This is a genomic window from Marinobacter iranensis, assembly GCF_029207565.1.
GTDB classification, from domain to species: domain Bacteria; phylum Pseudomonadota; class Gammaproteobacteria; order Pseudomonadales; family Oleiphilaceae; genus Marinobacter; species Marinobacter iranensis.
In genome coordinates this window covers 56,770-100,561 of record NZ_JANCMW010000013.1, presented here as the reverse complement: position 1 = coordinate 100,561, position 43,792 = coordinate 56,770, and the positions used below count along the sequence as shown (strand labels likewise).

Sequence of the window (43,792 nt, the reverse complement as noted above, 5' to 3'; positions counted from 1 at the left end):
ATTGGTGGGTCGTGAAGGATTCGAACCTTCGACCAATTGGTTAAAAGCCAACTGCTCTACCAACTGAGCTAACGACCCATAACTGTCGGTTCGCATTCGAACCGGGAACAAAACGATGACTCAGCCCACCGGTTCGCTCGTAATTTGGTGGGTCGTGAAGGATTCGAACCTTCGACCAATTGGTTAAAAGCCAACTGCTCTACCAACTGAGCTAACGACCCAAACGAGGCGCATATAGTAATGATTTTTCAGCGCCGATCAACCCCTAATTCCCAGGTTTCTCAACATTCCTCGCGCCGGCATGATCAGCCGTTATTGGATTCGAGATACTTTTTCGCCAACTCGGCTGCGCTGGTGTTTGGATAATCACGAACCACGGTTTCCATACGCGCTCGGGCCTGGTCCTTATTGCCCTGGCGGTCCAGGGTGACACCAAGCTTGTACACGGCATCCGATGCCTTGCGGTGATCGCCATAGCGGGTGGCAACAATGGTAAATGCCTGCCGGGCCTGCTCAAGCTGGTTCTCGACCAGATACACCTCACCCAGCCAGTAATAAGCGTTTACCGTCAGGTCGCCCTCTTCGTACTTATCAATAAAGTCGTACAACCCATTGATCGCCTGGTCGTAGTTCTTTTCCTGATGAATCAGGGACTGAATTTTCTGGTAGGCGCTTCTCTCTTCCTCGGAGGGTTGGCGGTAGATTTTGGTCTTCACGCCCGATTCACCCGCTTGCCCGGAAGGATCGCCGGTCCCGGCGCCGGCGGCAGGGGCTTCCGCCACCTTTTCCGACAGCTTCAGGATTCGCTGGTCGAGATCAATATAACGGTCACGCGACTGTTTGGTGAGTCGGTCGATAAGATTGCGCTGCTCTTCAACCCTGCCCTGCAACCGGCGAATTTCGCCCTGCAGCTGTTGGATCATATAGAACAGTTCGGCATTGGCCTGACTGTTACCAGCCTTTCGTTCGGCCTCGGACGCATTGTCCTGGAAAACCGGAGAAACGGATTGCGCCAGGGCGCTGCCCGCCTGCCCAAAGGCAAGCGGGAGCAACACTGTCGCCATGAGCAGATGTCTCATGGAGTTCGCCTGTTACTGGAAAACGAGTTCAACGCGACGGTTCTGAGCCCATGCACTCTCGCTGGACCCCATAACCGCCGGCTTCTCTTCACCGTAGCTGATGGTTTCCGTCTGGGCACGGGAAGCACCGTTCACAATGAGGAAACGCTCAATGGCATTGGCACGACGCTCGCCAAGGGCCAGGTTGTATTCCTTGGTTCCGCGCTCATCGGCATGGCCTTCAATGCGAACATTCTGACCAGGGTTGGCTTGCAGGTACCGGGCGTGTGCAACAAGCACTTCGCGGGCTTCGGGCTTGATTTCAGCGGTATCGAAATCAAAGTAGAAAGTGGTGATATCACGCATGGCTTCCTGCTCGGCGCGCTCCGCGCGTTCCTCGGCCTCACGGCGCGCCTCCTCAGTCATCTCGGATGAAGACACTCCGCCGTCGTCGTCACCGCCATAAACGGTGCTGCCACCTTCCTGATCCACCGCAGACACGTCAGAGCCATACGCACCATCTTCAGTGGTTTCGCCGGTGCTGCTGCAACCAGCAATCAGGCCAAGGGACAGAACCATGGCAAACAATTTGTGGTGAGCTGTTACTTTCATAATCACTTCCTTCCTTATTGATAGTTTGTTGTACCTGAATACAAACGAACCTGTTCGGTTCGGAGTTCCGGTTTACCGAACGATCGGTGACCACGCCGGTTCGCGTACGTCACCCTCCGAAGCCGGCAAACTATAGGCTGCACCGCCGTCCACGGCAATTACAGTTAGTACACTGTTGCCATCCTGCTTCGTTGCATAAATCAGCATCCGGCCATTTGGCGAGACACTGGGCGACTCATCGGACTCGGTCCGGGTAAGGATAGTCTCCTCCTCTGTCTGCAGATTGGTCCGGGCTATATGAAACGCCTTATCCCTCTGGTGCACATAATAGACGTACTTGCCGTCATTGTCCGGGCGTGGCCGGGCGTTGTAACGGCTACCAAAGGTAATCCTGCGGGGCTCCGCCTCCTCACTGGATTTGTGATAGATCTGGGGTCCGCCGGAACGATCAGACGTGAAGAAGAACCCTTCACCGGTATGATCCCAGGCCGGTTCGGTATCAATTGACCAGTGGTTGGTCAACCTCTTGAGTGAACGGCTCTGGATATCCATTTTGTAGATTTCAGCGTTGCCATCCTTCGACAGTGTCAACAGCAGTGAGCGGCCGTCCGGAGAAAAGGCTGGCGCAGAGTTCAAGCCAGGAAAGTCAGCAACACGGGTGCGGTTGCCCGATGAAAGCTCATGGATGTAAATAGCCGGCTTCCCGGTTTCAAACGACACATAGGCGAGTTTCTCGCCATCCGGTGACCAGGCCGGAGAAAGGATGGGCTCATCACTTTCAAGGCGCACCCGCGCCCGCTTCCCATCCACATCACTGACCTGGAGCCGATACATGGATTCACCACCGGAACGCTGGAGGGTCACGTAGGCCAGCTTGGTGGAGAACGCACCGGGGACGCCGGTGATCGCTTCGTAGACCTTGTCGCTGATGTGGTGGGCAAGGCTCCGTGTGTTATTGACGGAGGAAGAAGCCGTCGCGCCAAGCAGTCGCTCCTCACGGTTCACATCGAACAGTTCGTAACGAGCCTCGATCTTGTCGCCCATGCGGGTCAGTTGCCCCACCAGAACATAGCGCTGGCCCAGCAGCCGCCAGTCGCGGAAATAAACTTCTTCGCCTTTCGAGGGCAGGCTGAGCATTTTCTCCGGGGCCAGCGGCCTGAACTCACCACTCATGGTCAGATCATCCCGAACGATACTGCTGATCTGGTCGCCGGCCGGCATCTCACCCGTTTCGGCAAATGGAACTACCGCCACCGGGATGGCGGAATCAGCGCCCTCTGTGATGCGTATCAGCAGCTCCGCGCTGGCTGTGCTGCTGCCAATCATCACTGCCAGCATCAGCAACCATATCGTCACCTTGCCTGGGCGCGTTGTACCTGTTCTTCTCCGGTTCGTCATCTGATTTCCCATTGTCCTTATCTCAACCGCCGGGGATTGAACTCAATCGTGAACTGGCGAAAGTACCTCTCAAAGGTATCCCGATCGTCGGGTATCGGGTAACGGTTCAGCGACTTCACCGCACCCAGTGCCGAATTATCAAACGCCGTGTTGCCACTGGTGGAGACAAGCTTTACGGAGGCAAGTTCACCCGTGGGCAGCAGCGTAATCTGTAGTCTTGCCGTCATTTCTTCTGTTGCCGAAGACGGCGGATACCAGGCTTGACTCAGGCGTTCACGAATCAGCGCCTGATACTTCTGGCTCTCTGACAGCATTTGCGCCTCTCGCGCCTTAGCTGCCGCTGCTTCGCGACGCCGCCTTTCTTCGGCCTCCCGCTCCTGCTGCGCCTCTTGAGCCAGGGCTTCCAGTTGCTGCTCTTTCAGCCGGCGCTCACGCTCCTCGCGCTTGCGTTCGGCTTCCAGCCGCTCCTGTTCTTCCCGGGCCTTGCGTTCAGCCTCTTCTTTCCTGCGCTGCTCCTCGGCGCGTCGCTTTTCCTCGGCCGCCTTCTTTGCGGCTTCTTCCTGTCGGCGCTTTGCTTCCTCTGCTTTCTGCCGCTCACGCTCCTTGGCTTCAGCCTCTGCCTTCTGGCGAGCAGCCTCCTCGGCTTTACGCTGCTGTTCCCGTTCCCGCTGTGCTGCTTCTTCCTGGCGCTTGCGTTCCTTTTCCTGCTCTATGCGGCGAGCCTCTTCGCGGGCACGCTGTTCTTCGGCTTCACGGCGTTCGGCCTCTTCCTGCCGTTGTCTTTCTTCTTCCTGTTGGCGCACTTCATCGCGGTCCGGCTGGTCCACCGGTTCCGTAATCGGGCTGGGTTCCGGCTCATTCTGCGTGATCAGGCGTGCCGAAATGCTCGGGGGCTGAGGGTCCTCCGATGGATCCGTCCAGGTCCAGCCAGCCAGCGCGACACCCAGAATCAGTCCATGCAGCAGGACCGACAGCGCAACGGGCGATTTCCATGGCGGCTGGCCCGTGCTGGTTACATCACGCTCATGACCTCTCACAAAAACCTGCCTGCTCTGCTGTACTTACTCATCAATGGTTGGCGCTTCGGTTATCAATCCGACATTCGACGCCCCGGCTGCCTGTAACTGGGCCATCAGACGAACAACAGTACCGTACTCCACGTGCTCATCACCCCGGACCAGTACTTCGCGGTCTGTACGCTGGGACAGGATTTTGGAGATCCGTTCACGAACGTCCGCCAGTGACATCGGGTCACTGCTTTCATCACCAATGTCCATGAAGTACGCGCCATTGCTGTCCACGGACACCACAATGGATTCCACGTTCTTGTCGGACTGGATCGGCTCGGAAGTGGTTTCCGGCAAGTCTACCTTTACGCCCTGGGTCAGCATTGGCGCTGTCACCATGAAAATAATCAACAGCACCAGCATGACGTCAATGTAGGGTACAACGTTGATTTCCGACATCGGTTTGCGGCGATGCGCCGGCATCATTCCCATGCCTTTCATGTTCCTGCCCTCCCGAGTCGCTGTCTGTTACTGGTGGTTTGCATCATGCCGATGATTGCTCGCTGCTGTGCACCCGGCGATGGAGAATGCTGGAAAACTCGTCAGCGAACGTTTCGTAGTTCTTCAGCAATGCGTCCGAGATGGAAGAAAAGCGGTTATAGGCAATAACAGCGGGAATCGCTGCAAACAGGCCCATGGCGGTGGCAATCAATGCTTCGGAAATACCCGGCGCCACCGTGGCCAGGGTCGCCTGCTGAACCTGCGCGAGCCCACGGAATGAATTCATGATGCCCCAGACGGTACCAAACAGGCCCACATAGGGACTGGTGGAGCCGACCGTGGCCAGAAAAGGCAGGTGCATCTCCAGCCGCTCCTGTTCCCGTGAGAAGGCCACACGCATGGCGCGTTGCGTGCCCTCCATGACGGCATCGGCATCACGGCTTTGCTGGCGCAGGCGGGAAAATTCCTTGAACCCGGCACGGAATAACGCCTCCATACCAGAGAAAGGCGTCGGGTTGCTGTTCACTTCCCGGTACAGTTGCCCAAGGTCCATTCCGGACCAGAACCGTTCCTCGAAGGCAAACTGGGCCTGCCGGGCCTGGCGGAAAACCTTCAGGCGCTGAAATATAAGCGCCCAGGAGACAATGGACGCCAGGGCCAGCAACAGCATAACCAGCTGAACCAGTACCCCGGCGTTGGCGATGAGATACCAAACAGAAACTTCTGACTCCACCTTTTACTCCTGGATTATTCCACTTGTGAATTGGTTTTCCGGTAGCTTTCCAGCACTTCCAGCATGTTTTCGGGAAGGCGCCGGGGGCGACCCGAGTTCAGCGACACGCAAGCCACACGCACGTCAGCCGATGCCAGTACCGTTTGGTCTGACTTGCGCATCACCTGCTGGCGAAAGTCCATCCATACGCGGCCAAACGCTATTGGCTCCGCGGTTACCCGCAACTCGTCGTCCAGTTTCGCCGGGGAACCGTAGTGGATCGACAGGCGCTGGACCACATAACTGATGTTGTCTGCCAGGCCCGCCCGCAGGCCGACGCCCTGACTGCGGACCCACTCGGTGCGAGCCCTTTCCATGTAGTGCAGGTACTTGGCATGGAAAACAATGCCGCCCGCATCGGTGTCCTCAATATACACTCGTACCGGCAGACCGAAGATTGGGTCACTGCACTCAGTCAAAGAGGTCCTCCCGCTTGGGCCTGGATGGCACAACGCCAAAATGCTGGTAGGCATTGGAGGTGACCATTCGCCCCCGGGGTGTTCGCACCATAAACCCCTGCTGGATCAGGAATGGCTCCAGCACATCCTCAATGGTGCCCCGCTCCTCACTGATCGCAGCCGCCAGGCTTTCCACGCCTACCGGGCCGCCGTCGAACTTTTCGATCATGGCCAGCAGCAGTCTCCGGTCCATGTGATCAAAGCCGAGTGCGTCCACTTTCAACATGTTGAGAGCCTGATCGGCAATGGATTCACTGATGCAACCATCCGCCTTTACCTCGGCAAAGTCACGCACTCGCCGTAGCAGTCGGTTGGCAATACGAGGCGTGCCCCGTGAACGTCTGGCAATTTCATAGGCTCCACTGTTATCAATAGTGACCGATGACAGGCGTGCGGAGCGGAGAATGATATCCGTCAGGTCCCTGGTGTTATAGAACTCCAGACGCTGGACAATCCCGAAACGATCCCGCAGCGGCGATGTCAGTAGTCCGGCGCGGGTAGTGGCCCCCACCAGCGTGAACGGTGGCAGGTCCAGCTTGATGGACCGGGCAGCCGGCCCCTCACCGATCATGATATCCAGTTGGTAGTCTTCCATGGCCGGATAGAGCACTTCTTCCACGGCGGCGCTCAGGCGATGGATCTCGTCGATGAAGAGGACATCGCCCTCTTCCAGGTTGGTAAGCATGGCGGCCAGGTCACCGGCCTTCTCGAGGACCGGCCCGGACGTGGTCTTGATGGACACGCCCATTTCATTGGCAACGATATTGGCGAGAGTGGTCTTGCCGAGACCGGGCGGGCCAAAGATCAGCACATGATCCAGCGCTTCCTGGCGCCCGCGCGCAGCGGAAATGAAGATTTCCATCTGTTCCCGCACAGCCGGCTGCCCCACATAGTCCGCAAGAACCCCGGGGCGAATCGCGCGGTCCTGCACTTCCTCGTATTGTCCGGCCTGGGCTGTAATCAGGCGATCCGATTCAATCATTGAACTACCCGCTCAGAGGAAATCAACAACATGCCTGTACACTCATGTGGGGCTTATTATGCCCCAATTGTACAAACGGCGCTTTTGCTGTCACGTTACGCTCTCTACACATACGGCGCCAGAACGCGGTTGATGACACGCGGTTAACGGGCGGGAATCATTGCTCGTAGCGCCAGCCGGATCAGTTCCTGGCTCGACGTACCCTTTTCCGCAACCTTGTTGACCGCCTTGGAGGCCTCCTGCGGCTTGTACCCAAGGGCGATCAGCGCAGCTTCCGCTTCTTCCCTGGGGTCATGGCCTGCCGCCACGCCGGTGCCGGTTGCACCCGAGCTAACCGTCGCATTTGACGACGCTGGTGTGAACTGCCCCTCAAGTTGCCCTATACGATCTGTCATTTCAATAAGCAGGCGTTCGGCGGTTTTCTTGCCGACACCCGGAAGTTTGACCAGGGCGTTGGCATCGCGCGCCTCAACGCAGCGGATAAACTGGTTGGCGTCGAGCCCGGAGAGAATCCCCGCCGCAAGCTTGGGCCCCACTCCGTTTACCTTGATCAGCAGCCGAAACAGGTCCCGATCCAGCCGGGACGAGAAACCGTAAAGGCTCTGGGCATCTTCACGTACAACAAAATGGGTATGGAGAACCAGCTCGTTACCGGTTTCAGGCAGGTTGAAAAAGGTGGTGTAGGGAATATCAACTTCGTAGCCCAGCCCGGCGCATTCCACCAGTGCCTGGGCGGGAGATTTCTCAATCAGGATGCCTCGGATACGACCAATCAACGGGTTTCTCCCTCGAATTCAATCTGGACTTCAATGAGTCTGTTATTGTCTTCTCACCCGGCCGCTGCGCACCTTGCCGCCACCACCGGAGGCCAGCCTCGCTACACTCTGGCTCATGTGGGCGTGGCAAAGCGCGATTGCCAATGCGTCGGCGGCATCAGCCTGGGGCTTGCGGGACAGCGCCAGTAACACCTGAACCATATGCTGGACTTGGGCCTTGTCGGCTCCGCCTTTGCCCACTACCGCCTGTTTTACCTGGCGGGCGGAATACTCGTGAACTTCCAGCCCGCTATTGGCGGCGGCCACTATCGCCGCTCCCCGGGCCTGCCCCAGTTTCAGTGCGGAATCCGGGTTGCGGGCCATGAACACCTGCTCAATGGCAAATTCCCCGGGCCGGTATTCACCAATCAACGTCGCCAGGCTGTGAAAGATGGTCTGCAGGCGTTCCGCCATGGGTTTCTCGCCAACCCGTATACAACCACTGTCGATGTACTCAATCACCCGGCCTTCGGCGCGGATAACGCCATACCCGGTAATGCGTGACCCAGGGTCGACCCCCATGATTATCGACACGTGGTTTCCTGAGCCCTTCTACTTGTTTTCTGACGATTCCGTTTCACTGTTCTCAGCCTTGGCTGCCGGTTTGCGGCGACGAATGTGAAGTTCGCGCAACTGCTTGTCATCCACTTCCCCGGGCGCCTGGGTCATCAGGCATGTAGCACTCTGGGTTTTCGGGAACGCAATCACATCGCGGATCGAGCTGGCGCCGGTCATCAGCATGATCAGGCGGTCCAGACCAAACGCCAGGCCACCATGGGGAGGGCAGCCGTACTTGAGGGCATCCAGCAGGAACCCGAACTTGGCACGGGCTTCTTCATGCTCGATACCCAGGGTGCGGAACACGCTTTCCTGCATTTTCTCATCGTGGATACGGATGGAACCGCCACCCAGCTCGGTGCCGTTCAGTACCATGTCGTAGGCACGGGACAATGCAGTCGCCGGAGACGCCTCCAGTTCCTCGGCGGAACAGGACGGCGCCGTGAACGGGTGGTGAATCGCAGTCAGGCTGCCGTCGGGTGTTTCCTCAAACATCGGGAAGTCCACCACCCACAGCGGTGCCCACTCGGATGTCAGCATGCTCAGGTCGTGGCCGACCTTGATACGAAGCGCACCCAGAGCCTCGTTAACCACGTTGGTCTTGTCGGCACCGAAGAACACGATGTCGCCATCTTCCGCACCGGCGCGTTCGATCACGGCCAGGGCAATGTCGTCACCCAGGAATTTGATGATCGGCGACTGCAGGCCTTCCACACCTTTCGACAGGTCGTTGACCTTGATGTAGGCCAGGCCCTTGGCACCGTAGATGCCCACATACTTGGTGTAGTCGTCGATCTGCTTGCGGGTCAGCTCGCCACCCTTGGGAACGCGCAGGGCAGCCACCCGGCCCTTGGGGTCGTTGGCGGGGCCGGCAAACACCTTGAAATCCACGCCGGCAACCAGGTCACCCACGTCGACCAGTTCCAGCGGAATACGCAGGTCCGGCTTGTCACTGCCGTAGCGCTGCATCGCCTCGGAATACGGCATACGTGGAAACTTGGGCAGATCCACTTCCATAACGTCCCGGAACAGGGAGCGAATCATGTCCTCATTCAGGGACATCAGGGTTTCCTCGTCGATAAACGAGGCCTCGATATCGATCTGGGTAAACTCGGGCTGACGGTCGGCACGCAGGTCTTCGTCGCGGAAACACTTGGCAATCTGATAATAACGGTCAACGCCGGACACCATCAGCAACTGTTTGAACAGCTGTGGTGACTGGGGCAGCGCGAAGAAAGAACCTTCGTGGGTACGGCTGGGCACCAGGTAGTCACGGGCACCTTCCGGGGTGGCGCGGGTCAGGATCGGGGTTTCCACATCCATAAAACCGTTGCTGTCCAGGAAGTTACGGACATAGCTGGTCACCCTTGAACGGAAACGCAGACGGTTCAGCATTTCCGGGCGGCGCAGGTCCACAAAACGGTACTTCAGGCGAACGTCCTCACCCACATCCACATGCTCATCCAGTGGGAACGGAGGCGTGGCGGCAGCGTTCAGAATGTTCAGTTGCTTGCCCAGCAATTCCACCTGGCCGGTGGGCATGTTGGCGTTCTCGGTACCGGCAGGACGACGGCGCACCCGGCCAGTCACCTGGATGACGAATTCACTGCGAACTTTTTCCGCCAGGGTAAAACTCTCGGGGGTATCCGGGTCGAACACCACCTGGGAAATGCCATCCCGGTCGCGGAGGTCCAGAAAGATCACCCCGCCGTGATCGCGGCGACGGTGAACCCAACCGCAAAGTGTGACTTCCTGATCGATGTGAGATTCGTTGATTCCACCGCAATAATGACTGCGCATACCGGTTCCCGTTAGGTTTAATGTGTTCGTGTTCGTCTGCGTCTAATTGTGCGAGCGAGCAGGCGGGGATGGCTTTCCGAAACACGCTGTGAATACATCCGTGTACGCTCGGCTCCGCCATCCATGGCTCCGCACGGTTTCGGAAAGCCATCCCCGCCTGCTCTGTCAGACCAAGTCGTGACCGCGAAAATTAACTGGCGAGGATACTGGATAAGCGCCGTATTATAAACATAATGACTACGAAAATCAGGCATCCGTGACTCTAGTGTCCCGTCTGGTTAATTCGCTGACCTACTGAGCCACTGAGAGCCTTGAGAGCAAGGCGCGAGACACTAGGTGAAAGTCGAACGTTTGAACGTTAAACTGGCTGCCCTTTATCACCTGTGGGAGCGTACCTTGTCAGCCAGAGCCGAACAAAAACTACGCACACGACGCGCTCTGATGGACGCAGCTCTGGCCCAGCTGAGTGCAGATCGTGGGTTTGGTAGTCTGAGTCTGCGCGAAGTGGCGCGGGAAGCCGGCATAGCGCCCACTTCTTTCTACCGGCATTTTACCGAACTTGATGAGCTCGGCCTTGCTTTGGTGGACGAAGGTGGCGTGGCCCTGCGGCAATTGATGCGCCAAGCCCGCAAGAGGATTGCGCGGGATGGCAGTGCCATCAGTACGTCGGTGGATACCTTTATTGAGTATCTGGAAAATAACACCAACCTTCTCAGGTTGATGCTGCGGGAAAAAACCGGGGTATCGAAGCCTTTTCGTACCGCCATCAAAGCGGAAATCGATCATGTGGTCACGGAACTGGCAGACGATCTGAACCGCTTCGCGGAGCAGCAGGGAAAACCTCTGTCCGAAGCGCGGCTGGTGGCGGAGGCCATGGTTACACTGGTTTTCAACCAGGGGGCAGAAGCTCTGGATGCCACGCCGAAAGAAAAAGAGGCGTTGAAGGCGAAACTGAAAAAAGAACTCCGGATGATCCTCCTTGGCTCACAGACCCTGGCCCGTGCCGCCCGCCGCAAATAAGCAATCACTAGCCAGTGCTTCAGTATCCCGTCTGGCTAACTCCCTGATTCAAGTGTTTTGATAACCGGCTCCAGCCTGCCGGTTACCGCCGCCAGCTCATCGGCACTGTACGCTTGCGGTGGCAACTTGCCCCACACCGGCCCCGGCCAGGCCGGGTCACCGTCAAAACGAACGATGTGATGAAGATGAAGTTGCGGCACCATATTGCCCAGTGCGGCGACATTCAATTTGTCTCCCCCAAACAATTCCATCATGCCTTCGCCAAGCAGGGAGGATTCCGCCAGCAGCTGCCGCTGTTGTTCCGGCGCCAGTTGATAAATCTCCCGTACACCCGCGACACGGGGCACCAAGAGAACCCAGGGCCAGTTGCTGTCGTTCATCAGCCGGATTTCGCACAACCTACTTTGCCCAAGGCTGACGGTATCCGCCGCAAGGCGCTCATGTAGCACAAACGACTGCCCCACCCCGCTCATATCAACCTCCGTGGAACTGGTTCCGGCCACGGCCAATGGCGTAATAGATCATGCCATGCCGCTCAAGCATTTCAGGCTCGTACAGATTACGGCCGTCAAACACCACAGGCTCTTTTAGCGTTGCCGCGATGGTTTCGAAGTCCGGCGAGCGGAATTCCTTCCACTCGGTACAGATCGCCAACACGTCCGCGCCTTTCAGAGCCTGCTCCTTGGTGCCGCACAGTGTCAGCCCCGGCTGATCGCCGAAGATACGCTGGGTTTCTTCCATCGCTTCCGGGTCAAAAGCCTGCACAATAGCGCCGGCATTCCAGAGGTCCTGCATCAGGGCGCAAGAGGAGGCTTCACGCATGTCGTCGGTGTTGGGCTTGAACGCCAGCCCCCAGATTGCGACAACCTTGCCCTTGAGCTCGCCGTTGAAATAGTGACTGATCTTGTCGAACAATACATGCTTCTGGGCGTTGTTCACGGCTTCAACGGCGTTCAGCAGCCGGGAGTCGTAATCACAGTCCCTGGCAGTGCGGGTCAGTGCCTGGACATCCTTGGGGAAGCAGGAACCACCGTAACCGCAGCCGGGATAGATAAAGTGATAGCCGATGCGTGGGTCGGAGCCAATGCCACGGCGAACGTTCTCGATATCCGCACCGAGCCGTTCCGCCAGGTTGGCGATCTCGTTCATGAAGCTGATCTTGGTGGCCAGCATGGAGTTGGCCGCATACTTCGTCAGTTCCGCGGAACGGATATCCATGAAGATCATACGGTCATGGCTGCGGTTGAACGGGTAATACACCTCGTGCAGCAGTTCCATGGCCCGCTCGCTGTCGGTACCCACGATAATGCGGTCGGGCTTCATGAAGTCGTTGATGGCAGCCCCTTCCTTCAGGAACTCCGGGTTGGAGACCACATCGAACTCAAGCTCCAGCCCACGCTTGTCCAGTTCCGAACGCACAGCAGCCTTGACCCTGTCTCCGGTGCCAACCGGCACGGTGGACTTGTCCACAACCACCTTGTAGTCGTCCATGTACTGGCCAATGGAGCGAGCCACCGCAGTCACGTACTGCAAGTCAGCGGAACCGTCTTCATCCGGTGGCGTGCCGACTGCGATGAACTGCAAGGTGCCATGAGCCACCGCTTCTTTGGTGTCCGTGGTAAAAGCAAGCCGGCCCGCCTCGACGGTATGCCTGACAATGGATTCAAGGCCCGGCTCGTAGATGGGAATATGACCGTTTTTAAGCTTCTCGATCTTGCCCTGATCCACATCCATGCACAGCACGTGATGGCCAACATCGGCAAGGCAGGCACCGGTAACAAGCCCGACATAACCCGTACCAAAAATAGTAATTTTCATTCGTTAAAACCCTGAAGTTAGCAATTCGTTTTGTGGCGGGACAGAACCGTATCAGCCCTGTTTGTCCTGCCAGATTTTCTCCCAGGCCAGTGCCGTGCCGACGATGGTATCCAGGTCGTCGTAATCCGGCTGCCAGCCAAGCACTTGTTTGATCCGCGAATTGTCCGCCATCAGCGCGGCAGGGTCCCCTGCCCGACGGCCGGTTTCCTGCACCGGAAAGTCTTTGCCCGACTTGCGCTTTACCACGTCGATAACCTCGCGCACGGTAAAGCCACGCCCGTAGCCGCAGTTCAGCACCCGCGACTCACCGCCATCGGCCATGTAGTCAAGCGCCATCACGTGAGCCTTGGCCAGGTCTTCCACGTGGATGTAATCACGGATACAGGTACCGTCGCGGGTATCGTAATCGGTGCCGAACACGCTCATGCCATTGCGTTTGCCAGTCACGCACTCACAGGCCACCTTGATCAGGTGCGTGGCTTCGGGTGTTGCCTGCCCCAGCAGCCCGTCCGGGTTGGCCCCGGCTACGTTGAAGTAACGCAGGATCACGTAATTGAGGGAGGACGCTGCAGCCAGGTCCATGATCATCCGCTCGCTCATCATCTTGGAGGCGCCGTAGGGATTGATCGGGGCCAGGGGCAGGTCTTCTGTCAGTACGGTTTCATCCGGCATACCGTAGACCGCTGCAGTGGAAGAAAACACCATGTAGGGTACCTGGTGGTCCTCGACGGCTTTCAGCAGATTCAGTGTGTTGCGGGTGTTGTTGCTGTAGTACTTGAGAGGATTCTCCACCGATTCCGGAACCACGATGTTGGCGGCAAAATGCAGGACCGCTTCAAAGCGATGCCGGCTGAAGAGGTCGGCAATGGCCTGCTCGTCCGCAAGGTCACCCACCACCAGCTCACCACAGGTGACGGCCCAGCGGTACCCAGTAGACAGGTTGTCGAACACCACAATGTCGTGCCCGGCTTCGCCCAGTTGCCTGACGACGTGACTGCCTATATAGCCGGCTCCGCCGGTCACCAGCACTTTCATGATCGGTATTCACTCCTTCCCTGAAAACAATTGCCTCCGACGACGGATATCTGCCCGTCGCCGTGCGAAAAACTCACTGATAATGCTACTGCACTGGTCCGCAAGAACACCCCCGACGGATTCAACACGCCAGTTCAGGTGCTCCTCTTCCAATGTTCGCCGGGCGGATTCCACGGCACCCGCTTTCGGTTCCGCCGCACCGTACACGAGACGGCTGACGCGACTGTGCACGATGGCGCCAACGCACATGGTGCAGGGTTCAAGGGTGACGTAAAGCGTGGCACCCGGCAACCGGTAATTTCCCGCCCGGCTGGCCGCATCCCGCAGTGCGCGGATCTCGGCGTGGGCGGTGGGATCACATCCGCTGATGGGGGCGTTAAAACCGGCGCCGATCTCCCTGCCGTCAAGCACCAACACGGCACCCACCGGAACTTCCCCGGCAGCGGCAGCCTGCCTTGCCAGTTGCAGGGCACGGCTCATCCAGGCTTCGTCTTCACCCGTGCCAGTCATGATTTCCTGCCCGGTCAATTCAGCGAATTACTCCAATCGATGGAAATCAACCGGAAAAATCCTGTGTTTTCGTTGGCTTATATTTAGTCATAGCGTCGACACCATGATCAAGAACTACTTGAGAAATTTGCCTGCATTATACCGAATGTGACCGGTCCCGGTAGCGCGCATAGATCGACGATGCAACCATCGGGTCGGTACTCCGAGGATAGCCGACCCCGCATCCGCGCATTGCTCTCTGTAGTAGCAGATATGGACATCGGGGAATTGACCGTTCAGGTCTTGTCGTATTCGTCACGCCGACGCCACCAGATGCCAGTCTCGTTGCGCCCCTTGGGAGCCCGATCGAGCCAATGATAAACGCCGAAGAAGGCATCCACGCCGCGCGCATAAGCCGAATAGGTGTGGTAGATAACGCCATCCTCTAGCGTGAATGTGCTCATACCTGGCCGGTCGCGATGATAGGCTGGTGCATCGACACCGCACATGGCCGCGAGCTTGGCCTCAGCCGCGTCGCCGCCGCCTTCCTCGCCAGGGCGCCACCGAAACGCGTTGCTCGTTGGCGCTTCAGCCCGATAGTTGTAGTCGATGCCTTTCTGCTGTTGGGCTTCCGTGAAGGAGACGTTGAAGTCGAAGTTGAAATCGTCGCCATTCGAGGAGGCCCAGGGGAAGGTCCATCCCATCCGCCGCTTATAGCCTTGCAGCTTTTCGAGCGGCGCACGCGAGACGGCCCACAGCATCACGTCGTGGTTCGCGAGGTGGACCGCAGATTTGTCGAAGGTGTCCGCGATCATCGAGCAGGTGGGGCAGCCGGCCTCCCAATCAGGCCCGAACATGAAATGGTAGACGAGAAGCTGGGAGCGGCCGCGGAACAAGTCTGCCAATGATGCATTCCCGTCGTCAGTCTGGAATGCATACGTTTTGTCGATGCGGACCCACGGTAGGGCCTGCCGCCGGCATGCTATCTCATCGCTCTTGCGGGTCAGTTCCTTTTCTGCTTCAAGCAGCTCCAGTCGCTCAGTGAGCCATTCTTCGCGTGATGCGGTTCTGTGATCGGTCATCGTCTTGCTCCATGCTCAGTTCGAACGCGCCGCTTTGGAAGAGTGCAATTCGCTTCGGCGGGCGCATGACACCGAAACGCTGCAGTTGTAGTCTCCTCTTCCGTCTTCTTCTATGCTGAGTGGAAGTCTAATGACCGATGGGCCGGTGGTGAGAGTTACAAATCTGTCGCGAATTGAAGGGACTCGTTGATCACGCTCGAACGGCATGGCGACCGACTCAATGCCGCCCATGCTGGCCATCTTGCAGTTCGCTATTTTCTCCTGATCGGGAGTCTTGATGAGGTAAAGCAGTCGGAATCGGAGGTTTGTTCTTGCGGGCGACTACTGGGGATCGGCCACGGCTCGGCATTGCTCGAAAGCCACGCTTCAACCTTGATCAACAAGGGTGCTCCGGCCCTTGGAATAGACCCGCACCCCGACAACTGCGGCGCCATCCGCGCCTATGAGAAGGCGAACTTCAAATTAGTAGGCGGCCCGATGGAAACGCCCAGCATAGACTGGATCATTCCCACTCAATGGTAGCAGGTGGCTTGGAGGAAACATCGTAGGTTACCCGGGATACGCCCTCAATCTCGTTGATAATGCGGTTCGACACCGTTTCCAGCAGATCGTATGGCAGGTGCGCCCAACGTGCGGTCATGAAGTCGATGGTTTCCACGGCACGCAGTGCGATAACGTATTCATAGCGGCGTGCATCCCCCACGACCCCTACTGACTTGACCGGCAGGAAGACCGCGAAGGCCTGGCTGGTCTTGTGGTAGAAGTCGGCACGGTGCAGTTCTTCCAGGAAGATGGCATCGGCGCGACGCAGGATCTCGGCGTATTCCTTCTTGACCTCGCCCAGGATCCGTACACCCAGACCGGGCCCCGGGAACGGGTGGCGATACACCATGTCGTAAGGCAGGCCCAGTTCAAGCCCGATGCGACGCACCTCGTCCTTGAACAGCTCCCTCAAGGGCTCCACCAGCTTCATTTTCATGGTTTCCGGCAGACCGCCCACATTATGGTGGGATTTAATAACGTGGGCCTTACCGGTCTTGGAGGCGGCGGATTCGATCACGTCCGGGTAGATGGTGCCCTGGGCCAACCAGTTCACGTCACGGATATTGACGGCTTCTTCATCGAACACGTCGATAAAGGTGTTGCCAATGATCTTGCGCTTCTTCTCCGGGTCGTCCACACCCTTGAGCTTGGACAGGAACAGGTCTTCCGCATCTACGCGAATCACCTTCACGCCCATATTGCTGGCAAACATGTCCATCACCTGATCGCCTTCGTGCAGGCGCAGCAGGCCGTTGTCCACGAACACACAGGTCAACTGGTCGCCGATGGCTTTGTGCAGGAGTGCCGCAGTTACGGAGGAGTCAACACCACCAGACAGTCCCAGCAGTACCTTGCCACTGCCAACCTGGTTGCGGATCTGCTCGACAGCATCATCGACAATCTTTGCCGGAGTCCACAATGCCTCACACTGGCAGATATTGAGGATAAAGTGTTCGAGGATGCGCTTGCCCTGAAGGGTATGGGTCACTTCCGGATGGAACTGCACCCCGTAAAGGTTGCGCTCAAGGTCCTGCATGGCAGAAATGGGAGCGCTTTCCGTCGACGCCAGCAACTCAAAGCCCTCCGGCATTACAACAACCTTGTCGCCGTGGCTCATCCACACATCCAGCAAAGAGTCGCCAGTGGCGGTCAGGTGATCGGTGATGTCCTGCAACAGTGGGCCCTTGGCCCGCACCTTGACCTGGGCATAGCCAAATTCACGCTTCTCTGAACTTGCCACACGGCCGCCGAGCTGTTCCGCCATGGTCTGCATGCCGTAGCAGATGCCGAGCACCGGGATGCCCTTCTCGAACAGCCCTTCCGGTGCCCGGGGGCCGCCCAATTGGGTGACCGACTCGGGGCCACCCGCCAGGATAATACCCTTGGGATTGAAGTCCTTCAGTTCCTGATCGGTGATATCAAAGGCCTTGATCTCACAATAGACACCGATCTCCCGAACGCGGCGCGCGATGAGCTGGGTGTACTGGGAGCCAAAATCGAGAATCAGAATACGGTGGTCGTGGATGTTATGGGCCATGAAATCCTCGGAGCAGAAAGAAAAAGCGCGACTCACTCAGTGAGCCGCGCCCGAAACGACAATGGTCAGCCGATACGGTAGTTGGGCGCTTCTTTGGTGATCGTCACGTCATGGACATGGCTCTCACGCATGCCCGCGTTGGTTATGCGGACGAATTCCGGTTTAGTGCGCATTTCCTCCATGGTGGCGCTGCCGGTGTAACCCATGGAAGCGCGCAGGCCACCCATCAACTGGTGAACAATATTCCGCATCGGCCCCTTGCAGGCCACCCGGCCTTCGATACCTTCCGGTACCAGCTTCTCAATGCCCTTGCTGGCGTCCTGGAAATAGCGGTCACTGGAGCCCTGCCCCATTGCGCCAATGGAGCCCATGCCACGGTAGGCTTTGTAACTACGGCCCTGGAACAGTTCCACTTCACCCGGTGCCTCATCGGCACCGGCCAGCAGGCTGCCGATCATGACGCTGTAGGCGCCAGCGGCGATAGCCTTGGAAATATCACCAGAGAACCGAACGCCGCCGTCAGCAATCAGGGGCACGCCACGATCCTTCAGTGCAGCCGCCACGTTGGAAACGGCGGTGATCTGGGGTACGCCAATACCAGCGACGATCCGAGTGGTACAGATGGAACCGGGACCGATTCCCACTTTGACGGCGTCCGCGCCCGCATCCGCCAGGTCGATGGCTGCCTCGGCAGTGGCAATGTTGCCTCCCACCACCTGGACTTCCGGATAGGTTTGCTTGATCCAGCGAACGCGATCAATCACGCCCTTGGAGTGTCCGTGGGCGGTATCCACTACAATGACATCAACACCAGCCTCCACCAGTGCCGCTACGCGGGCTTCGGTGTCGCCGCCGGTTCCGACAGCGGCACCGGCGCGAAGACGGCCCTGCTCGTCCTTGCAGGCCAGTGGGTAATCCTTCGCCTTCTGGATGTCCTTGACGGTGATCAACCCACGCAACTCAAATTCATCGTTGACCACAAGCACCTTTTCGATGCGGTGACGGTGCAGCAGTTCCTTTACATCATCCAGGTTGGCGCCTTCCTTTACCGTTACCAGTTTGTCCTTGGCGGTCATGATGTCGGATACCGGGGTATCCAGCCGGCTCTCAAAACGGATATCCCGGCCGGTTACGATGCCCACCAGATCCCGGCCATCCACCACCGGCAGGCCGGAGATGTTGTTGGCCATGGTGATGTCCACCAGTTCCCGAACCGTGGTGTTCGGCGTGACGGTGATCGGGTCTTTCACTACGCCGCTCTCGTACTTTTTCACCTTGCGAACCGCGGCTGCCTGCTTTTCAACGGACATGTTCTTGTGCATGATGCCGATGCCACCCTCCTGCGCCATGGAGATAGCCAGGTCTGCTTCGGTAACGGTATCCATCGCCGCTGATACCAGCGGAATATTCAGGGTGATACCTTTGGTCAGCTGGGTTTGCAGGCTGACCTGGTGAGGAAGGACCTCTGAACGTCCTGGAACGAGCAGTACATCGTCAAAGGTGAGGGCTTCTTCGGCAATTCGCAGCATTGGGATCCGCCTTTTGAACATGCTAGATTGGAGGATTGCGGTGCCGTATCCGGCAAGGTGCGGCAAAGCAAAATCCTTAATCGACCTATTATAAATGGGCCTTGGTTGACAGTAAACCGGCGTTATTCACCTACCGGGTTGCATCTTTTTGAATTTTCGCTATTTTTACCCTCCAATTTTCGGCATATGCGTATACGGCAACGAGGAGCACCTCCCTTGGACAGCGGCTTCCAGGATTCCCGGCCCCGGGCACTGAGCGTCAGCGAACTGAATCACCAGGCCCGCCACCTTCTGGAAGCCAGCTTCATGCAGGTCTGGGTTGAGGGCGAGCTGTCCGGTTTCTCCCGCCCCTCATCAGGCCACTGGTACTTTTCCCTGAAGGACCGCAAGTGCCAGATACGCTGCGCCATGTTCCGGGGCTTCAACCAGCGGGTGAAAGAGGTCCCGAAGGAAGGCGAACAGGTACGTATCCGCGGCAAGGTCACCCTCTATGAAAACCGGGGCGACTTCCAGATTATTGTTGAGCATATCGAGCCGGCCGGCCTTGGCGCACTGCAGCAGGCCTTTGAGGAACTGAAGCGGAAACTTCAGCAGGAAGGCCTGTTCGATACCGCCCGTAAGAAGCCGTTGCCCACCACGCCCCGGCACATCGGTGTCATCACCTCGCCAACCGGCGCTGCCATCCACGATATCCTGACCGTACTGGCAAGGCGATGCCCGGCCATACCTGTGACCCTTTATCCCACTGCCGTGCAGGGCAAGGCGGCGACAGCCGATATTGTTCGCGCCATTGACCGGGCAACCCGCCACGGCGTTGCCGATGTACTGGTGATTGGCCGCGGCGGTGGCTCGCTGGAGGATCTCTGGTGCTTCAACGAGGAAGCCGTTGCCCGAGCCATTGCTGCATGCCCATTGCCAACAGTGAGTGCGGTTGGCCACGAAGTGGATGTCACCATTGCCGACTTCGTGGCTGACCTGCGGGCGCCGACACCCTCCGCCGCTGCGGAAAAAATCTCACCGGACCAGCAGGACTGGCTGCGGCAACTGCGGGAGCGGGAACTGCGCCTGGCCGGTGCCGCCAGCCGCGCCCTCAAGCGTATGGAGACCCGCCTTGAACACCTTTCCGCGAGGCTCAGGGACCCGCGGCGGGAGTTGATGGAAAAGGCGCAACGCATGGATGAGCTCGACCTGCGCCTTGGCAAGGCCATGAAACAGAGGCTCGAACGGGACAAGGTGCGGGCGGGACATCTCGGCCAGCGTCTGCGGATGCAATCACCCGCCAAGCGCCTGGAAGAGAGCAAAAAAAGCATCAGTCAGCTTTCCGAGCGGCTTTCACGGGTGGCAGGCCAGGCCATCGCCCAACGTCAGGAGCGCCTGGAGCACCTGGCACAGACCCTCCATGTCGTCAGCCCCCTGGCAACCCTCGGGCGCGGTTACGCGATTGTACAACAGGAAAACGGCGAGATTGTTCGCCATGCCGGGGACCTTCAGCCCGGCGACAAAATCACCGCCCGGGTTGCCAGCGGTCACCTTGAAGCAAACGTGACCTCAATCAATTCCGATAGCCAATAACTGTCAAAAAGACAGAAACTTAGCCTATGGTCTAGTAGTCCTACACCGCAAAGCGCCTAAAGTTGTGGGTAATGCAAAACACAACAACAATAGCGATGCGAGGTGGATGCTATGGACTACCATTCCGAGTTCAGGCAATCAATCAACAGGCCTGAAGAGTTCTGGCGCGGGAAAGCGTCGGCCATTGACTGGATGGAACCGCCAAAGACCATCTGGCAAGCCACCGACAATGGCCACGGACAGTGGTTTCCCGATGGCATCCTCAACACCTCGGATGTAGCACTGGACGCCAATATTCGTGCCGGCCGTGGCGAGCAGAAGGCACTGATCCATGACTCCCCGGTAACCGGCACCACCCGCTCCTACACCTACAACGAGCTCACCCGGGAGGTAGCAACCTTTGCCGGAGCCCTCCAGGATCGCGGCATCACCAAGGGCGACCGGGTCATTATCTACATGCCCATGATCCCGGAAGCAGTGATCGCCATGCTCGGCTGCGCCCGTATTGGCGCTGTCCACTCCGTGGTGTTTGGCGGCTTTGCCTCCCACGAACTGGCTGTTCGCATCAACGATGCCACACCCAAGGCCGTGATCACGGCATCCTGCGGCATTGAGGTGAAGAAGGTCATTGAGTACAAGCCCCTGGTGGACAAGGCCATTGACCAGGCTGAACACAAGCCGGAATGCTGCATTGTATTCCAGCGCCCACAGGTTCAGGCCACACTACGGGAAGGCCGGGATTTCGACTGGAACGAACTGGTCAGTCAGGCCAGCCCGATTGATCCGGTACCTGTCCGCGCCACCGATCCGCTCTATATCCTCTACACCTCCGGAACCACTGGCAAGCCAAAGGGCGTTGTCCGCGACAATGGCGGCCACGCCGTCGCCCTGCGCTACAGCATGCACCTGGTGTACGACGCCAGCCCCGGAGACGTCTATTGGGCTGCATCAGATGTAGGTTGGGTGGTTGGCCACAGCTACATTGTTTACGGGCCACTGTTTGCTGGCTGCACCACTATCCTTTACGAGGGCAAGCCGGTAAAAACTCCGGACGCTGGCGCATTCTGGCGCGTGATCCAGAACCACGGCGTGAACCTCCTGTTTACCGCCCCGACAGCCTTCCGGGCCGTGCGCAAGGAAGATCCGGAGGCCGATCAGCTGTCCCGTTACGATATCAGCTCCCTGAAACGCATTTTCCTGGCCGGCGAACGCCTCGATCCGCCCACCTATGAATGGCTGAAGGAGCACACCCGCCTGCCAATACTGGATCACTGGTGGCAGACTGAAACCGGCTGGGCGATATGCTGCAACCCGGTGGGCATCGAAATGATGACGACAAAACCTGGTTCCGCCACGCTTCCCTCACCCGGCTTCAACGTTCAGGTAGTGGATATGGAAGGCAGCCAGGTTCCGGCGGGCGAACAGGGCCAGATAGCCGTAAAGCTGCCACTGCCTCCTGGCTGCATGACAACTGTCTGGGGCGATGACGACCGATTCCGCAAAACGTACCTGGAACCCATTTCCGGCTTCTACAGTTCCGGCGACGGTGGCTTTGTGGATGATGACGGCTACGTGTTCGTGATGGGGCGTACCGATGACGTCATCAACGTAGCTGGTCACCGCCTGTCCACCGGCGAGATGGAGGAAGTGGTTGCAGCCCACCCGGCTATCGCGGAATGTTGCGTGGTGGGCACCCACGATGGCATGAAGGGCCAGGTTCCGGTGGGCCTTGTTCTGATCAAGGACGGTGCGACGATTGACCACGACGAACTCGAGGACGAGCTGATTGAGATGGTCAGGGAGAAAATCGGTGCCATCGCCTGTTTCCGCAGGGCGCTGGTAGTGGACCGATTGCCAAAGACCCGTTCCGGCAAGATCCTGCGCCGCGTTATCCGCCAGATTGCTGATGGTGAAACCTATTCGGTACCCAGCACCATCGACGATCCGGCGATATTGGAAGAGATCAGCGAACAGTTCAAAAACCGACAGTGATGGCCTGTCACCAAGTGGAGCCAGCTTCGTGAAAGCGTGCCTGTTTGGTGACAAGCTTATGACAACTTGTTGTTTTTGCGGCTTAAAAAACTTAATTAAAGTGCTAAAAAAAGCGTTGACGGACTCCCAACTCGGTCTATACTGAAATTGCTGTGAAAATACAGCGGTATTTGGTGAATGCGTTTCAACGTCCTGCCGAAGTGCTCTTCGTTGCCCCTTTCCTCAGTACTTTCTGAATTTTTACAGCACCGGTAATCCCACAGGAACACCGATGGTCCCGTGAGGGCAAAATTTCAGAAATACAGGAAAGATCAATGTCAGATACAAAAACAGGCCACGTAAAGTGGTTTAACGAGTCCAAGGGCTTTGGCTTTATTGCCCAGGACGGTGGCAGTGACGTTTTCGTTCACTATAGTGCAATCAACGCAAGCGGCTTCCGCACCCTGACCGAAGGTCAACAGGTGCAGTTTACCGTAACCCAGGGCCCGAAAGGTCCCCAGGCGGAGAACGTAACCCCGGTCTGAGGTTATGCGACCCCGCCCTATGCCCCTCACGGGCACAGGGAATCTGGGAAAGCCGGCAAATGCCGGCTTTTTCTTTGTCAGGCGTTCGCCTCTACCGATTCCTCACTGGAAACCTGCTGCCGATCACGATCGACCACCTGGGATACCGCCGAGAACAGCGCCTGAAGTGTCGCAGAAGTAGTGTCCTCCGCCAGAGCCGCCGCACTGCAGTGCTGGCCATCCACCGTCACCCGGATACAGGCAAGGGCGTTGGCATTGGTACCTTCCCCCAGGGCAAATTCGTCATACGCTTCCACCGCCAGGGTCACACCGTATTCCGACTCCAGTGCCGCTGACACAGCTTCCACCGCGCCAAGGCCGTGCCCTTTCAGGGTAACCGGGCTGTCTTCGGCCCCGATACGGACAACGGCATTGACTCCCTCATCGTCACGGTGAAGGTCATAGGATCTCAACTCCCAGGCCTTGGCCACCGTCAGGTAGCGCTCCTCAAACAACTTGTGAATGGTCAGCGAATCGATCTCGCCACCGTTGGTTTCCGCCTCGCGCTGAACCATCTTGCTGAACTCAATCTGCAACCAGCGTGGCAGGCTGATGTTGTAGTCCCGCTCCAGCACATAGGCCACCCCCCCTTTGCCGGACTGGCTGTTGATGCGAACCACTTCTTCGTAACGGCGGCCAAGGTCCCGCGGATCAATGGGCAGGTAGGCCACGTGCCAGCTTTCCCCTTCCTTGCGCCTGGCCAGGCATTTACGGATGGCATCCTGGTGGCTGCCGGAAAAGGCGGTAAATACCAGTTCCCCGGCGTAAGGATGGCGCGGGTGCGTGGATATTTCGGTACAGGCCTCCACCACATCGGTGATCTCGGCCATGCCGGAAAGATCCACTGTGGGGTCGATGCCCTGGGAATAGAGGTTCATGGCCATGGTTACCAGGTCCATATTGCCTGTGCGCTCACCATTGCCCATCAGCGTGCCTTCCACCCGGTCTGCCCCGGCCATAACCGCCAGCTCTGCAGCTGCCACACCGCAACCACGGTCGTTGTGGGTATGAACGCTGATGCTGATGTGGTCACGGTAACGGACATGATCACAGATCCATTCGATCTGGTCTGCAAACACGTTGGGCGTAGCCATTTCCACGGTGGCCGGCAAGTTGATCACTACCGGCTGGCCCTGGTCCGGGCGCCAGACTTCGTTCACTGCATCAATCACTTCCGCCGCGTAATCCAGCTCCGTGCCGGTGAAGCTTTCCGGCGAATACTGGAAGGTCCACTCGGTATCCGGATACTTGGCGGCATTGGCCTTGACGATCCGGGCGCCGTTCACGGCGATGTCCTTCACGCCCGCCCGGTCCATGCCAAATACCTGCTCCCGCTGGACCGTGGAGGTTGAGTTGTACACATGCACGATGGCCTTGCGGGCGCCTTTCAACGCTTCATAGGTGCGCTCAATCAGTTCCGGACGGGCCTGGGTGAGCACCTGGATATGCACATCTTCCGGAATCCGGCCCTCTTCGATCAGTTTGCGGCAGAAATCGAAATCCGGCTGGCTCGCGGCGGGAAAGCCAATCTCGATTTCCTTGAACCCCAGTTTCACCAGCAAATCGAACATCCGCTGCTTCTGGGCCACCGACATCGGCTTTACCAGCGCCTGGTTGCCGTCCCGGAGGTCCACCGCACAGAAGCGCGGGGCCGTGGTGATGACCTTGTCCGGCCAGCGGCGATTGGTTTTCGCCACCGGCGTGAACGCAACGTATTTACGATGATCAAATGCCATAGGGGTGATTCCTTGCTGTTCTACTGGGAATTCATTGACTGTGAATCAGGATAACGCTTCATGTGGGGAAAATGATTGCTTTTTTTCCCTTTGAAGACGCAGAATGGACATATTATTTCATGTATTAAAAGAAGATCGGCATTTTATGTCAATATCCGCCAAAGCACTTATCAAAATCGACAAGATCGACCGCAATATCCTTGAACAATTGCAACAGGATGGCTCCCTGACCAACCAGGAGTTGGCCGACAAGGTGGGCCTTTCACCCTCCCCCTGCCTGCGACGGGTTCGCGCACTGGAAGACGCGGGGGTAATTGTGCGGCAGGTAACCATCCTCGACCACAAGAAACTGGGACTGTCCCTCACTGCCATCATCCTTATCGGGATGGACCGGCACACTCCGGAGCGCTTCGCGGCCTTCGAGCGGCAGGTGGGTGAATACCCGGAAGTACAGGAGTGCTACCTGATCACCGGCCAGGATGCCGACTACATGCTGAAGGTGGTGGTACCGGACATGGACCACTATCACCACTTCCTGCTGAATCGCATTACCCGTATCCAGGGGGTCAGCGGGGTGCATTCCAGCTTCGTGCTTCGGCGGGTCATCGACAGTACGGCCCTGCCGCTTGGGTATCTTTCCTGACCTGTTGCAGAATTGCCCTGAACCTTTACCGAACGAGCTCGGCAAGATAGGCCCGGGCCATGCACTTGAGTTCACTGACCATTGAGCGCGCCTGGTCCTCAGGCAAGGTCGCTGCCAGCCTGAGAACGGTCCCGGCGGAGCGGGGCAACATCAAGCTCGCCGTCCAGCGACGGTCTTGCGGAATGCCGGGGCAGACCTCCTTCAGACGGTTGTCCAGGTCCCGGGCATGGCTATATAGCTCGCGGATATCCAGGTCGCGCAACTCAGGCATGGACTCGACACCACTCCAGATGGCGGAGTAAGCCGGCTCGGTTCGGTAGAACTCATAGAACAGGTCGATCAGCACATCTACAGCGTCCACCAGTTCCAGGGTTTCAAGCCGTTCCCGCAAAGCCGTTTCCATGCGTTCAACGTGTCCCTCGGCAATGGCTTTTACGATGGCAGCCTTGTTCGGGAAGTAACGGTAGAGTGACGCGAGTGACATGCCCGACTGGCGGGCAATGGCGGACATACTGGTGGCGTCGACACCTACCTCGTGAAAGATCGCCGCCGCATGGCTGAGAATGTTGTTGACCCGCTCCCGGCTTCTCGCCTGTACCGGCTGCCGTCGGGGTGTAACGTTTACGGTTTCTTCGGTCATATCCCCTGCTTCAGTCGCGGTTATACGGTAAAGCATAGCTGCCAGTCACATGGGCGACCAGTTTCTGCTCATCCCCTCGCCCGGACAACAACCGGACTTCGCAAAAGGCAATCCGCCGCCCCATCCGCAGCACCATGGCCTCGCCAAACAGGTCGTCCGGCGCCGGCTTCTGCAGGAAGTTTATGGAGAGATTGCTGGTTACCGCCATCTCCACCTGCCCGATGGCCGCCATCACCGCCGCGTACATCGAAGCGTCCGCCAGTGCCATCTGAACGGGCCCTGAAAGCGTACCGCCGGGGCGGATCAGGCGCTCCGAGAAAACCAGTCGGGTGCGGGCAAATCCTTCCTCCCGCGCCTCATCGACAGTAAACCCGATATCCTCGGCCATGGGCACACCCGCCCTTATAACGGCCTCGACTTCGGCTGCGGTCAGTGTCATTCGCTACGCTCCTTATGTCCATCTGTACCTTGTGGTAATCGCTCCGTACAATAGCGGGCACTATAGGATAAATAAAGAACCCTTTCTCAACCGCTTACGGATATCACAATGCGAGCAAGCCGTTACCTGATTGCCACCCAGAAAGAAACGCCTGCAGACGCCGAGATCATCAGCCATCAGATGATGCTCCGGGCAGGGATGATCCGAAAACTCGCCTCCGGCCTGTACTCCTGGTTGCCAATGGGGCTGAGGGTACTTCGCAAGGTTGAGCGTATCGTGCGGGAGGAAATGGACAAGAGTGGCGCCCAGGAAGTGCTGATGCCCGCCGTACAGCCGGCGGAGCTGTGGCAGGAATCCGGCCGCTGGGAGCAGTACGGCGGTGAACTGTTGCGGATGAACGACCGCCATGGCCGGAATTTCTGCTTCGGCCCGACCCACGAAGAGGTGATCACCGACCTGATCCGCAACGAGCTCAAAAGCTACAAGGAACTGCCGGCGAATTTCTACCAGATCCAGACCAAATTCCGCGATGAGCGGCGCCCCCGTTTCGGCGTGATGCGCGCCCGGGAATTCATTATGAAGGACGCCTACTCCTTCCACGTGAATGCCGAGTCACTGAACGACACCTATCACGTCATGCACCGCACCTACTGCGCCATATTTGATCGCCTGGGCCTGGACTACCGCGCGGTTGAAGCGGACTCCGGTGCCATTGGCGGAAGCGCCTCCCATGAGTTCCACGTGCTGGCCTCTTCCGGCGAAGATGCCATTGTATTCAGCACCGGCAGTGACTACGCGGCCAACATCGAAAAGGCCGAAGCCGTGGCCCCCTCCGGTGACCGGCCAGCGCCCTCCCAGGAACTGAAGGAAGTGGCCACCCCGGAGCAGCGAACCATAGAGGCCCTCGCCCGCTTCCTGAACGTGGATGCCAGCACCACCCTCAAGACCCTGCTGGTCAAGGCCGAAGAAGACGAGGACGGCAACAGTGGCCTGGTCGCGCTGATTCTGCGGGGGGACCACACCCTCAACGAAATCAAGGCCGAAAACCTGCCCGGCGTGGCCGAACCGCTGACCATGGCCACGGACGAGGAAATCGAAAAGCTCATTGGCTGCAAGGCCGGCTCCATCGGTCCTGTGAACCTTCCTGCGCCGGTTATCGTTGATCGCAGCGCCGCGCACCTGGCGGACTTTGTCTGTGGCGCCAACAAGGAGGGCTACCACCTGACTGGCGTAAACTGGGAACGGGATGTGCCCCTGGGCCGGGTTGAAGACCTGCGAAATGTGCTGGAAGGCGACCCCAGCCCTGACGGGAAAGGCACCCTGGAAATTCGTCGCGGCATTGAAGTCGGGCATATTTTCAAGCTAGGCAACAAATACAGCAAGGCCATGAACGCGACCGTACTGGATGAAAACGGCAAAAGCGCCACTCTGGAAATGGGCTGCTATGGTGTTGGTGTTTCCCGGATTGTGGCCTCCTCCATTGAGCAGAACCACGACGACAAGGGCATCATATGGCCGGAACCCATTGCGCCGTTTGAAGTCGCCATCGTGACACTTAACGCCCACAAATCACCGGCGGTGATGGAAGCGGGCGAAAAGCTCTACGAGCAGCTTCGCCAGGCTGGCTTCGATGTGCTGCTGGATGACCGAAATGAACGCCCGGGTGTGAAGTTCGCGGATATGGAGCTGATTGGCATTCCACACCGGTTCGTGGTGTCTGAACGCGGCCTGACAGCGGAAACCCTGGAATATAAGGGCCGCCGGGATGCCGATAAACAGGATATCCCGCTGGCAGAGGCACTGCCCTTCCTGATCAGCGCTTCTCCCCGCAACGGGCTCTGAGGCAACGGCCAAAAAGTAGGGGGTGATGGAGAACGATTGCGCAAGCCTTCGCTACTGGCTTGCGCCAATCACTCCCGGCTCCATTTCCAGAACGATGCCAAAACGCGCCTCGACGTCATCGCGTATCCGGTCCGCCAGTGCCAGCACGTCCTGGCCACTGCCGTTGGAATGGTTCACCAGCACCAATGCCTGCCGGTTGTGAACGCCCACCTTGCCATTGCGATACCCTTTCCAGCCACACTGGTCGATCAACCAGGCCGCCGCCACCTTGGCACTGTCATCACCGGGGTAGCCGGCAATGTCGGGATAACGCTGTTTCAGTGATTCCCAGGTTGCCAATGGCACAACCGGATTCTTGAAAAAACTGCCGGCATTGGGCAGCTGTTGCGGATCGGGCAACTTGCGGCGGCGTACCGCCATCACGGCGTTGGCGACAGCAAGTGGGTTCAGGCTTCGCATATCCTGGCCGGCAAAATAGTCGGCAAGATCACGGTAATCCAATGAGAATGGCCGGGTACGGGACAAGCGCAGCCGGACGGTGGTTATCACATAGCGCCCCGGTTCCTGCTTGAATACGCTGTCGCGGTAGCTGAAATGGCACAGGCTGTTGGTGAGTACGACTTCATTGCCGGTCTGCCGGTCCAGGGCGCTGACTTCCACCAGGGTATCCTGAAGCTCAGTGCCGTAGGCGCCGATATTCTGCACCGGTGCCGCACCCACGGTACCTGGGATCAGCGCCAGGTTTTCGATACCCCGGTAGCCGGACGAGGCTGCATACAAAACGCTTTCATGCCAGTTTTCACCAGCTCCGAGCACCAGCGTGGCCTCATCGCCGTCGACCTGTTCCCAGCAGCGGCGGGCAATCGCCACGCGGATCACCAGCCCCGGAAAATCACCGGCAAACACCAGATTACTGCCGCCCCCCAGGATAAGGGGTTCAACAGACGCCTCAGATGCCCAGCCCAGGGCCCACCGAAGCGCCCCCACGGAACGCACGGACACAAAATACCTCGCCCTGGCATCAATACCGAGGCTGTTCATAGTGCCAAGGGACACGTTTTTCCTGATATCCCCGGGACTAATCAAACCAATCGCTCCCGGATAGTTTCCAGGAGGTTTTCGCTGGCTTCGTTGATCAGGTCGAGTACATGCTCGAAGCCCTGATCGCCACCGTAGTAGGGGTCCGGAACCTCATCATGGCCGGAGCTGCCAAACCCCAGAAACAGGGCCGGTTCGGTACCGCCGTTCTGGCGCCAGACATCGCGCACGTCCGCCAGGTTCTGTCGGTCCATCACCAGCACGTAGTCGAACCTGTCCAGGTCTTCACTGCTGAACTGACGGGCCCGGAGATCACTAATATCGATCCCGTGTTTGCGGGCCGCCTCGATTGCCCGGCTATCCGGAGTCTTACCCACGTGCCAGTGCCCGGTACCGCAGGAATCAATGGTAATTCGATCTTCAAGCCCGGCCTGCCGAACCACCTGACGGAAAACACCCTCGGCACTGGGCGAGCGACAGATGTTGCCGAGACAGACGAAAAGTACCCTAACCGGCGCAGTCATGGGTTTCCGCCCTCCTTTTGCTTTTTTGCCATCGTTTGCCGTAGGCGCTCAAGATCCTCTTCGGTATCAACACCAGCCGGCGGTACCCTGCAGGCTTCTTCCACATGAATTCGGGCACCGTTATACAGCGCCCTTAACTGTTCGAGGGATTCCGTCATTTCAGTGGGTGCGGGCGGCCAGGTAACGAAGTCCCGCAGGAGACTGACGCGGTAACCGTAGATGCCAATATGACGGTAGTAACTCACGCCAGCCGGTAGCAACCGCCCGGATACTGTTGTACCTGCCACGGCCTGCCAGGCATCCCTTGCCCAGGGGATGGGTGCACGGCTGAAGTAATGGGCAATGCCACGGTGGTCAAAAACCACTTTCACGACATTCGGGTTAAACACGCTGACGGGATCCGAGATCTGTTCGCAGAGCGTGGCGATAGCGGCGTCAGGGTGGGCTTCCAGGTTTGCCGCCACCTGGTCAATCAATTCCGGTGGTATCAGGGGCTCATCACCCTGGACGTTGACCACCCGCTCGTCCGGCCCAAAGCCCAGCTTCCGGGCCACCTCTTCAAGGCGGTCGGTACCACTGGCGTGATCGGCAGAGGTCATAACTACTTCCGCGCCAAAGGCCCGGCAAGCCGCTTCGATACGAGGATCATCCGTGGCGATAACCACCCGGCCAGCCTGGCTTTCACAAGCCCGTTCGTAGACGTGCTCTACCATGGGCTTACCGGCAATGTCCGCCAGCGGCTTGCCCGGCAACCGGGTGGAAGCGTAGCGTGCCGGGATGACAACGGTGTAGGTCATACAGGCTTCCTGTCAGCGTTTGTAGAGTCGCTCGTCGGTCGTCAGGGTTCGAGCCTCAGTGGCGAGCATGACCGGTATCCCCTCACGGATCGGAAATGCCATTGCATCCTGGTAGCAGATGAGTTCGGTCTTGGCCTCGTTGAGTTTCAGATCCCCTTTGCAGACGGGGCACGCCAGCAGGGCCATCAATTTTTTATCCATGGTGCGATCTCACAGTGTCATTGGTATCCAGCGATTTACCGCAGTTGTTGACGCAGGCCAGGAATGCCTCGGTGAACGGCCCGGGAAGGCTGGCCGTCACCGTCAGAACCCAGGCGTTATCCGGAGCGATATCCTGACATTTGACTGCATCCTTGGCCGTCATTACCAGCCACTCCCCTTCCTCCGAGTGAAGGTCGGCGGACGTAAAGCGGTGATGATCGGGCAAGGCAGCGGGCCTGACCTGCGCCCCCAGCGCCGTTAGTGTATCGAAAAACCGGCCAGGGTTGCCGATGCCCGCCACGGCCCTGACCCGACGGCCACGCAGGCGATCCGGGGAGAGTGTTTCCCCGGTAACGAGGTTGCGTAGCTCCGTTGGTGCCAGGGTCATGGCGAACTGACGCTCGTGCTCAAGCTCTTCCAGCAGGCCACCATTGGTTATCACAAAATCTACGGACTCCAGCCGGTCCAGCGGCTCGCGCAGCGGGCCGACGGGAATCAGGGCGCCGTTACCAAAGCCACGGGCAACATCGAAAACGGCCAGTTCAATATCCCGGGGCAACCGGTAGTGCTGGAGCCCGTCATCACACACGATTATGTTACCCAGCTGCTGGTCCAGCGACCAGAGGGCGCCCCGTTTGCGGTCCGGGTCCACCACAACCGGGCAACCGGATTGCGCCGCCAGCATCACGGGCTCGTCGCCGGCAATATCGGCGTCAGTGTCGGGGGTCACCAGCAACGGGTAGTGATCAGACTTACCGCCATAACCCCGGCTGAGGATCACCGGCTGCCAGCCATGCTCTCGGAGCAGGCTGGTAAGGGCCGCTGTCAGGGGGGATTTTCCGGTGCCGCCCGCGGTGATGTTCCCCACCACCACGATGGGAACAGGAATGGTTTCGTTCATGGCCTGCCAGGCCCGGCGGCGACGGTTTTCTGCAATGGTGCGGTAGAGCCAGACCAGCGGATACAACGGCCACAGGGGGCGTTTACCGCTGTACCATAACCGTTCCACCAGCGTGGTCATGCCTGCTCGCTGAACTGCATCTGGTGAAGCTGGGCGTAGGCGCCTCCCTGGGCCAACAGCTCATCGTGCCGACCGGACTCGACGATTCTTCCGCCGTCCATCACCAGGATGCGATCCGCCTTTTCAATGGTGGACAACCGGTGAGCAATAACCAGCGTCGTCCGGCCACGCATAACGGTTTCCAGTGCATCCTGTATGTGCCGCTCGGATTCGGTATCCAGGGCGGAGGTAGCCTCGTCCAGGATCAGCACCGGTGCATTCTTCAGCAGGGCCCTGGCAATGGCCAGCCGCTGGCGCTGGCCGCCGGAAAGCATCACACCGTTGTCGCCGATCATGGTATCCAGACCCTCCGGCATTCGGTCGATGAACTCCAGGGCGTGAGCCTTGGCGGCCGCGTCCTTGATCTGTTCACGGCTGCAGTGTCGGAGGGCGCCATAAGCGATATTGGCGGCAATGGTGTCATTGAACAACACCACGTTCTGCGTCACCAGCGCGATCTGCGCCCGCAAGGCCTCCAGGCTGAACTCTTTCAGGGAATGATCATCCAGCCGTATATCTCCGCCGGTGTATTCGTAGAATCGCGGCAGCAGGCTGACCAGCGTGGACTTGCCACTCCCTGATCGCCCCACCAGCGCCACACTCTGGCCAGCAGGTATGGTCAGGGATATATCCTTGAGCACATCCTCCAACTGATCGCGGTAGCGGAAAGATACGTTGTCAAACTCGATGTTGCCATTAACCCTCTCAGGAGCATAAGTGCCCGGGTCATGTTCCGGTTCCTCGTCCATGGTTCCGAAAACATCGTGTGCCGCGGCTACGCCGCGCTGGATCTTGGCATGCACGGAGGTCACCTGGCGAATGGGCTTGGCCATGGTGGTTGCCGCGGTAATAAAGGCCACCAGTTGACCCGTGCTCATTTCACCGCGAATTTCGGGAGCAAGCATGGTCCACACCAGTGCGGCTATGGCAATGGCCACCAGCACCTGGATAACCGGAATGCTGATGGCCTGGGTGGAGGCCATTTTCAGGCTTTGCTCCAGATTTTTCTCGCTTACCTTACGGAAACGATCCCGCTCATAATGCTCGCCACCAAAAGTGCGAACCACCCTGTAACCACTGATGGACTCGGAAGCCGCATGGGTAATATCTCCCATGGAGCTCTGGATTCGCTTACTGATCTTGCGAAACCGCTTACTGGCATAGCTGACCACAAGAGCAATCAAAGGCCCCACTGCCATGAACACCAATGTCAGCTTCCAGTTGGTATAGATCATGAAGCCAAGCAGGCCGAGGATGGTAAGGCCTTCCCTCAGGGTGATGGTGACGGCGTTGGTGGTAGCTTCCGCCACCTGCTCCACGTTAAACGTCAGCTTTGAAACGAGCCGGCCGGAGGCATTGTTGTCAAAATAACGCGAAGGCAGGCTGAGTAGCCGGTCAAAGACCTGCTGCCGCAGGGCGTTGATAACCTGTCGCCCCACATAACTAATAAAGTACTGGCTCATGAAGGTGCCCACGCCGCGAAAGGCGAACACACCCACAATGAGCAGTGTCAGTTGGATGCGGTTCTCATCAGTGGGATTTTCCAGGGCGGTAATGACGTATTCCATTGCCGCCGCCATACCCGTGGAGGCCGCCGCATAGATGATGTTACCGACCACGGCCAGTGAGAAGGCCAGCCAGAAGGGCTTCACGTACGCCAACAGGCGCTTGTAGGTTGCCCAGTTCGTTGCCCGTTGCGGAACCTGTTCCGCTGTTGACGTGGCCTCGCTCACGGCTCTTCAGCCTCTCGCTCGGTGGTGATGCTGAGCTTGGAAAATCCAAGACGTCCGGCAACATCCATGGCGCGTACCACGAACTCGTGGGGGGTACGGGCGTCGGCGGTGATGATGAACGGCAGCGAGGTGTCGTCTACCGCAAGCTCGCGAACGGCCCGCTCCAGGGTCTCCCGGCGGTTATTCACCAGTGTGCGGTCATTGAGGATGTACTGCCCTTCCGCGTTGATCACCACGTCAATCAGCTTAGCCTCGGAGTCCGACCGTTCACCATTGGCTTCCGGCAGTTCGATATTGAGATGGCTCTCACGGGTGAACGTGGTGGAAACCATAAAGAATATCAGCAACAGGAAGACCACATCGATCAGTGGCGTCAGGTCAACCCCGACTTCCTGACTTCTCTGGCGCTTGAACTTCACGGTGTTCAGGCTCCTTCCACGTCAATTTCGCGGTCGCCATGCACCACTTCAACCAGCTTGATGGCTTCCTGCTCCATGCCCACCACCAGTTCATCTACACGACGGATAAAATAGCGATGGCAGATCAGTGCCGGTATCGCCACACTGAGACCTGAGGCCGTGGTAATCAGCGCCTCGGAGATACCACCGGCCAGATTGCCGGCGTCACCCACTCCGGCAAGCTGGATCTCGGCAAACACCTTGATCATGCCAATGACCGTTCCGAGCAGGCCCAGTAGCGGTGTAATGGTCGCAACCGTACCCAGCGGGTTCAGGAAGCGTTCCAATTCGTGGATAACCTGGCTGGCTTCGTGCTCAATACTTTCCTTCATGATCTCGCGACCATGCTTGGCGTTCATCAGCCCGCCCGCAAGGATCCGACCAAGGGGAGACGACGCTTGCAATGCCTTTAGTTTACGGCTGTTGAGCTCCTTTTTCTTGATCCAGCGCCAGAGTTCATTAATGGTGTGCTGGGGCGTCACCCTGGATGGCCTGAGCGTCCAGAAACGCTCAAGAATGATGGCAAGGGCAAGAATTGAACAGGCAAGAATTGGCACCATGAGGATGCCACCGGCTTTCAAAAGCTCGAACACGCTTGGTCTCCCTGATTGTTAACAAGCCGCGCTACTTTAGCATAGCTGCCGGTGTAGGCCACACCCGCAATGTCACGGTTTTTTACAGGCGGCTCGATGAGCCCCCTTCAACGGTTTTCGGGTTTACGAATCCAGAATGGGGCCCTTGCCCTGGCCAGCGTTGTTATCACACTGCCCGATCCCAGTTCCAGCCTGATGGCACCCGAAGTGGCGGTGTTCATTACATCACCGCCAACGGACAGATAACGTTCGACCACCTCGGGATGAGGATGCCCGAAGCGGTGGCGATAGCCGGCACTGAAGATTGCAAGATCGGGCGCCATCCGCCTGACCCAGGTTTCCGACGAAGACGTCTTGCTGCCATGGTGAGGCGCCAGCACAACCCGGTAACGATCCCCGGACTTCCCTTCACGGCTGTTTTCAGCGATAAATGCCTTTTCCACCCGGCGAGTAATATCGCCGGGCAGCACTATCTCCACGGGCGGGTTCGTCGAAAAAATTGTCAGGACACAGGATGCGTCGTTACCCTCCGCTTCGCCCGAGCTGCTCCAAAAATTCAGTTCCAACTCTCCCATCTCAACGAAAACCTGCCCGGAACAGGCCTCTGTATCTACACCTGCTGGCAGCTTGCCAGCCAGCCTTCCGGGCTCACCCGTAATCACCCGCCCCACATCAAAACTCTCGAAGAGCAACGGCAGACCGCCAGCATGATCGCCGTCTCCATGGCTGATCACCAGGGTGTCAATACGACGGACACCCAGGGCCCGCAGATTGGGAAGCAACACCGACTCCACCGAAGAATAGACGCCTTCCAGGGCTGGCCCCGTGTCGTACACCAGCACACGATCCTGCTCACGAAGCATCACCGAAAGCCCCTGACCAACATCCCACACCCTGAGTTCGGGGTACGCCACCGGAGCGTTTTGCTGGCCCTCCGCGCCAGCCCGGAACAGTATGGCGGCTATCCCGAGGGTAACCACGCCCACGCTCGCTTTCCGATAGCCGCCGAACGGCACCAGCAGGGCCACCAGAACCACTACGGAAAACGCAACGATCGTAAGCGTTCCCGGCGCCGGCATAATAAACTCAAGATCAGCCAGCCATGAGAGCCCCCGCCAAAGCACACCGAATACAAGGTCCAGCACCCCGATCACCAGGGCATCCGCTGCAGGCACAAGAACCAGGAGTGCCGCGCCCACAACCAATAACGGCATAACCACCAATGAAACCCACGGTATAGCAAACAGGTTGGCCGCCAGCCCTACTACCGGCTGGGCCTGGCCAAGGGTGGACAGAATCGGCCAGAGCCCGGCAAACACTGCCAACTGAGCAAGCAAAAGCCCTCGAAACCAGCCTTCCTGACCAAGCCGTAGGCCGAAAAGCAACACCAGCACCGACACAGCGCCAAACGACAGCCAGAACCCCTGGTCGAGTGGCGAAAACGGATCGCTTAACAGCACCAGGACCAACGCTATCAAAAACCCGGTAAAAGTACCGGTTTTCCGGGCCCCGAGGAGAACCCAGCCAGCAATGACAACCATGATCAGCGCCCGTCGCGTTGGCACCGAGAAACCCGCTACAAGGGCATAGCCAAGGCTAGCAACAGTGACAGCCAGGAATACAATTCCACGGAGTTGCGCCGGCGACAGACGACGCTCGGGTAAGGTAAGCAGCAGCCGCCGGCAGATGAAGCCGGCACCAGCTGCAATCAGACCCAGGTGCAAGCCCGATATGGCAACCAGGTGGATGGTGCCGGTAGCTTTCAGTACACCCCAGTGTTCTGGCTGCATATAGCCGCGATATCCGATCATCAGGGAGATCATTAGCGGGAAATGCCGGGCTTCGGACAACCTCTGTGATGTTGCTTCAATCAGATCGCCGCGCCAGTGGTGATACTGGCAGCGGAGCGGGCAGCCAACACGCTCATCACGGGAAAGCTCGCGGATGGTACCGGTAGCGCCAAAACCCTTGCGATACAACCAGGATTCATAGCGGAACCCCTCAGGGTTCACGGCACCGTGGGGGCGTTTAAGGACGACGGTGAGTTTCAGCCTGTGGCCGGGCGTGGTGGTGACATCATCTCCGTACCAGGCAAGTCGCAGTTGGTGCGGTAGCTCATGTGGCGGATAGACTTCGGACACTCCTGCCGAATGCCATTGCTCCACGCAGAATCCGAAACGGACGCTACTGAAACTGCCTTCCGAGGGCACATCACAAAGATAACCGGACACCTCCAACTCACGACCTTCCAACGCCTCCGGAAGTACCGACTGCTGCCGGTTATCTGCCTGCCAACCCGCCCAGACCAGGCCCGCGATGACACCGGTCAGAAGGATGCCAACAACCCTCAGCCACCGCGAACTGGCGGTGAACGTGATGAAAACCGCGACGACCATCGCGCAAATCAGCCAGTGCAAAGGTGGTAAGACCGCAAGGCTATACAGTAAGATAACGCCGCAGGCGAAGCCGCCTAGGCCGACCCTGGCCATAAAACTTCCGGACAATCCTTGTCCTCCTGATAGTTGGTCATTTCCGGGAGCAGTCGTACCCCGGAACCATTGTCCTGAGCAGGCAGAACTTCCCAATGCCCAAGAAGTTCATGAAACGCTATTTACCATCGCCGGAAAGGGTGCGCGCTATCGAGTCGCTGCATTTCCTGGGCGATATCCTTCATGAGCCCAACCTTTGGCATATCAACCGGCACAGTGTTGCCCGGGCGTTCCTTGTGGGCATTTTCCTGGCCTTCATTCCGATGCCGTTCCAGATGGTTGCCGCCGCATTTTTTGCCATCTGGTTCAATGCCAACCTGCCACTTTCGGTGGTATTGGTCTGGATCAGCAATCCCGTGACCATGCCCCCCATGTTCTACTTCAATTACAAGATCGGTGCCTGGATACTCGACCGGCCGGTGCTGAACTTCGAGTTCCAGTTGTCCTGGTCGTGGCTCAGCGGCCGGCTACTGGACATCGGTATTCCCCTTTACCTGGGGTCATTGGTGATGGCAACCCTGTCGGCCTGCTTCGCCTACCTGGTCATTCAATACCTGTGGCGGCGCAAGGTCCGCTCCGACTGGCGGGAACGCCAGCTAGCACGAATCCGCCACCGCCGGCTCGCGAGGAAAGCAAAACGGCGCACCGACCCCCGTCAAAGCTCCTGAAATAACTCTCCCTGCTCCAGACGCAACACCCGGCCAAGGCTTCTGGCCATGGCCATGTCATGGGTGACCAGCACGAAGGCAATGCCGATCTGGTCCCTCAATGATTCGATCAGGTCCCGGACACTTTCCCCTGTCTGCTCGTCCAGGTTCCCCGTTGGCTCGTCCATCAACACACACTCAGGTTCGTTCACCAGGGCGCGGGCGATCGCCACACGCTGGCGTTCGCCCCCGGATAGCTCGCCTGGCTTATGGGTCAAGCGCGAGCCCAATCCAACCCGCTCCAGGATAGCCGTAGCCTTGTTCGAGGCCTGCCGGACGCCCAAGCCACCGAGTGCACAGGGCATCATCACGTTTTCCAGTGCCGAGAATTCTGGCAGCAGATGATGGAACTGGTAGACAAACCCCAGGTGGCGATTGCGGAACCGCGCACGCCCCGCCTCGTTCATACCGTGAATGTCCTGCCCGCAGATATCGATATGCCCGGAAGAAGGCTTGTCCAATCCACCGAGAAGGTTCAACAGTGTGGTTTTACCCGCGCCACTGCTACCAACAATACCAACGGATTCGCCAGCGGATACCTGCAGGGAAATATCCGAGAAGATGGTCAGCTTACCCGGCCCCTCATTGTATGTTCTGGTTACCTTGTCGCAGTTTATAACCAGTGATCTGTCATCGTTCATGGTTGCTGACTCATTCATATCGAAGGGCCTCCGCCGGGTCGACTCGGGATGCTCGCCACGCAGGATAGATCGTTGCCAACAGGCTCATGGCGAGGCCGGCCCCACTGATGATCCACACGTCCTGCCATTGCAGCTGTGACGGCAGATAACTGATGAAATACACGTCGGCGCTGAGGAACTGGTGACCCATAAAGGCTTCCAGCCAGGCAATAAATCCACTGATGTTATAGGCACCCAATATGCCCAGCGCAGTACCGACCAACGTACCTGTAATACCAATCACCGCGCCCTGAACAATAAAGATCCGCATGATTCGCGCGGGCGTCGCACCCATAGTCCGCAGGATGGCGATGTCGGCCGTCTTGTCGGTAACAACCATCACCAGGGTGGACACGATGTTGAATGCCGCGACCGCCACGATGAACATCAGCAGCAGCCCGATCATGGTCTTTTCCATGCGGATTGCCTGGAACAGATTGCCGTGGGTGCGGGTCCAGTCTGATATGTAGTGGCGGCCGCTTAGCTGTCGGGCGGCCTCTTCAGCCACCTTCGGCGCCTGGAACAGGTCATCCACCAGCAGGCGCACGCCTTCGGCCTTGCCATCTGTACGCATGAGTTTCGACGCATCATCCATATGGATCAGCGTATAGCTACCGTCCAGCTCGGCACCAACACTGAACACACCCTTGACGGTAAATCGCTTCAGCCGCGGTAGAACGCCGGCCGGGGTCACGGACGCCTCCGGCAACACCACCGTTACCCGGTCACCAATCTGTAACCGCAAACTGGCGGCCATCTGCTTGCCGATAATAATACCGAACTCGCCGGGCCGGAGATCTTCAAGCCCGCCCTCGATCATGTGATTCTCGATGATAGAAACACTTCGCTCCTGCTCAGGCAGGATACCGTTCAGCATCACACCCCTGACATCGCCGCCACCGGTGACCATGCCCTGCCCCTGGATGAAAGGCGCAGCGGCGATCACCGAAGGATGCTCCTCGACGGCTCGGTCGATCTCCTGCCAGTTGTCCAGGTCGGGGTTACCCTGGATGACGGCGTGAGGCACCATCCCCAGAATCCGCTGCTTGAGTTCACGGTCAAAGCCGTTCATAACAGACAGTACGATAATCAGCACCGCCACACCCAGCATCAGGCCGATCATGGACGTCAGTGAGATAAATGAAATGAAGTGATTGCGTCGTTTGGCCGCGGTGTACCGCAGACCGACATACAATGATAAGGGTCTGAACATTGGGAGGGGCCTGTCGCTGCCTTCTGGTCTGTCGAAAATCCTGCGGCAATACGGACCGGCAGGAAGCTGCTAAAATACTATCAGGAAACAATAATACCGCGTTCTGGAGCCCCGATGCCTGCGACGACACCCGACAATAACCCGGCAGATATCCCCTCTGACCGCAGGGATTTCTTTCGCATCAGTGACCATATCGGCCTGGAAATCCGAAAGCTCGACCCCGACGAAGCCGACCGGGACAATCCCTTTAACGGCAATCACCTGGAAAGCCTGCGCTCGGAGTTCAGGCGCCTCGACCAGGACGTCAGGGCCCACCTTGCCACTCTGGCGGAAAAGGACCGCCTGCTGACCTCTCTGATCAAGTCGCTCAACGGGAAGCTGGATACGCTGGCGCGCATTATGGCCTTTGAGCAAAATCCGTTGCAACCTGAGGACTGGCAGGATGTCACTCTCAGCGAGGGGGGCCTGTCGTTTCACAGCATGACCAACCGCTTCGCCACCGATGAATTGCTGGCCCTCAGGATGACCCTGCCGCCTGAGCTGTTCCAGCCCGTCGCTATTGCCAGGGTGATCGATGTTGCGCCCGACGAAAGCGGAGGCGGCGCGGTTCATACGGAGTTTATCGATATCCACGACAGTGACCGACAGCAAATTGCCCGCCATGTGATGCGGTGGCAAATCCGCCAACGGCAGAAAGAGTAAACTGTCCACAAATCACCGAATTCGGGCTGACTTTTGTTAGTCTTTGTTGGATATTACGTTTTATCAATGTCTGGCGAGTATCCTCGAAGGTACTTTCCAGACAACCCAGTTGAACCGGACCCAACGATCCCAGGGAGTAAGTCACTGATGAAAAACCGCACAATAAAAGCAGTCTGTGCCGCCGCAGCCATCACCGGTCTGGCAGTGATGCCGCTTACCACCGTGATGGCCGAGGAGGTTCGGGTTCCAGTGATGTCGCAGGCTGAACGCGGCGCCCAGGAAAACCTTCCACGCACCGGAATGAGCCAGTCCAGTGTCCGCAATGGCTGGGGCGATCCTGTGCAGATCTCCGGGCCGGTGGGTAACCCACCCATTTCCCAGTGGCACTACGCGGATTTTGTCGTGTATTTTGAAGGTGACCGGGTTATCCATTCGGTGCTGAAGCCCGGTCGCTAAAAAATCCTCCGTATGTCCTGACGCAACCCCGCCTGTTCGTTAGAATGACGGCTTTTGCATAAGGTGTTCGCAACTTGACTTCCAGACCTGTGATGCCCGCCGAGTGGGCACCCCAAAGTGCCGTAATGCTTACCTGGCCCCACCCCGGAACAGACTGGAGCGACGTCCTCGCTGACGTTGAGCCAGTGTTCCTGGAAATCGCAAAGGCGGTGCTTCGCTTCGAGCACGTGCTGCTCAGTTGTGAACACGTGGTCCGCTTGCAGGAACTTGAAAGGGAACTTAACCACTTTGCCCGGGAACAGGGGCTTCCCGGCCGCGTTGTCGCCGTGCCGGCTCCGGCCAACGACACCTGGGCACGGGATCACGGCCCCATCGCCGTTGCACGGGATGGTAGCCACGAATTGCTGGATTTCCGGTTCAATGCCTGGGGCGGGAAATTCCCCTGGGAAAAAGACAACGCCCTGAACAGCCATCTGTCGAATTTTGGCAGCTTTGGCAAAACCCCGCTGGTACCAGTGGATTTCGTGCTTGAAGGTGGTTCCATCGAGTCCGATGGCAAGGGTACGTTGCTGACCACCAGTGAATGCCTGCTAACACCTTCCCGCAATCCTGCCATGGACCGTGGAGGGATTGAGCACCTGCTGTCAGAGACACTTGGCGCGGAGCGTATCCTCTGGCTAAACCACGGTTACCTCGCCGGCGATGACACCGACAGCCACATCGACACCCTCGCGCGTTTCTGTGACCACGACCACATCTGCTATGTGGCCTGCCCGGATGTCGGCGACGAACATTACAGTGCCCTGGCCGCCATGGAAGAGGAGCTGCAGCAGTTTCACCAGGCTGATGGCCAGCCCTACCGCCTGACACCGCTGCCCTGGCCCGATGCCATTCATGATGATGACGGCGAGCGCCTGCCGGCGACCTACGCCAATTTCCTGATTATCAACGGCGCCGTGCTGGTGCCGGTTTATGGCGTGCCCCAGGATGACGAGGCACTTGCCACCCTCGGGGGCATTTTCCCCGATCGGGAGATCATTCCGGTAAACTGCCGCCCGCTGATCAGGCAGCATGGCAGCCTGCATTGCGTCACCATGCAGATACCCGCGGGAGTTGTTACAGCATGAGTCACCCCACCCCGTCCGGAGCGCTGGCGGTAGCCGCCATCCAGCAGCCGTGCAATGCCGACAAGAGCACCAGCCTGGCCACCAGCGAGCGGCTGGTGCGGCAAGCCGCTGCAGACGGCGCACAGTTGGTCATCCTGCAGGAGTTACACGCCACGCTCTATTTCTGCCAGACCGAAGATACCTCGGTGTTCGAACTGGCCGAACCGGTCCCGGGCCCCACCAGCGACCGGCTCTCTGCCCTGGCGGCGGAGCTCGGAGTTGTCCTGGTCGGATCGATTTTCGAACGGCGAATGAACGGCGTTTACCACAACACCGCCGTTGTGTTTGAGCGGGACGGAAGCATTGCCGGCCTCTACCGCAAGATGCATATCCCCGACGACCCGGGCTTCTACGAAAAATTCTATTTCACCCCCGGCGACACCAGCTTCAACGATGGCCGCAGTGGCTTCACCCCCATCGACACCTCGGTGGGCCGCCTGGGCGTGCTGGTATGCTGGGACCAGTGGTACCCCGAAGCCGCCCGCCTGATGGCCCTGGCCGGTGCGGAAGTGCTCATCTACCCCACCGCCATTGGTTGGGACGTCACCGACGATCCCGAAGAACAGGCGCGCCAACTGGACGCCTGGGTTACCGTCCAGCGCGGCCATGCCGTTGCCAACAACCTGCCCGTCATCGCCCCCAACCGCGTGGGCACCGAAGCGGACCCCTCCGGACAATCGGACGGTATCCGGTTCTGGGGCAACAGCTTTATTTGCGGCCCCCAGGGAGAGTTCCTGGCACGGGCCGACGATCATTCGGAAACCATTCTGGCCGCCACCATTAACCGCTCACGCAGTGAATCGATTCGGCGAATCTGGCCGTACTTCAGGGATCGACGCATCGACGCCTACGGTGACATTCTAAAGCGGGTAAGGGATTGAGCATTTCATGAAAAAACTGACGGATACGGTAATCCGTGAACTGAACAGCATACTGCTGGGCAAGGATCATCAGGTCCGCCTCTCACTCTGCGGCCTGCTGGCACGAGGCCACCTGCTGATCGAGGACATCCCGGGCATGGGTAAAACCACCCTGTCCCACGCCCTCGCCAAGGTCATGGGCCTGACCTACCAGCGTATCCAGTTCACCAACGACCTGTTGCCAGCAGATGTCCTTGGCTTCTCCATGTACGACAAGCAGGCTGGCAGCCTGGTGTTCCACCCCGGCCCGATATTCGCCCAGGTCGTGCTTGCAGACGAAATCAACCGCGCTTCCCCACGCACCCAGAGTGCGCTGCTGGAGGCTATGGAAGAACGGCAGGTATCCATTGAAGGCGAAACCCGGCCACTGCCTCACCCGTTTTTTGTGATCGCCACGCAAAATCCCATCGAACAGGGTGGCACCTACCCGCTACCGGAGTCCCAGCTTGACCGTTTCCTGATGAGAATCCGGCTTGGCTACCCTGACCCGCGAGCCGAGCGGGAACTGCTGGAGGGCGAAGACCGGCGGGTGATGACCGAGCGTCTGCCGTCACTGCTATCCGCAGAAGACCTGCAAACCCTCCAGGACGCCGTGAACCGCGTGGCCGCCAGCC

At 58.4% G+C, this 43,792-nt stretch carries 45 protein-coding genes and 2 tRNA genes (1 of these 47 cut by a window edge); 13 read left to right on the top strand and 34 right to left on the bottom strand.

The window, feature by feature from the left end:
- Positions 1 to 2: 2 nt before the first annotated feature.
- The 13 genes from NLU14_RS17915 to aspS all read right to left on the bottom strand — a co-directional run bounded on the left by NLU14_RS17915 (position 3) and on the right by aspS (position 9,961).
- Positions 3 to 78 (bottom strand) — tRNA-Lys (locus tag NLU14_RS17915).
- Positions 79 to 145: 67 nt separating this feature from the next.
- A tRNA-Lys gene (locus tag NLU14_RS17910) sits at positions 146 to 221 on the bottom strand.
- 84 nt (positions 222 to 305) lie between these two features.
- Entirely contained in the window at positions 306 to 1,079 is a 774-nt protein-coding gene (gene ybgF, locus NLU14_RS17905; protein WP_275709112.1) for a tol-pal system protein YbgF, read from the bottom strand.
- A 12-nt stretch (positions 1,080 to 1,091) separates the two neighbouring features.
- The gene (pal, locus tag NLU14_RS17900; protein WP_275709110.1) at positions 1,092 to 1,670 is read right to left on the bottom strand and encodes a peptidoglycan-associated lipoprotein Pal; all 579 of its coding nucleotides are present in this window, start codon (positions 1,668 to 1,670) and stop codon (positions 1,092 to 1,094) included.
- A gap of 72 nt (positions 1,671 to 1,742) precedes the next feature.
- Positions 1,743 to 3,008, bottom strand: coding sequence for a Tol-Pal system beta propeller repeat protein TolB (gene tolB, locus NLU14_RS17895; protein ID WP_275709248.1), 1,266 nt, complete (start codon positions 3,006 to 3,008; stop codon positions 1,743 to 1,745).
- 77 nt (positions 3,009 to 3,085) lie between these two features.
- Positions 3,086 to 4,105 (bottom strand): cell envelope integrity protein TolA, encoded by a 1,020-nt coding sequence (gene tolA / locus NLU14_RS17890; RefSeq protein WP_275709108.1) that lies wholly within the window; start codon positions 4,103 to 4,105, stop codon positions 3,086 to 3,088.
- A 24-nt stretch (positions 4,106 to 4,129) separates the two neighbouring features.
- Complete coding sequence (gene tolR / locus NLU14_RS17885; protein ID WP_275709106.1) at positions 4,130 to 4,576, bottom strand: protein TolR; 447 nt, start codon at positions 4,574 to 4,576, stop codon at positions 4,130 to 4,132.
- 43 nt (positions 4,577 to 4,619) lie between these two features.
- The gene (tolQ, locus tag NLU14_RS17880; RefSeq protein WP_275709104.1) at positions 4,620 to 5,309 is read right to left on the bottom strand and encodes a protein TolQ; all 690 of its coding nucleotides are present in this window, start codon (positions 5,307 to 5,309) and stop codon (positions 4,620 to 4,622) included.
- A gap of 14 nt (positions 5,310 to 5,323) precedes the next feature.
- Positions 5,324 to 5,767 carry a tol-pal system-associated acyl-CoA thioesterase gene (gene ybgC / locus NLU14_RS17875; protein WP_275709102.1) on the bottom strand — a complete coding sequence of 148 codons (444 nt, stop codon included), beginning with the start codon at positions 5,765 to 5,767 and terminating at the stop codon, positions 5,324 to 5,326.
- Positions 5,760 to 6,788, bottom strand: coding sequence for a Holliday junction branch migration DNA helicase RuvB (gene ruvB, locus NLU14_RS17870; protein WP_275709100.1), 1,029 nt, complete (start codon positions 6,786 to 6,788; stop codon positions 5,760 to 5,762). The genes ybgC and ruvB overlap by 8 nt, the downstream gene beginning before the upstream one ends.
- A gap of 143 nt (positions 6,789 to 6,931) precedes the next feature.
- Positions 6,932 to 7,564: a Holliday junction branch migration protein RuvA gene (gene ruvA, locus NLU14_RS17865; RefSeq protein ID WP_275709098.1), complete on the bottom strand. Its 633-nt coding sequence runs from the start codon at positions 7,562 to 7,564 to the stop codon at positions 6,932 to 6,934.
- A 42-nt stretch (positions 7,565 to 7,606) separates the two neighbouring features.
- The gene (ruvC, locus tag NLU14_RS17860; protein WP_275709096.1) at positions 7,607 to 8,137 is read right to left on the bottom strand and encodes a crossover junction endodeoxyribonuclease RuvC; all 531 of its coding nucleotides are present in this window, start codon (positions 8,135 to 8,137) and stop codon (positions 7,607 to 7,609) included.
- Positions 8,138 to 8,155: 18 nt separating this feature from the next.
- Positions 8,156 to 9,961: an aspartate--tRNA ligase gene (gene aspS, locus NLU14_RS17855; protein ID WP_275709094.1), complete on the bottom strand. Its 1,806-nt coding sequence runs from the start codon at positions 9,959 to 9,961 to the stop codon at positions 8,156 to 8,158.
- 396 nt (positions 9,962 to 10,357) lie between these two features.
- On the opposite strand from aspS, the gene fabR reads away from it, so the two are divergent.
- Complete coding sequence (gene fabR, locus NLU14_RS17850) at positions 10,358 to 10,981, top strand: HTH-type transcriptional repressor FabR (protein WP_275709092.1); 624 nt, start codon at positions 10,358 to 10,360, stop codon at positions 10,979 to 10,981.
- 35 nt (positions 10,982 to 11,016) lie between these two features.
- Here the strand turns inward: fabR and NLU14_RS17845 are convergent, their stop codons facing one another.
- From NLU14_RS17845 to NLU14_RS17825, 5 genes are all read right to left on the bottom strand, one after another.
- Entirely contained in the window at positions 11,017 to 11,454 is a 438-nt protein-coding gene (locus NLU14_RS17845) for an HIT domain-containing protein (protein WP_275709089.1), read from the bottom strand.
- A 1-nt stretch (position 11,455) separates the two neighbouring features.
- Positions 11,456 to 12,799 (bottom strand): UDP-glucose dehydrogenase family protein, encoded by a 1,344-nt coding sequence (locus tag NLU14_RS17840; protein ID WP_275709087.1) that lies wholly within the window; start codon positions 12,797 to 12,799, stop codon positions 11,456 to 11,458.
- Positions 12,800 to 12,850: 51 nt separating this feature from the next.
- Positions 12,851 to 13,834: a UDP-glucose 4-epimerase GalE gene (gene galE / locus NLU14_RS17835; RefSeq protein WP_275709084.1), complete on the bottom strand. Its 984-nt coding sequence runs from the start codon at positions 13,832 to 13,834 to the stop codon at positions 12,851 to 12,853.
- Positions 13,835 to 13,843: 9 nt separating this feature from the next.
- Positions 13,844 to 14,344: a tRNA adenosine(34) deaminase TadA gene (gene tadA, locus NLU14_RS17830; protein WP_275709082.1), complete on the bottom strand. Its 501-nt coding sequence runs from the start codon at positions 14,342 to 14,344 to the stop codon at positions 13,844 to 13,846.
- A gap of 275 nt (positions 14,345 to 14,619) precedes the next feature.
- The gene (locus NLU14_RS17825) at positions 14,620 to 15,405 is read right to left on the bottom strand and encodes a DUF899 domain-containing protein (protein WP_275709080.1); all 786 of its coding nucleotides are present in this window, start codon (positions 15,403 to 15,405) and stop codon (positions 14,620 to 14,622) included.
- A gap of 186 nt (positions 15,406 to 15,591) precedes the next feature.
- Between NLU14_RS17825 and NLU14_RS17820 the strand changes: the two genes are divergently transcribed.
- Positions 15,592 to 15,927 carry an N-acetyltransferase gene (locus NLU14_RS17820; protein WP_275709078.1) on the top strand — a complete coding sequence of 112 codons (336 nt, stop codon included), beginning with the start codon at positions 15,592 to 15,594 and terminating at the stop codon, positions 15,925 to 15,927.
- On the opposite strand, the gene guaA is transcribed toward NLU14_RS17820, so the two are convergent.
- Together guaA and guaB are read right to left on the bottom strand one after the other, a co-directional pair.
- Entirely contained in the window at positions 15,908 to 17,485 is a 1,578-nt protein-coding gene (gene guaA, locus NLU14_RS17815; protein ID WP_275709076.1) for a glutamine-hydrolyzing GMP synthase, read from the bottom strand. The two genes, NLU14_RS17820 and guaA, sit on opposite strands and share 20 nt — an antisense overlap.
- Positions 17,486 to 17,550: 65 nt before the next feature.
- On the bottom strand, positions 17,551 to 19,014 hold the full coding sequence (gene guaB, locus NLU14_RS17810) for an IMP dehydrogenase (RefSeq protein ID WP_275709074.1): 1,464 nt from the start codon (positions 19,012 to 19,014) through the stop codon (positions 17,551 to 17,553).
- A 216-nt stretch (positions 19,015 to 19,230) separates the two neighbouring features.
- Here guaB and xseA point away from each other — a divergent pair, with 216 nt between their 5' ends.
- From xseA to NLU14_RS17795, 3 genes are all read left to right on the top strand, one after another.
- Positions 19,231 to 20,586, top strand: a complete 1,356-nt coding sequence (xseA, locus tag NLU14_RS17805) for an exodeoxyribonuclease VII large subunit (protein WP_275709072.1) — start codon at positions 19,231 to 19,233, stop codon at positions 20,584 to 20,586.
- A 111-nt stretch (positions 20,587 to 20,697) separates the two neighbouring features.
- Positions 20,698 to 22,578: a propionyl-CoA synthetase gene (locus NLU14_RS17800; RefSeq protein ID WP_275709070.1), complete on the top strand. Its 1,881-nt coding sequence runs from the start codon at positions 20,698 to 20,700 to the stop codon at positions 22,576 to 22,578.
- Positions 22,579 to 22,892: 314 nt separating this feature from the next.
- A complete protein-coding gene (locus NLU14_RS17795) occupies positions 22,893 to 23,102 on the top strand; it encodes a cold-shock protein (protein WP_008169155.1) in 210 nt (69 codons plus the stop codon).
- A gap of 77 nt (positions 23,103 to 23,179) precedes the next feature.
- Here the strand turns inward: NLU14_RS17795 and leuA are convergent, their stop codons facing one another.
- Positions 23,180 to 24,877 carry a 2-isopropylmalate synthase gene (gene leuA, locus NLU14_RS17790; protein WP_275709068.1) on the bottom strand — a complete coding sequence of 566 codons (1,698 nt, stop codon included), beginning with the start codon at positions 24,875 to 24,877 and terminating at the stop codon, positions 23,180 to 23,182.
- Between the two features lie 145 nt (positions 24,878 to 25,022).
- On the opposite strand from leuA, the gene NLU14_RS17785 reads away from it, so the two are divergent.
- A complete protein-coding gene (locus NLU14_RS17785) occupies positions 25,023 to 25,520 on the top strand; it encodes an Lrp/AsnC family transcriptional regulator (protein ID WP_275709066.1) in 498 nt (165 codons plus the stop codon).
- A 25-nt stretch (positions 25,521 to 25,545) separates the two neighbouring features.
- On the opposite strand, the gene NLU14_RS17780 is transcribed toward NLU14_RS17785, so the two are convergent.
- Positions 25,546 to 26,160, bottom strand: coding sequence for a TetR/AcrR family transcriptional regulator (locus NLU14_RS17780; protein ID WP_275709064.1), 615 nt, complete (start codon positions 26,158 to 26,160; stop codon positions 25,546 to 25,548).
- A 10-nt stretch (positions 26,161 to 26,170) separates the two neighbouring features.
- Positions 26,171 to 26,599 carry a PaaI family thioesterase gene (locus NLU14_RS17775; RefSeq protein ID WP_275709062.1) on the bottom strand — a complete coding sequence of 143 codons (429 nt, stop codon included), beginning with the start codon at positions 26,597 to 26,599 and terminating at the stop codon, positions 26,171 to 26,173.
- A gap of 108 nt (positions 26,600 to 26,707) precedes the next feature.
- Between NLU14_RS17775 and NLU14_RS17770 the strand changes: the two genes are divergently transcribed.
- Positions 26,708 to 28,441 (top strand): proline--tRNA ligase, encoded by a 1,734-nt coding sequence (locus NLU14_RS17770; protein ID WP_275709060.1) that lies wholly within the window; start codon positions 26,708 to 26,710, stop codon positions 28,439 to 28,441.
- 51 nt (positions 28,442 to 28,492) lie between these two features.
- Here NLU14_RS17770 and murB read toward each other — a convergent pair whose 3' ends face one another.
- The 9 genes from murB to NLU14_RS17725 all read right to left on the bottom strand — a co-directional run bounded on the left by murB (position 28,493) and on the right by NLU14_RS17725 (position 37,349).
- On the bottom strand, positions 28,493 to 29,527 hold the full coding sequence (murB, locus tag NLU14_RS17765) for a UDP-N-acetylmuramate dehydrogenase (protein ID WP_275709058.1): 1,035 nt from the start codon (positions 29,525 to 29,527) through the stop codon (positions 28,493 to 28,495).
- Entirely contained in the window at positions 29,524 to 30,003 is a 480-nt protein-coding gene (locus NLU14_RS17760) for a low molecular weight protein-tyrosine-phosphatase (protein ID WP_275709056.1), read from the bottom strand. The genes murB and NLU14_RS17760 overlap by 4 nt, the downstream gene beginning before the upstream one ends.
- On the bottom strand, positions 30,000 to 30,800 hold the full coding sequence (kdsB, locus tag NLU14_RS17755; RefSeq protein ID WP_275709054.1) for a 3-deoxy-manno-octulosonate cytidylyltransferase: 801 nt from the start codon (positions 30,798 to 30,800) through the stop codon (positions 30,000 to 30,002). The genes NLU14_RS17760 and kdsB overlap by 4 nt, the downstream gene beginning before the upstream one ends.
- Positions 30,801 to 30,812: 12 nt before the next feature.
- The gene (locus NLU14_RS17750; protein ID WP_275709051.1) at positions 30,813 to 31,001 is read right to left on the bottom strand and encodes a Trm112 family protein; all 189 of its coding nucleotides are present in this window, start codon (positions 30,999 to 31,001) and stop codon (positions 30,813 to 30,815) included.
- Positions 30,994 to 32,022, bottom strand: a complete 1,029-nt coding sequence (gene lpxK / locus NLU14_RS17745; RefSeq protein ID WP_275709049.1) for a tetraacyldisaccharide 4'-kinase — start codon at positions 32,020 to 32,022, stop codon at positions 30,994 to 30,996. Before lpxK ends, NLU14_RS17750 begins: the two co-directional genes overlap by 8 nt.
- The gene (gene msbA / locus NLU14_RS17740) at positions 32,019 to 33,794 is read right to left on the bottom strand and encodes a lipid A export permease/ATP-binding protein MsbA (RefSeq protein WP_275709047.1); all 1,776 of its coding nucleotides are present in this window, start codon (positions 33,792 to 33,794) and stop codon (positions 32,019 to 32,021) included. The genes lpxK and msbA overlap by 4 nt, the downstream gene beginning before the upstream one ends.
- Positions 33,791 to 34,213 carry an ExbD/TolR family protein gene (locus NLU14_RS17735; protein ID WP_275709044.1) on the bottom strand — a complete coding sequence of 141 codons (423 nt, stop codon included), beginning with the start codon at positions 34,211 to 34,213 and terminating at the stop codon, positions 33,791 to 33,793. Before NLU14_RS17735 ends, msbA begins: the two co-directional genes overlap by 4 nt.
- A 5-nt stretch (positions 34,214 to 34,218) precedes the next feature.
- Positions 34,219 to 34,845, bottom strand: coding sequence for a MotA/TolQ/ExbB proton channel family protein (locus NLU14_RS17730; protein ID WP_275709041.1), 627 nt, complete (start codon positions 34,843 to 34,845; stop codon positions 34,219 to 34,221).
- A 107-nt stretch (positions 34,846 to 34,952) separates the two neighbouring features.
- Complete coding sequence (locus NLU14_RS17725; RefSeq protein WP_275709039.1) at positions 34,953 to 37,349, bottom strand: DNA internalization-related competence protein ComEC/Rec2; 2,397 nt, start codon at positions 37,347 to 37,349, stop codon at positions 34,953 to 34,955.
- 80 nt (positions 37,350 to 37,429) lie between these two features.
- On the opposite strand from NLU14_RS17725, the gene NLU14_RS17720 reads away from it, so the two are divergent.
- On the top strand, positions 37,430 to 38,002 hold the full coding sequence (locus NLU14_RS17720) for a DUF2062 domain-containing protein (RefSeq protein ID WP_275709037.1): 573 nt from the start codon (positions 37,430 to 37,432) through the stop codon (positions 38,000 to 38,002).
- On the opposite strand, the gene NLU14_RS17715 is transcribed toward NLU14_RS17720, so the two are convergent.
- On the bottom strand, positions 37,990 to 38,700 hold the full coding sequence (locus tag NLU14_RS17715) for an ABC transporter ATP-binding protein (RefSeq protein ID WP_275709035.1): 711 nt from the start codon (positions 38,698 to 38,700) through the stop codon (positions 37,990 to 37,992). The genes NLU14_RS17720 and NLU14_RS17715 overlap by 13 nt on opposite strands.
- Positions 38,693 to 39,934 carry a lipoprotein-releasing ABC transporter permease subunit gene (locus NLU14_RS17710; RefSeq protein WP_275709033.1) on the bottom strand — a complete coding sequence of 414 codons (1,242 nt, stop codon included), beginning with the start codon at positions 39,932 to 39,934 and terminating at the stop codon, positions 38,693 to 38,695. The genes NLU14_RS17715 and NLU14_RS17710 overlap by 8 nt, the downstream gene beginning before the upstream one ends.
- Positions 39,935 to 40,048: 114 nt before the next feature.
- Between NLU14_RS17710 and NLU14_RS17705 the strand changes: the two genes are divergently transcribed.
- From NLU14_RS17705 to NLU14_RS17685, 5 genes are all read left to right on the top strand, one after another.
- Positions 40,049 to 40,636: a PilZ domain-containing protein gene (locus NLU14_RS17705; protein ID WP_275709031.1), complete on the top strand. Its 588-nt coding sequence runs from the start codon at positions 40,049 to 40,051 to the stop codon at positions 40,634 to 40,636.
- A 147-nt stretch (positions 40,637 to 40,783) separates the two neighbouring features.
- On the top strand, positions 40,784 to 41,092 hold the full coding sequence (locus NLU14_RS17700) for a hypothetical protein (RefSeq protein ID WP_275709000.1): 309 nt from the start codon (positions 40,784 to 40,786) through the stop codon (positions 41,090 to 41,092).
- 92 nt (positions 41,093 to 41,184) lie between these two features.
- Positions 41,185 to 42,219 (top strand): agmatine deiminase family protein, encoded by a 1,035-nt coding sequence (locus NLU14_RS17695; protein ID WP_275709246.1) that lies wholly within the window; start codon positions 41,185 to 41,187, stop codon positions 42,217 to 42,219.
- Positions 42,216 to 43,139: a carbon-nitrogen hydrolase gene (locus tag NLU14_RS17690; protein WP_275708998.1), complete on the top strand. Its 924-nt coding sequence runs from the start codon at positions 42,216 to 42,218 to the stop codon at positions 43,137 to 43,139. The genes NLU14_RS17695 and NLU14_RS17690 overlap by 4 nt, the downstream gene beginning before the upstream one ends.
- Positions 43,140 to 43,146: 7 nt before the next feature.
- Positions 43,147 to 43,792 carry the 5' portion of an AAA family ATPase gene (locus NLU14_RS17685; RefSeq protein ID WP_275708996.1) on the top strand. Its footprint extends 266 nt past the window's final position, so 646 of the gene's 912 nt are visible here — the first part of the coding sequence; the start codon lies at positions 43,147 to 43,149; its stop codon lies off the right edge, out of view.

Coding starts and splice junctions, on each gene's coding strand:
- leuA (WP_275709068.1), bottom strand. CDS start 24,877: ATGGCATTTGATCATCGTAAATACGTTGCGTTCACGCCGGTGGCGAAA.
- NLU14_RS17770 (WP_275709060.1), top strand. CDS start 26,708: ATGCGAGCAAGCCGTTACCTGATTGCCACCCAGAAAGAAACGCCTGCA.
- NLU14_RS17840 (WP_275709087.1), bottom strand. CDS start 12,799: ATGAAAATTACTATTTTTGGTACGGGTTATGTCGGGCTTGTTACCGGT.
- ruvB (WP_275709100.1), bottom strand. CDS start 6,788: ATGATTGAATCGGATCGCCTGATTACAGCCCAGGCCGGACAATACGAG.
- kdsB (WP_275709054.1), bottom strand. CDS start 30,800: ATGACCTACACCGTTGTCATCCCGGCACGCTACGCTTCCACCCGGTTG.
- aspS (WP_275709094.1), bottom strand. CDS start 9,961: ATGCGCAGTCATTATTGCGGTGGAATCAACGAATCTCACATCGATCAG.
- galE (WP_275709084.1), bottom strand. CDS start 13,834: ATGAAAGTGCTGGTGACCGGCGGAGCCGGCTATATAGGCAGTCACGTC.
- lpxK (WP_275709049.1), bottom strand. CDS start 32,022: ATGACCACGCTGGTGGAACGGTTATGGTACAGCGGTAAACGCCCCCTG.
- tadA (WP_275709082.1), bottom strand. CDS start 14,344: ATGACTGGCACGGGTGAAGACGAAGCCTGGATGAGCCGTGCCCTGCAA.
- NLU14_RS17785 (WP_275709066.1), top strand. CDS start 25,023: ATGTCAATATCCGCCAAAGCACTTATCAAAATCGACAAGATCGACCGC.
- NLU14_RS17800 (WP_275709070.1), top strand. CDS start 20,698: ATGGACTACCATTCCGAGTTCAGGCAATCAATCAACAGGCCTGAAGAG.
- ybgF (WP_275709112.1), bottom strand. CDS start 1,079: ATGAGACATCTGCTCATGGCGACAGTGTTGCTCCCGCTTGCCTTTGGG.
- NLU14_RS17825 (WP_275709080.1), bottom strand. CDS start 15,405: ATGACCGATCACAGAACCGCATCACGCGAAGAATGGCTCACTGAGCGA.
- NLU14_RS17750 (WP_275709051.1), bottom strand. CDS start 31,001: ATGGATAAAAAATTGATGGCCCTGCTGGCGTGCCCCGTCTGCAAAGGG.
- NLU14_RS17720 (WP_275709037.1), top strand. CDS start 37,430: ATGCCCAAGAAGTTCATGAAACGCTATTTACCATCGCCGGAAAGGGTG.
- NLU14_RS17775 (WP_275709062.1), bottom strand. CDS start 26,599: ATGACACTGACCGCAGCCGAAGTCGAGGCCGTTATAAGGGCGGGTGTG.
- NLU14_RS17760 (WP_275709056.1), bottom strand. CDS start 30,003: ATGACTGCGCCGGTTAGGGTACTTTTCGTCTGTCTCGGCAACATCTGT.
- NLU14_RS17705 (WP_275709031.1), top strand. CDS start 40,049: ATGCCTGCGACGACACCCGACAATAACCCGGCAGATATCCCCTCTGAC.
- pal (WP_275709110.1), bottom strand. CDS start 1,670: ATGAAAGTAACAGCTCACCACAAATTGTTTGCCATGGTTCTGTCCCTT.
- NLU14_RS17845 (WP_275709089.1), bottom strand. CDS start 11,454: ATGAGCGGGGTGGGGCAGTCGTTTGTGCTACATGAGCGCCTTGCGGCG.
- NLU14_RS17795 (WP_008169155.1), top strand. CDS start 22,893: ATGTCAGATACAAAAACAGGCCACGTAAAGTGGTTTAACGAGTCCAAG.
- guaA (WP_275709076.1), bottom strand. CDS start 17,485: ATGGCCCATAACATCCACGACCACCGTATTCTGATTCTCGATTTTGGC.
- NLU14_RS17695 (WP_275709246.1), top strand. CDS start 41,185: ATGCCCGCCGAGTGGGCACCCCAAAGTGCCGTAATGCTTACCTGGCCC.
- NLU14_RS17700 (WP_275709000.1), top strand. CDS start 40,784: ATGAAAAACCGCACAATAAAAGCAGTCTGTGCCGCCGCAGCCATCACC.
- tolR (WP_275709106.1), bottom strand. CDS start 4,576: ATGAAAGGCATGGGAATGATGCCGGCGCATCGCCGCAAACCGATGTCG.
- NLU14_RS17710 (WP_275709033.1), bottom strand. CDS start 39,934: ATGTTCAGACCCTTATCATTGTATGTCGGTCTGCGGTACACCGCGGCC.
- guaB (WP_275709074.1), bottom strand. CDS start 19,014: ATGCTGCGAATTGCCGAAGAAGCCCTCACCTTTGACGATGTACTGCTC.
- tolB (WP_275709248.1), bottom strand. CDS start 3,008: ATGCTGGCAGTGATGATTGGCAGCAGCACAGCCAGCGCGGAGCTGCTG.
- NLU14_RS17690 (WP_275708998.1), top strand. CDS start 42,216: ATGAGTCACCCCACCCCGTCCGGAGCGCTGGCGGTAGCCGCCATCCAG.
- NLU14_RS17780 (WP_275709064.1), bottom strand. CDS start 26,160: ATGACCGAAGAAACCGTAAACGTTACACCCCGACGGCAGCCGGTACAG.
- NLU14_RS17715 (WP_275709035.1), bottom strand. CDS start 38,700: ATGAATGAGTCAGCAACCATGAACGATGACAGATCACTGGTTATAAAC.